The organism is Pseudomonas sp. LG1E9, assembly GCF_003290225.1.
In the GTDB taxonomy this organism is placed as follows: domain Bacteria; phylum Pseudomonadota; class Gammaproteobacteria; order Pseudomonadales; family Pseudomonadaceae; genus Aquipseudomonas; species Aquipseudomonas cyclaminis.
Genome location: NZ_CP029983.1, coordinates 5,714,756 through 5,772,426, shown reverse-complemented (window position 1 = coordinate 5,772,426; position 57,671 = coordinate 5,714,756). Strand labels below are relative to the sequence as shown.

Here is a 57,671-nt window from a genome sequence, read left to right as displayed (position 1 = left end):
GTTGCCCGCGATGGCCCTGGGGCTGTGGTGTGGGCGCAGGCTGACGATGCGCATGTCCCGTGAAGCGTTTGTGCGCTTGGTGACGTGGCTGGTGCTGGCCAGCGGCATTGCATTGATTGGGCGGTACTTGAGCACTTGACCTGATTTCTTCAGGGATTAAGCTGCCGTCCTCCCGGGCCTCATCGCGGGCAAGCCCACTCCCACATTTGAAGGTGTTCACAATTCAAAATGTGGGAGAGGGCTTGCCCGCGATGGCGTCAGCAGCCACACCGCAGGCCTTCCATGAATTCCCAAAGCATCCTTGTCCCCAAAATCTCCACCTTGCCCGTCCACGAGCCCCGCGCCCGGGCCATCGTGCGCTGGCTGGTGCGCAAGAACATCATCAAGGAAGAACTCACTACCTGTGGCCGCACCGGTAACCGCATGGCCTACGCCCTGGCCGACGGCGCCCGCGCCGTGGTGCTGCACCCCGAGGCGCTGCCGTTCAACGAGCCGGTCAATGGCCTGGAGATCATCTACAAACGCTGCATCTACACCCCGGCCAAGGGCTTTCTCGAAGAAGCCGGCTGCCCGGAGTGCCGCAAGGAAGTCGGCGAGGCGCTGTTTGAAAGCCTGGAGGACTGGATGCCCGGCCATACCGACAACTTCACCTGCCCGCTGTGTGGGCATGAAGATGACATCAACGGGTTTCTGTTCCTGCAGGCGTGCGGGTTTTCCAACCTGGGATTCATCTTCAACAACTGGGCGGAGGCGGGGTTCAAGCAAAGCTTTATCGACGAATTTGCCGATTGGCTGGACCAGAAGATCAGTTGGGTCAAGGTCGAGCTTTAATCCATCTATCAGTATTACCAAGTTTGTCAGAGTTTTACATTGAGCCCGACAGGGTGCATGTATATAATGGCGCGCTTCCATTTTCCCGCTCGGGAGCCCCCGCGATGCTGCGTATCAGCCAAGAAGCTCTGACATTCGACGACATTCTCCTAGTGCCCGGTTATTCCGAGGTGCTTCCTAACGAAGTCAGTCTCAAGACCCGCCTAACCCGTGGCATCGAGCTGAATATTCCCCTGGTTTCCGCTGCGATGGACACCGTTACCGAAGCCCGCCTGGCCATTGCCATGGCGCAGGAAGGCGGTATCGGGATCATCCACAAGAACATGACCATCGAGCAGCAAGCTGCCGAAGTGCGCAAGGTCAAGCGTTACGAAGCCGGTGTGGTGAAAGATCCAATCACCATCGAAGCCGACGCCACCGTGCGTGACCTGTTCGACCTCACTCGTCTGCACAACATCTCCGGTGTTCCCGTGCTGCACGATGGCGACCTGGTCGGCATCGTCACTTCCCGTGACGTGCGTTTCGAAAACCGTCTTGAAGTCACCGTCCGCGAAGTGATGACGCCTAAAGAGCGCCTCGTCACTGTCAAGGAAGGCGCCGACAAGAACGACGTACGCGAACTGCTGCACAAGCACCGCATCGAGCGCGTGCTGATCGTCGACGACAAATTCGCCCTCAAAGGCATGATGACCGTCAACGACATCGAAAAAGCCAAGGCTTACCCGCTGGCCAGCAAGGATGACCAAGGTCGTCTGCGCGTAGGTGCTGCGGTCGGTACCGGTAAAGACACCGGCGATCGCGTTGCCGCCCTGGTTGCTGCCGGTGTGGACGTGGTGGTGGTCGACACCGCCCACGGTCACTCCAAAGGCGTGATCGACCGCGTACGTTGGGTCAAGCAGAACTTCCCTGAAGTCCAGGTAATCGGCGGCAACATCGCCACCGGCGCAGCGGCCAAGGCCCTGGCCGAAGCCGGCGCGGATGCCGTCAAGGTCGGTATCGGCCCTGGCTCGATCTGCACCACGCGTATCGTCGCCGGTGTGGGCGTGCCGCAAATCAGCGCCATCGCCAACGTCGCCGCAGCCCTTGAAGGCACCGGCGTACCGTTGATCGCCGACGGCGGCATCCGTTTCTCCGGTGACCTGTCCAAGGCCATCGTAGCCGGTGCTTCCTGCGTGATGATGGGCTCGATGTTCGCCGGTACCGAAGAGGCGCCAGGCGAGATCGAACTGTTCCAGGGGCGTTCGTACAAGGCTTACCGTGGCATGGGTTCGCTGGGCGCCATGTCCCAGGCTCAAGGCTCGTCCGACCGTTACTTCCAGGACTCCTCGGCAGGCGCCGAGAAGCTCGTACCGGAAGGTATCGAAGGCCGTGTGCCGTACAAAGGCACCCTGAGCGCCATCATCCATCAACTGATGGGCGGCCTGCGTTCCTCGATGGGCTACACCGGCAGCGCCGACATCGAAGAAATGCGCACCAAGCCTGAGTTCGTGCGGATCACCGGTGCCGGTATGGCCGAGTCCCACGTCCACGACGTACAGATCACCAAAGAAGCGCCAAACTACCGCGTAGGTTGATGCTTCCTGCAAATAGTTAAGTAACCGGGGCTGTCTTATTCAGCCCCGAGTTGTTTCTGATTCATTAGACGAGACTGATCTCATGGCCCTCGACATTCACGCCCACCGCATCCTGATCCTCGACTTCGGTTCCCAGTACACCCAACTGATCGCCCGCCGCGTGCGTGAAATCGGCGTGTACTGCGAACTGCATCCGTTCGACATGGACGACGAAGCGATTCGCGAATTCGCACCGAAAGGCGTCATCCTCGCCGGTGGCCCCGAGTCCGTGCATGAAGCCAACAGCCCGCGCTGCCCGCAAGCCGTATTCGACCTGGGCGTGCCCGTCTTCGGTATCTGCTACGGCATGCAGACCATGGCCGAGCAGCTGGGCGGCAAGGTTGAAGGTTCCGAACTGCGTGAATTCGGTTATGCCCGTGTAGACGTGGTCGGCAAGAGCCGCCTGCTGGACGGCATCGAAGACCACGTCGACGCCGACGGCCTGTTCGGCCTCGACGTGTGGATGAGCCACGGTGACAAAGTCACCAAGATGCCGGAAGACTTCCACATCCTGGCCAGCACCCCGAGCTGCCCGATTGCTGGCATGTTCAGCGATGAGCGTCGCTACTACGGCGTGCAGTTCCACCCGGAAGTGACCCACACCAAGCAAGGCGGCCGCATCCTGTCGCGCTTCATCCTCGACATCTGCGAGTGTGAAGCCCTGTGGACCCCGTCGAAAATCGCTGAAGACGCCATCGCCAACGTGCGTGCCCAGGTCGGCACCGACAACGTGCTGCTCGGCCTGTCCGGCGGCGTTGACTCCTCCGTGGTTGCCGCGCTGCTGCACAAAGCCATCGGCGACCAACTGACCTGCGTCTTCGTCGACAACGGTCTGCTGCGCCTGCACGAAGGTGAGCAAGTGATGGCCATGTTCGCCGAGAACATGGGCGTCAAGGTGATCCGCGCCAACGCCGAGGACCAGTTCCTCAACAACCTGGCCGGCGAGTCCGACCCAGAGAAGAAGCGCAAGATCATCGGTCGTACCTTCATCGACGTCTTCGATGCCCAGGCCAAACACCTGGACAACATCAAGTACCTGGCCCAGGGCACCATCTACCCCGATGTGATCGAGTCGGCCGGTGCCAAGAGCGGCAAGGCACATGTGATCAAGTCCCACCACAACGTGGGTGGCCTGCCTGAGGAAATGAACCTCAAGCTGGTAGAACCGCTGCGCGAACTGTTCAAGGACGAAGTCCGCCGCCTGGGCCTGGAACTGGGCCTGCCGTACGACATGGTCTACCGCCACCCATTCCCAGGCCCGGGCCTGGGCGTGCGGATCCTGGGTGAAGTGAAGAAGGAATACGCCGACCTGCTGCGTCGCGCCGACCACATCTTCATCGAAGAACTGCGCAAGGCCGACTGGTACCACAAAGTCAGCCAGGCCTTCGTAGTGTTCCAGCCGGTGAAATCCGTCGGCGTTGTAGGCGATGGCCGTCGTTACGCCTGGGTCGTGGCCCTGCGTGCCGTAGAGACTATCGACTTCATGACGGCGCGCTGGGCGCATCTGCCGTACGAACTGCTTGAGACCGTTTCCGGTCGCATCATCAATGAGATCGAAGGCATCTCGCGCGTTACTTATGACGTGTCGAGCAAGCCGCCGGCGACGATTGAGTGGGAATGATCCCGCGTCCGGCATTGCCCGGCACGATCTAGCAAGAAATGCCCTGAAGCCCGCGTAGTTGCGGGCTTTTGGCTTTTTTGGTCTGGCAAATTCTGGCAGCTTTGTGCATCGCCAAGCACCGTATTTGTATGGCATGGTACGGGGCACTAACTGAGCCCAATGCCATGCTCGGTGCTCGATACCATGTCGCCTCAGTAGAGAGGGGCATGGTATCAAACCTCATCATCTGCCCGGTTTCATTGGGTTTTCTCGTGGTGCGTGAGTGCTTTCTGAGCATGGTATTTTTTACGTGGGATACGTGACCTCCATGCTGACCGATACCAAGCTACGAAACCTCAAGCCGAAAGAAAAACTCTACAAGGTGAACGACCGCGACGGACTTTACGTGGCTGTTACCCCTGCGGGTTCAATCTCCTTTCGCTACAATTACTCCATCAACGGCCGTCAGGAGACCGTTACGTTCGGTCGCTATGGCGTAGGCGGCATTACGCTTGCGGAAGCTAGAGAGCGCTTGGGTGAGGCTAAAAAGATGGTTTCGGCTGGTAGTCACCAGCCAAAGAAAAGGCCCGTGCTAAGGCTCGTACCAAGGGTGCAGAAACGTTTGATGCGTGGGCCGAGAAATGGCTGCGCGAGTATCAAATGGCCGACTCGACACGTGATATGCGCCGATCTGTTTACGAGCGCGAGCTCAAGCCGCAATTTGGTAATCAGAAACTGGTGGAAATCAACCATGAGGATCTGCGAACACTTACCGATGCAATCGTGGAGCGAGGTGCGCCAGCAACAGCAGTACACTCGCGCGAGATCGTAATGCAGGTGTTCCGATGGGCGATTGAGCGTGGCCAGAAGGTCGAGAACCCGGCCGATCTGGTACGTCCTGCAAGCATCGCTAAATTTGAGCCCGCGTGACCGCGCTTTGGGCCCTGACGAAATCGCGTTGATGTACCAATACATGGATCGCATCGGCACCGCCTCCTCCGTGAGAGCTGCGGCTAAGCTGCTGTTACTCATCATGGTGCGCAAAAGTGAGCTGACCAACACCACCTGGGACGAGATCAATTTTAGCGAAGCTCTGTGGACCATTCCAAAAGAGCGGATGAAGCGGCGCAACTCCCATTTGGTGTTCTTGTCCAGGCAGGCGTTGGATTTCTTCATTGCGCTGAAGACTTTTGCCGGTGGTTCGGATTACGTCCTTCCCTCCCGTTACGATTCTGATTTACCAATGAGCACCGCAACGATCAATCAGGTGCTGACGCTGGCCTATAGGCTCGCGCAGAAAGAAGGGAAGCCGCTGAGCAAGTTCGGACCACATGAGTTGAGACCTGCGCAAGCTCGCCGAGCTACGCGGCGGCGTCAACGAAGGTAGCCGGATGCAGCACCTATTTTGGCGCTTGAACTTCCTTCTACTGTCCGGCGCAACCAACAGCAGGCAGATGTATCACGAAGCCTCAGCGCTGGCCCGCGAGCTAGATCCGCAATGGAGTAGCCGCTCCAAGGAGCTGATGACGTTGTTCGGTAAAGCCAAGGCCTACGAATCAGGGGAGCGGGTCAGCTTCGGAGGCAAAGAGTACGCGCCGCTCTACACGCCCAAAAACGACACCCTGATTAATCTGTTCAGGATCACCGCAGACGAGCAGTGGCAGCTAAAGACCATCGTTAGTCAGGCGGAAGCCGCAAAGCGTCACAGGAAGCGCGAGGAAGCCCGCAGACGCGCAGCCGGTGCCGTAGACCGTCAGACCTACGAAAGCACCTCCTTGAGCCGCCAAAAACCTTGGGAGGCTCTCGAGATGAGTCGGCGCAGTTGGTATCGAGCAGGTAAACCAGCAGTCCCCGAAGCTGAGACATGTCCGTGCGTATTACTTGTAGCAAAGCTTTCGGGCTTTTGATCTCGGCCCCGCTCAAGCTAACCAGAAGGGGGTTTCAGGTTTAGTTGAGGGGCCATGGATAGCTGGCACAAGTCCGTGCGTATTACTAATGGCGAAGCCTCCGTGCTGTTGAGGGCTGCCAGTTCGCGCTGATCCAGGGCGTTCCAGTTCTGGTAACCATGCCGTTGCGCGTCCGGCTGTAGCCCTTCGGAAGATGATGCGGTCCAAAGCGCACTGATAATTTCTACGCAGCTGACCGTAGTGTCGCCATTAGTGTCAGCTTCACGCCCAGAATCAAGCCATTTCCCAGATCGGGGTCGATGGGTCAATGCTGTAAGAGATAAGGCCATTGCATCAAAAGGCTATCACTGATATTCATTCATTTTTTTGCTCGGCTGCGGTTTCAGCCTGCGGCACAGAGACATACTTATCAAAGATCAGATCAGGGAAAGACATATGCAAGACGACTTCATGCGAAAACTTCTTGCAGGCCTCGAAAAGCCAATGAAACACAGGATTTTTCTGAGCTACCACCACTCTTTTGATCAGGGATATTACGACGCTTTTTCGAAGCACTTTCACGATACCCTCGAAGCTATCCATGACAAATCTCTGGACAAGGAGATTGACAGCGATAATGTCGATTACGTGATGAGAAAAATAAGGGACGAGTATCTTACAGGTACATCAAGCACAATCGTTCTGATCGGAGCTGAAACCTACACTCGAAAGTATATAGACTGGGAGATAAAAGCCACGCTGGATAAAGAGCACGCGCTGGTAGGTGTTTACCTCCCTACGGCGAAACGCTCTGCCGACGGCTCCAAAATCATCGTGCCCGGCCGGCTTTACGACAACGTAGCCAGCGGTTTTGCCAGCTTGGTGAGCTGGGAGACCATAACTGCTTCGGCGAACGCTCTCGATGATTGCATCAAAGCCGCGAAAGCGAAATCAAAGTCGCTGATTGACAATTCCAGAGAGAAGAAATTAAAAAATGGCTGAGCCGACTAATGAAAATCTCGGGCAGCCATTCTTCGTCGTTCACGTTGTCTGGCATCCAGAATGTGTTCTCGGCAAAGTTATTGCCGATGCTCTGATGCACCATTTTCGGCGCGATATTTATAGAAATATTGTCGGGGGGAATGGAATCCCCGTGGTTTTCAGAAGCGCCTGTCTGCCCGAGGCGGGCACACCAATACCGGTGTCTCTAAACGACTCAGAAACTTCAGCGACTATCGTCATACTCGATGAACATCTGGTCTCGTCAGCTGAATGGCTTGATTACGTTCAACGTATATCTGCCCAGGTGAAGGAGTTTTCCCGCGAAGGTTTCAAGAGGATGCTATTCCCTGTGTCTATTCAGAGGGAAGTCCTAGCCAAATCGTCAGTGGCCCAGCAGGCATTGCGTTGGGATACCTGGGAGGGTGACGACGACGCGAAGGTACAGCGGCTCCGTCGGGAGTTGACCTATGAGTTCTGCAGAATGCTGCGTTACAACCTTGCTCAGCTTGAGGTGCCGACCGAGCGGAAAATCGATGAATACCTCAAGAAGGTGCAGGTATTTCTGAGTCATTCGAAACATGATGACGAAGGCGCTGAAATCGCCAAGGCTATACGCTTGAGAATATATCAGGGCCATGGTTTGGCTTCGTTCTTCGATGTCCATGACATCCCGGCAGGCCTTCACTTTGATGAGGTTTTGCTTCATCAAGTGCGCGTCAGCGCAATGGTGGCGATACACACTGACTCATACTCATCACGTGAGTGGTGCCGAAAAGAAATCATCGAGGCCAAGACGTGGAACGTTCCCCTTGTGATTGCCAATAGCATCAGCACAGTTGACGAGCGAAGCTTTCCGTATATGGGGAACGTGCCACTGGTGCGGTTAGGTCATGATGCAACGGATGCAGGCAGGATCGACATCGTCGTTGGTAGGCTGCTGGAGGAGGTGCTCAAGGACTATCTATGGAGATGTCAAACGCATGAGATCAGAGCTACCCTTCCCGTTCGAGCAATCTTTATACCTCGCCCGCCTGAACTGATATCGTTATCTTGCATACCTATGGTATTTCCTGAGGACCAGGAGGGCAGCGCACCTCAAGATCTGGTACTTATCTATCCTGATCCTCCATTGAATACTGAGGAGGAAAGGCTGCTCAGCCGAGTCGCTCCCCATGTGCAAATTCGGAGCTTAAATGAATGGAAAGCGGGGGCATTCAGATGAGCTACAAAGAAGCCCTCGACAGGAAGAAAATCGCGATCTCGATCTCAGAAAGCGAGAACATGAACGCACTTGGCCTCAGCGAAGCACACTTGGACGAGGCCATGTGTGAAGTCGCAAGGCACATGCTTGCGCTTGGCGCAACGCTGCTCTACGGGGGGGATCTTCGTGCGCGCGGGTTCACGCGATTGCTATACGAGTTGGTGTCTCGTTATCGAAAGGATTCTGTCGACTTCAAAAGCGTCGCCAGTGTCATAAGTTATCTGCCCTGGTCTTCGATCACCACGATAACCCCAGATGAGTTGCGAACCCTTAAAAGCGATCTGTCAGACACGGCTGAGATTTGTCTGCTCGACCTCGATGGAAATCCGACAGAGTTTGCCTTTACAGCGGATGATAGGTCCTCAGCGCACCTGCACTGGGCCAGATCACTTAGGCAAATGCGGATCCGAACGACAAATGAGTCAATGGCACGCATCGTCTTAGGCGGCAAAACTAATGGATTTATGGGCGATATGCCTGGAATTGCAGAAGAGGTCTTGATCTCACTGAATGCAGAGAAGGCCGTATATCTTCTGGGCGGATTTGGCGGGTGTACTAGAGACATTCTGGATTTGATCGGCGTTCAAAACCCGCATCAGACTTCAGCCCCGAACTGGCCAGGCTCAGATCTTTTTTCGGCGTTCCGCATAGAGAGCCTAAACAACGGATTGTCTTCTGCTGAGAATATGGCGTTGGCAACGACGCCCTATGTCGATCAGGCCGTGGTCTTAATTATCCGAGGCCTACTTAACGTCATAAGCCAAGCTACGCCTTTAGATTAATTATACGAGAATATTTGATGGCGATCCTTACGGAAGCAGAAGTTATTGCGCGATCACGAACGGTCAGTCGCTCAACCAAGTTGATCAAGTCGTCCAATGAGGCTTATGCATCGTCCGAGACATTTGACGTGTTCTTAAGCCACTCATCCAATGAGCCTAGTGAAATAATCTTCGGTATTAAAGGCTTATTGGAGGATGCGCAGCTCAAAGTCTATCTCGACAAGGTCGATGATCCTCAAATGTCTCCAGCTCATGTGACGCCTGAAACTGCGGAAATCTTACGCGTGCGGATGCGCCAGTCGCGTTCGCTTCTGTACGTCTACAGCCGACACTCGACTCAATCCCGCTGGATGCCCTGGGAGCTTGGTTTCTTTGATGGCGTGAAAGGCACTGTGGGGATCCTCCCCGTTGTTCAGCACACGCAAAATATATTCAAAGGTGAAGAATATTTGGGGGTCTATCCGTACGTTGACTTCGTAGGCGTAGCAAACTCGTCGGATAAGAAGCTCTGGATTAACTCGAGTGTTAACGAGTACGCGGATCTAGCCAGATGGGTGAAAGGATTCGAGCGTATTCGTAAACGATAAGCCGCATTCTTGGCACAAAAATTAGTGCCAAGCGCTATCCGTCCTTGATTGCTGAACGCTGAGCTGGGCTCAGTGTGCATTACTGGATTGCAGCAAATCTGCGATCTCAGAAGCAATCTCATCGATGGTATGTACGGCGGTGCTACGTGCCACCTTATCCGCGATTGAGGAACTGAAATCCATTACCTGCTGCTTCGTTATATTGTGCCAAATCGGAAGAAGAACCTGTTCACCTGAAACGGAGCGGGTGACGATTCCGTCAAGTTCGTAGTTGGTCCATCCCTTCTTGATGAAGGCAGGGGAGAGAACTAAAAGCCCAACGCGGCTATTGGCGAGACCCTTATCGATTTTCTGTCGTAAGCTGTCCCCTATGCGCAGGGGCATTTCGTCGAACCACACCTTGAGCCCAGCGGCAATCAAAGCATTGGCGAGCGGCCTGACAAACTCGTCTTTGTCCTCAGACGCATGAGATACGAATACGTCATAGGTTTGCCCGTCTAACTGCGCTGCCGTTGGAACGTCGCTACGCACGAGGCTTGGCACTTCTGATAACGGACGCCGATATATTTCCGGCACCGCACTAGACAGTGCGCGCGACGTCCGCCCCCCAACGCCACCCGGCGATGAGGACGATGGTGAAGATGAGTAGGAGGGGTAGGATTGCGAGCGCGCCCCATAGCTGTTGTAGCGGTTTCTACAAGCGGGACAATTAGCTGCCGCGCTCGCGGAGCGGTGGCCCACCTCACGCAATGGCGAGATCGATGGCATTGGCGGGGCGCCCCAGGAAGAAAAGCCTCTTCCAAGCGCCTCTGCTGAAGGATCACTGATAGCACTATGCCTACGCAAGCCCAAATCATGTAGAGATCCGCTGGCAGATTCACAACATAGGTTATGCGAAGAAGAGGGTCCAAAAACACATCAATAGTTCCGGCCACAAAACCAGCAAAGCAAAAAAAGAAAGGATAGAAAATAATTGGATGAGTATCATATGATAAAAAACTAAGCCATTACTGGCTTTGTTCGTTGGACGGCCAAAATGTTTCGTTTTTTTTTTTTTTTTTTTTTTGCCCATTTATTAGTTTATTTGATAGACAGTAAGCTTGAATATTTTGAGGGGCTTCGGTTTGAAATCAGAAAAAATTTGGGATGTATTCATTTCTCACGCTTCAGAAGATAAGAGCTTTGTTGCGCGTCCTTTAGCCAATAAACTTTCTGAGGCTGGGTTAAGAGTATGGATAGATGAGGCTGAATTGCATGTTGGCGATAGGCTGCGTGAGAAAATTGACGAAGGGTTAGTTAAGTCTCAGTTTGGAGTTTTAATTCTTAGTCCAAGTTTTTTTGCAAAGGAGTGGGCTAAGTCAGAGTTGGAAGCACTGGTTTCTAAAGAAGTTGGTGGCAATAAAGTTATTCTTCCTGTATGGCATGAGCTGAATTTTGAGGGTGTTCAGAAATATTCTCCGATTCTTGCCGACCGCCTAGGTGTTTCAACTGAAAAAGGACTTAACTTTGTTAAGCAGGAAATCGTAAAAGCCATACAAGCCATTGGCAATCGTAATAGGCGAGAGCAACCAATTTTTGCAGGAAACATGACTAAGAAGCAGCTGTTGTCTCTAGCTACGGGCAACGTACTGATGGCAAATGGTGTAAATCCTGATTTATCACCGATTCTTGCAGAAGAGGTTGGTCCCCCAGAAACCCGAGAAAATCTCTGGGCAAAGCTTCGGGATGTGGGCTATGCAGGTAAACGGTGCTACGTCTTTGGAGATTGGGCGGGCTACCGTGATCATCTGGCAGGCAGGTCAATATGGACAACGATGCATGAGCGGATCTGAAAAGTTGATCAATGACGCTCGCTTTATGTGCTGGATCTCTAAAGCTGACGCCTTTTCTGCCCCATTGTAATGCGTGGTGTCCGCTATGTTGGGTCGTTTTCTGCCGGTCATGGCAGGTCAATCCCCAGCAGTTGACTGTTCAGGTCGAATGCAAATGGGTGGGAAAGTCTGTGCAATGACCCAGTATGACTGCGATCAATGCGAATCAATGCGAATCAATGCGAGTTTATGTGGTTGAGCGCTATTTATTGGTAACTATGATTTCGCCGCATAAAATCGCACTTAACTAAACGGCAAGATGTGTGTTGTACGGGTACGGGCAAGCCCGCACCCTACCAGCACGTCCCCTTATTCGCCTTCGGCTCAACGGCATCTTGCTCTGCGAGGCCACAGTCACTGCCGCGTCTTAGTGCTGAAAAGCACCAACAGGAGCAAAGGCCATGGCCGAGGACTCCAAAAGAAAGGCTCACCCCCAAGATGGGGGAAACCGATAGAGGTATGGGTGACAGATGAGGAAAAGGCGACCATCACCGAGCGCGCCGAGGAAGCGGGCATGTCCCGCTCAGGCTACCTGCGTGCCCTTGGATTGAATACTCCGATTCGGTCGGTCGTTGACCTGGCCGCCGTAGTCGATCTGGCCAAGGTCAATGGCGACCTTGGGCGGTTTGCGGGGCTGTTGAAACTTTGGCTTTTAGAAAAGCGAGGCCAAGGCGCAGATGCGATTGACGTAGAGCTGATGATGGAATTTAAAGAACTGCAAGTCGGCATTCGTAAAGCGATGAGCGCAATAATGTATGGCAAGTGATGTGATCCCGCGCTGAGGCACTTAAGTCCGCTGCTCGCAGGCGTTTCAAAATAGGAGGGGGCGGTTGGACGGGGTGCCTTCCACGCGACCCCCAATGCGGCTGTGATTTAGACTTGATGCAGTCAATTGATCGACGTAAAAAAAATGGCTGTGGCTGGTCGAATCAATCATCTACATTGCACGATCACATGCAGGGAAAAGGTATATTGGTAAGTGATGGCTCGACCTCGATCTGCCATGGCGGATCCACCACGATGGAGATGATGCGTGAAGTTTGCGATTGAGTTCGACGGCAAAAGTTTTGAGTTGCACTCAGATTTTCAGAGTGGGACATCTGAAATATATAGGAAACTTGAGATAACTCCGGTTTATGAAAGCTATTGGCGATTTGCTGCTGAGCGCCAGAAAGTTTTTAGGAAGAGATTGATGGGCGCTTCGGGGCCTTGGACCGCTGATCCTGTTATTTCCGCTCATAAATTCACAAACGCGTATCGCGCCTCAGATCGAGTTAGCCAGTATTTAATCAGAAATGTAATTTACCGTCCCGATCTTTGCGACTCTCCGGAGGAAGTAGTTTTCAGGGTTCTGTTATTTAAGTTTTTCAACAAGATTGAAACTTGGGAGCTTTTGGAAAGAGAGATTGGAGCTATCAGTCACCGCAGTTATAATTTTGAGAGATACGATAGAGTATTAAGCCAAGCTATGCGTGCTGGGGGGCGTATATACTCGGCCGCGTACATCATGCCGCCAGGGAGCTCCGCATTCGGATACCCAGCAAAGCATCAGAATCATCTCAAGCTGCTTGAACGAATGATGGATGAAAATCTTCCGAAAATTTTGCATGGCTTGGATAGTATGCAGAAAGCCTTTGAGATTATTCGAAGCTATCCAACTATTGGGAATTTTTTGGCATATCAGTTTGTGACTGATATAAACTATTCAGAAGTTACAGATTTTTCAGAAATGGAATTCGTAATGCCTGGGCCGGGAGCTCTGGATGGTTTAAAAAAGTGCTTTAGAATTACGGCAGGGGTTGACGAGGCTAATCTGATACGGACGATGGCTGAAAATCAGGAGCGTGAATTTGAGCGCTTGGGTATTAAGTTTGACTCGCTATGGGGGAGACCACTTCAGCTAATAGATTGTCAGAACATTTTTTGCGAAGTTGATAAGTATGCCCGTGTTGCTCATCCGGAGGTTTTAGGAATCTCAGGGCGTACTCGTATTAAACAAAAGTTTTCTCCGACTGGCTCTTTGGACATGCCATGGTACCCACCTAAATGGGGGATCAATGATCGGATTGCGGCAGATTTTAGATCGCTTGAGTTTTCGAAAACCCGATCATCTTTTTGCGCTACCACCCAAACAGCGTTGAACTTGGAGTGTTAAAAAATGGATTTGAATTCTTATCAGCAGCTTGCTCAATTAACTGATCGTGTTCCTTCAAATAGTACAGGAGGCGCAGGGATTGACCTGATGGTTCCGTTGCTTGGTTTGGCGGGCGAAACGGGAGAGCTTCTTAGCGAATATAAAAAGCATCTTCGCGACGGCGAATCTCATTTGCTGTTTAAAGAAAAAATCTCTGAGGAATTGGGCGATTTGCTTTGGTACATCGCGAACGTGGCCGAAAAGTCTGGACTCAGTCTTGAAGATATTGCGCAGAAAAACCTAGATAAGGCTAACGGCCGTTGGGGTCACGGCGACACCAGTGCGGTGGTATTTGATGAGAGCTTTCCAGAGCAGGAAAGATTACCTAGAAAATTCGAGATTAAATTAGGTGAGGTCATTGTTGAAGGTAAAGTTAAGATAAGAATGCTAATGAATGATATGCAAGTTGGGGATGATCTAACTGATAATGCAGATGATCCTGACGGCTATCGGTTTCATGATGTATTTCATCTTGCCTATATCGCAGTTTTGGGCTGGTCACCGGTGATCCGCAGTCTTATGAAACGTAAGAGAAAAAGTATATCTAATATTGATGAAGTGCAAGATGGAGGGCGCGCACAGGTTATCGATGAGGCTGTTGCTGCTCTCGTGTTCGATTACGCTAAAGAGCATAATTGGCTTGAGGGCGTAACGGAGCTTGACTATAAACTTTTACGTACTATCAAAGGTGTTACTTCTCTCTTGGAAGTGAAAGAGCGCTCGCCGGGAGAGTGGCAGAAGGCTATTCTTCTGGGCTTTGAAGTTTGGCGTGAAATTCTTAGGTCCAATGGTGGCCGATTGCTAATTGACCAGGATTCGAGGTCGATAGTCTATGCTGGAGGTATAGAGGCCGGTATGGCTTAGGATGATTTTTTGTTTTTATTGATTCCTCGTTTATTAAGTTATGGATAACCTAGGGGGGTACGGTAGTGAGCAAGTCTGGAAATCGTAGGCATTTGTTTATAAGTCACCACCATCGTGACGACGCGCTAGTTGACAAGTTTGCCAAATTGCTTGGGTCGAAGGGTTGGGATATTCGTAATAGCTCAATTCGTGCAAAACCGGCTAACCAGCAAAGACTTGATAAGGGAATGGTCAAGGAGTCGACAATAAAACGACTGCTCCGCATGAAAGTCTCTTGGGCGTCCACAGTTGTAGTTTTGATAGGGCAGCAGACACACCAGCGCCCTTGGGTGAACTGGGAAATTGATCAAGCGCACGCGCAGGGCAAGCGGATTGTTGGGGTTTACGAGCAGGGAGGCAAAGAGTCGGATATACCCGCAAGTTTAGAGAAGTACGCGTCCGCAATAGTTGGCTGGAACTCAGATAGTATTATGAGCGCTATTGATGGCGGGGAGAATAGTTTTCAGAATCCCGACGGAACCACGCGCGATACTGTCAATGCCGCAGCAAACTCAGAGTGCTAGCGATGACGAAAGTATACATGTATGTAGTGGCTCGCGATTTCGGTTTTGCTCCGAATCCGTTTCATGGCTTTTGTACTTTAGCAACCTGTAAGCCTCGCACGCGAAGGGTAGCTAAGGTGGGTGACTGGATCGTCGGAATGGGCGGAGGGAGGCTTAGGGCTACGGGTAAGTGTCTTTTTGCAATGAAAGTTTCTCATTCGGAAACTTTTGATGGTTATTGGAGCAATCCTTTATATAGAGATAAAAAGCCGTTGAGGAATGGCAGTAAAAAAATGATTGTAGGTGATAATATCTATTATAAAAAAGATAACGAGTGGAAACAGCTTAACTCGCATCACAGCTTTCCAGACGGTTCGCCTAATCCGCACAATATAAAAAATGATACACAAACAGATATTGTCTTGATTTCTGATTATTTTTTTTACTTTGGTGCGAGCGCAGTTGAAATTCCAGAGAAAATACTTAAAGATCTGGGTTACGCCAATGGAAGAGATCACCGTAAATTTCCGTTCCAGCAGGCGCGCCCACTTATAGAATATTTAGAGCGTGAGTTTGAGAGCAATAGACTATATGGAGACCCTTATGACTTTGAGTCTGCAAAGTCACGTTATTCGGTCGAGAACGATAAGTTGACGGTTTGAAATTTTTTCGAGGATGTCATTGTTGAAGAAATGCCCGAGCGTGCTCGGGCACTATCTGCTTAGAGATTATCAGCAGGTTCGAGCATATTTTTAGCTAATTGCTTGAACCACTCTCTCACATCGGCCGGGGTCGTATTTTCGTCCAGCAAAGCCTTAGAAAAAACTCCTTCTGCTACGTGCACACCAAGCTGTCTATAAGCTTCAAATTGCTCTTCAGTATAAAATTGATCTAAGGTGGATTCGTGTGGGAAATCGGGGCTTATGGAGCGATAACGCTTAAGCAGCTCTGTTTCATCTCCGGTCAATGATAGTTTTAAATATAGCATCAAACCAATAGCCTCCGGTTTCCCTGGCCCTGCATCAGGATAGTGAATTCTAAGAAGATGTGAGTGAGTTCTACTAAGTGTTGACTTTGGATCAAGCCGTATGTCATCGAGCCTCGGTTCAAGTCGTACACCAAAATCGATCTGAGCGTGCCTAACTAATGTCAGCTGTCCCTCAAATGTTGAGCGCGGATCAGCTTCACCGTCCACGCACACAATAAATTTGCAGCGGCGGCGGAGCAGCTCATAGAGTCCCATGTTTTCAATATGTCCGCCATCTGAGAGGTTCAGCCATGGGTTATTTTCATTCATGCCAATGCCGGTCATTTCACGGAGCAAACATAAAAAGCTAGGGGATTTCTTGCTCGCGATTTTAGGGTTACTTATCCAGTAGCCCAGCCTTAGGTTCAATAATGTCATCAGTGCCGATAAGCTGGATATAGAGTTGGGCCCCATCTGGGGCGAGACCGCTGCCCCGGAAATAGCCATTGCAGTCGCAAGATCAACTGCGGCGCCGTTGCTTTTCCATTGGCCAGTAGAGGAATAGCCGGTCGCTGCTGAACCGCACCAATGTTTGGAAAAAATAAAGAAATCTCCACGTCGATCTCTAAGAGTGCGATTTTTGCTGGAAGGTAAGTTCACAGTTGTGTTGATTAAATGATACGGCGCTCTATGACTGTTATTTACAGAGTACAATGGTAGATCGTCAGATTTTTCATCATTTTCCACAAAGGTTTTTGCGAGCTGATCTCTGTAAAGTTTGTGTAGGCCAGTCATATTGACGTTTAGGCATAGTGAAATGATGGAGCAGGTTGCAATAATTATTGTAAGTAGCACTTGCCCGCTAAGCCATGGGATTGTCGAGATCTGGGGGTGGTTGCCCACCGTTTTCAAAATGTAAAGTAGTGCAAGTGAGATTAGGGGTACGATAACAGCGGCTAGAATTAAGGAGTACTTTAGAAGTATATTTTTAGAATGAAGGCTATTAAATATCGGTATAAATTTCGCGATCAATGGGATTGCAAACGCTAGTGCGGCCAAGTAACTTGCAGCTTGCCAATTATCAGAAGTGATCTCTCCAAGTGACTCATATCCCTTGCTTGCAAGGAATGTTGACAATGCGATTAGTATGGCGCCTGCGCCTACAGCAACTATGCCACTTCCGGCTTTGGCCCCCCACCCGAAACGCAAACCTATGCCATAGGCTATAATTCCGATTATGCTGGCTCCGGCGGAGAGCCCTGCAATCCAAAGCCAAAAGCTTGGGATGTTTAGCATGGATGTATAATTACTAATTAAAGCTATAACTGCAATCATGCCTATCGGCGTGGATAAATTTAGTATGAGTCCTGCTAGGGCCCCCGTTACCATCATCCATCGTTGCTTTAAATTTGCGGCGCTTAAATATTTTGCATTTTGTCTGATATGTCGAATTGAGTCTGTGTCTGGGCCGTATGGCTTGCTTATTGCCTCGTAGCCCTCTTTCTGGCTAAGCGTCGATGTGATAAAGCTTCCTATATATCCGCCTCCAGATACGGTGGAAAGATAGTCGAAGTCTTTCATTAGCTTTTTGTCAGATAACACTTGGACGACGCCGAGGCAAAATGTCGCTGATCGGATACCTCCTCCGGATAGCGATAAGCCAACTGCGTCGGTTTTTTCAGTTTTATTTATGCTGTAATGTTTGCGGCGAGCTTGAATTTCGGTAGCTTCGGAAGTGTTTATATCGCGGAAATTAGGGGATCTTCCAACCGTATCAGTCGGAATACCGAATTCTATCGGAGTGAAGCATTTTTCCAAGTCGTCAAAACTTACTACTGGAGGGGTAATCTTATCCTCGCAAATTTCACCATAGGCCATCAGCTGTAACTGTTCGCAGAAATCTATTAGTTTTAATCTTAGTTTATTAAGATCTATGCGAAACTCATTGGCCCCATCTTTTGAGTCTAATATTCCGGCTTGATGCGCCCTGTGCCACTTCGCCGTAACGGGACGAAGTTCAGTGTTCAGCATGTCCGTGGTGATTTGTGAAAAATCTTTGCATCCGGGAAATGCTTTCATAATATTTCGGGCTAGCCCAAAGATTTCCCATAGGCTCTCCAACGCCCGCGTTTCAATCCCGTATTGATATGGGAGTGGCTGCACGGCAATGCGTGTCCTGAGTTCAGATAGCAGGGAATGCGCGGCCAACTGGTCTGGGGTCAACGGTGACGGTACACTGGTCATCCTTAATCGTTCGTCCTTTGCCGGGTATCTTCTCGGATGGCTTTTGGCCTTTAGCGCTCAGCTTACTCGGCGGTCTGTAATATGGCGAGCGAGCTACGGTTTAGATGACGATCGTCAGGCCAAGGGGGACCCCCTCCTCGATACATGACAGGTTTATTGGAATGAGAGACCGGCTCCATGACGAGGCATTGGCTGAAATCTTCCGCACTGACCCGCTCTATGTCGCTGCCCTGCTCCGAGAGGTGCAGCGGGATGGCTGCGAAGCTGAGCTTGAAATCCTATTGCGCCAGTTAAACCATGCGTTTGACCGGGAAACCACACGCTTAGCGCCCCTTTTCATAGACGAGCCAGAGGATGAGGGTTGAATGGTATTTTTAATGGTACTCGTAATTCCTTTAGAGTTAATCTCCATGAAATACGGCCTTTGTGTGGCTAATTGACAATAGAGTAGGAATGATCTTCAACAACCTGTTTTATAGGTAAGAGATCGCTTTACCATCAGCCTCAAACAACAAAACCCGCCTTGGCGGGTTTTGTTGTTTTTGGCGAAGACGTATCAGAAATCGTAACGCACATTCGCAGTAAAGGTGTCCGCGTCGAAACCACTGCTGGTCAGGTAGTTGTACATCCCGCCCACGGTCCACGCGCCCACGCGGTAGTTTGCGCCCAGTCCCAGCTCGTAACTGTCGCGCGCGGGTGTCGCGCCTGTGGTGGTAAACGGTGTACCGCCGAGTACGAAGGTGGAGGTAGTGCTGGCCTTGTCACCGATGAAATCGTGCCAGGCCATCAACTTGGCTTCGGGTTCCAGGCTGCCCGCGCCTACGTCAAAAGCGGCCGCCAGACGGGCGCCCAGGCCCATTTCGCCGGTTTCATAGCGCTGCTTGCCGACGTTGAGGGCCGCCGAGCTGCCTTTTTCACGGTACGAATCAATCGATACGTTGGCATAGCGCGCACCGATCTGTGGTTCCAGCAGCCACTGCTTGTCGAGTTGGAAGGTGTAGCCTGCCAGTGCGTTGACGCCGAAGATCTCACTGTCGTAGTTGGCCTTGGCGCGAGTACCGGCGATGTAGCGTTTAGACTCGTTGTCGTTCCAGCCGTACATCAGCGAGGTGTCGACAAAGAAATTGTCGCGGGCCCAGTTGCCGTACAAGGTCAGTGCATGGCCGCTGACGTCGGTCTTGCTGCCCAGGTCGGATTTGACGTCGCTGGTCAGGTAGCTGTAGGCCAGGCCCACGGTTGTCTCGGTGTTGAGCTTGCCGTCGGCACCCACGGCGATGCCATTGGTGTTGGCGTCGTAGCCATCGATACCGTGGCGGCTGTCTTGGTTGGCATCGCTGGACAGCGCTTGCAGCCATACGCCTTGTTCTGCCAGGACATCACCGGATGACAGACCGCTACGCGCTTTACTGGCCCGGCGGTTGATGGCGCCTGCAACCAGGTTCTGGCTATTGGTGGCGGCGTTGATCGCCCCACGGCTGACATCTGGAGTCAGGGTTTCGGTCAGTTTGGCCAGCTCTTCGCTGGTGGCGGCGTTGGCGAAACGCTGGAACACCGGGTCGCTTTCGTCCATCTGGCCCAGGACCGTGTTTTTGAACGGCTTGATGGCGTTCACCGCGTTGCGCGAACCACGGGCACCCAGCAGGTCTTGCGTGATCACCTCATCACTGCGGGTGGCAACCAGTGCTTTGACGTCCTGACCGTCAATGCCGAAGTTCCTCACCTCAAGCAGCGCCGAGGAGGACACCACGGACAGGTTCTGCGGGTCTTCCCAAGTGCCGGAGTTGATAAGGGTGTAGCGGGTGCCCTGGGCCGGCGTGCGGAAGTCGTCGGAGCGGGCCTGCAGTTCGATTTGGCTGCCTGCAGAGAAGTAGGTATTGCCGGTGACTTTCAGGATCGGCGCGTTGGGCAGTGTGTTGTTGTCCAGCAACAGGCGCAGGCGCGCAGTGGCGCTGTCCAGGTCGAGGTCGCCCTCTATCGTCGTCTGCGGGCGGAGCAGCGTCAGGCGGCCATCGCCGATATCGACGTACCCCGCGCGGATGGTCGAGCCATCGAACATCGCGTCTCCACGCACCAGTACGCCGCTCAAGCCCAGCACGTCACCTTTGACCTGACCACCTTCCCAGTAGAAATACGAAGATGAGGCATTGTCGTCGTCCACTGAAATGGCTGCCGTGCCGCCTTCGATCAGGCCGCCTGTTTGCATGATGGAGAGGCTGTTGGAACCGCCGGATGTGTCGAGACTGCGAAAGCGGATACCGATGCCTTCGGCGGAGATAGTCCCGCTGTTGTTGATATCGCTCTTGGCGGGAGCGCCTGCGATCTGACCGGTAAAGCGGGCTTTCTCGATGTCGATACCCATAGAGTCGATGCCGCGCGCGGTGATAGTGCCCGAGTTATTGATGCGCGCTTGGGTCGAGGTGATCAGCATGCCTTCGGCTTGTTCGCCGGTCACAGTGATGTTGCCATTGTTGTTTACTTCACCCGCGATGGTCGCCAGATATACATCCAGCCCGACGACGGCATTGCCGCTCACCGTAATGTCACCATTATTTACCAGGTCGCCAGCGACGTTGGAATTGAGGGTCATGGCGATACCGGACGGGAATTCGGTGGGGGTCGCGGCCGTCACATTGATTTTGCCTTGGTTGACCAGATTGCCCGCCAGGTTCACGTTGGTCAGCATGACACCTGCGTTTTGCGACGTCCCGGTGAAGGTGGCGTTATTGAAAACATCGCCGGAGCTGCTGTATGCCCCTGTGCTCAGGTCGTAATTGAAGTCGGGTGCGGGGGCGGCATGTACGGCGGTAGTGGCAGTTGCGACGGACAGGGCCAACAACGAGCGGCGCAGGTGGGAAATGTTCAAGGCAGTATCCTTACAAGGTAGAAAGCTGACAGGGAATTACCTACGCGTCAGCGTCTTTTTTTGGCTTCCCTGCCAGCTTGTCAGTGAAATGCTGATTCAAGCGCGCCGAAATTTACACGATGCTTGTAGGAGAATTCATCATAAAAATGACCAATGACGAAAAAGAAACCAAAAAATGCGAAGCTCCAGCTATCTTTTGAGTCCTTATTGGATTACCCGGCAATAATCGGAACTTAGGGGTGGTGTTGCGGTCGCGCTTGGTGAAGCCGCCCTCATTCAGGGACTCCGCCGAGTATCAGATAAATCCAGGTCGCTTGGTTTAGGGCCGCTTCACGCCCAGCGGGACAAGCCCGCTCACCACAGATGTTCGCAAGCCATCAAAAAAAGTTGTGTGGAATACCTCTTTTTTCTAGGAGGGAGGGCATCCGGGTGTTTTTGAACGGACCGGCGCGCCGTTGATTTCAGGAGGCCTATGCGCCAGCGGCGTTTTAACCCACCGGCTCCATGCCGCTTCCCACCCCCTGTCATGGCTTGCTCCGGCTACATGCACGCTTTGGGAGAGGGGCGAGCCCAGCGCCTGTTGGTAGCTGGCAGCTAAGCCAGCTGGAATAATCGGGTCCTCTTCCCCGATCAGATGACGCTGGGGTATTAAGACGAGTCGATCACGATAGTCCAGCGGGTCCAGTGAACCGTCGAGTGGCGACAGCCCTTTCATCGTCGCCCACAGGCGAGGACTGAGATTGCCGGCAAGGGTTTGCACCTGGGTAACATCACTGCGCTGCGCCGCTAACAATAAGGCGAGAGCGGCGCCACCTGAATACCCCACCAGTTCGAATTCGCAATTGCCGTATCGCCGTTTCAAATCGTCCAGCCCCTGGCTGAGGCGGGTGACCACTTCCTGGGAAAATCGTCGATGGGTCCAGAGTGCTGGTTGGCAGGCTGCGGTCATCAGGAACTGGCAGGGGCGTGCCAGGTAGGCATTCGGTGTTGGATCACTGACCGCCAGCCGGGGCACTAACAGATGGTGCGGGCTCGGATCCAGGCTGGGTTGAGTGGCGGTCGCCCACGCATGGCCATCGCCCTCCAGGTAGACACGCAGACGCGTCGTCCTTTCTGCAATGCGTGGCGCAAGTATGAGGAGGGGGAAGGCATGCCCCGGCAGGACCTCCAATTGCTGGCCGTGTTCGTCAGCCAGTTGTTGCAGTGCCTCGCGCGGCGACTGGCAGGCGATTAGAAGCGCGCTGACCATCACTATCGAGGCTTTATAGAAGCCGGTCAGTGTTCGGCAACGGGGAGAGTATCTGCTCGTCATATGCGACCTGGGCAATGGAGGCATCGCCATTGAAGGAAGAAACAACTGCCATGTTCAATGAGCGCCAAAGGCTGATATCAAAGAAACCCTGATCGAATCAAATCCGTATCGAACGGTGTTACCCCTTGATCAGGCGCAAACACCGCCTGTGCCTGCTGCGGTGAAGTCACGCGTTCTCCCCGTGCGCGAGCATGTAAATCGAACAGGGTCTCCAGATCTGGCCTAGGAGTATGTACCAAAGCCCGCAGCATCAACGATACCCCACTCAGGTTGTTCTGGACGTTGTTCCACCGCGCCGATGAAGTGAGCCCCAAATCGGCCCAGATCATGCGTCGTTCCTGCACATCCATCACGAATGGCAGGCAGATCGCTGTGTCGGATGTGATATCGATACGGTCGAATACGGAGCGCGGCTCGAATACTTCACCTGACGCCACATCGGCGCGGGCCATCCAGCCCGCGAAGCATTCTGGAAGATCGCAGTACGGTTGTTCGGTGTATGAGTTGATAGACGTGACGACATAGCGGATACCTTTCTTGACGAGCACATCAAGGTCAAGGTCGATGAACTCCGAAGCCCCTTTGGGAGCGTCGACGATGTCGCCGCTGTGGTAGCCGCCGTAACCCTTAAGGTTGTAGTAAGCGACCGTTTCTTTGAACACGAAGTTGGCGTCGAAAAACGCTGCGGACAAGTCGATGTCTGTGCGTCCGCCACCGTTTTTCCACCACAGGAACAGGCGGATGAAGCGTGTCTCTGGCATAGGCAACCGACTGCCCCGCACCAGCGTACGTAGTGACTTCGATGAGGCACGTTGCGCGAGCGGCACCTTGTATTCGCGTAGTGCTGGATCAATGAAGCAGCGGCCCAGTGGCGGTAGCGACGCAAAGCGCGTGACGAGAGCGTCCTCGCAGATTCTGGCTGCACGCGCCACTACATCGCAAGCGAGCGGTTCGCGTCGATCCTTGATGCCATAGATTTTGGCAAGTGCGCCTTTCGGGATGAAGGCCCGCAGGGGCAGGGGGCGCGGCGCACGCAGTAGGGCCAGCAACTGCAGCAGGACAGCTGAAGACACTTGGGCCGCAACCGCCTCGAACGCGTCGAGAACCGACTCGGGTTCCGCCGCACGTCGCAGGGTCGCATCCAGCCGCCGTGCGAATTCGCCAGGACGGCTCTGCAGTATGGGCGTAAGCGCGGCTATGTGCCGCTGGGCAAACAGTGTCTCGACACGTGACCCAAATGAAGCTGGCGCTTCGTTGCGACGTGCTGCTGTGATGGCCGCTAGCGCTTGTGGGTATTTATCGGAGTAGTCGCCCGGGTGCAGTACCTCCGCCAGGCGTTTCCATCGCTCGGCATGGCGCATCACATCTTCTACAGCATTGGGTATTTGGTCGAGCAGGCGCAACAGCAGGCGGCGTATTGATCGCTTCATCGCGGTGAAACGGGTCGAAGCGTTCGCCAGTGACACGTCTGCGCCACTCAGTGCGACAGCGAGTCGTAGCACGTCAGTCGCCGTTTTGACGTTTCGCTCAAGGAACGCGTCCACCCGTGCATCGCCGGCGACATGCAGGACCAGTGCGCCGCCAATCTGTGCACGGATCTCGCGGAACGGGACGACCTCAGGCAGCAGACGGAACACATCGCTTTTGTACTCGCGGATAAACCAGGCGACATCCGCAGCGTCGTCTTCGGAGAGCGAGGTGCGCGCTGAAACCAGCGGCGCGAGCAGTGACTCGAACTCAGAGACGCTCCCCGGTTCGATAACGCGGGATATGAGGTTGCCTTCCAGCAATGCAGGTCGAGAGTGTTCAGCAGGTGGTAAACGCCAAAGCGTCAGGTAGTGCATGACAGCGTTAAGGTACAACTCTGCCTCTGAGGCCTTCAGAACCTGCTCTGGAAAGTCAGGATAAAACGGCTGATGGTGTACATGAGCGCCCGTTCTGCGCCGGAGAACTCCAATAATGTCGACCAGCCAGTGCTTGAGTTCTGTCGCTGACAACGTGCCGATTTGCTCAATCAGAGGCTCTGATAAGACGCATCGGAACGCCGCGACCTCCCGGACAGCCGACGCGACCTGGGCGCGCGTGGCACCGCCAGTGCCCGTCGGGACGTGAACTTTGCTACGGCGACGCAGGAACAGATCCTGATTCATGCTTGATTTTCTCCCTGGCCGCCGTCGTGGACGAGATGCAGCATTGTTCTGCTGATGTAAAAACGCCTGCAAGAAGCAGGCGCGGTGTGGAGAGCGGAACCCCTAGGTCATAGGAGGTTAGAAGGAAGGTGTTCCATAGCCACATGGGCATTCTAGGTTGGGTCGAATCTGTTTGTCAGCTCGCTTCGGATCTCAAAGGTAACAAGCTGCTTCTCCAGGAAAATAAGGAGCGGTAGATGCCGAAGTGAATAAATTTTCGGGCCATGAAACAAGGGAGTTATCCACGGAGCCCTGGCAACGATATCCTCCATGTCTGCCGTAATTCCAATGCCGGAAGCTCGCACTCACCGCCGCGCAATATCCGAAAAATAAAACTTATCCAACGTATGCCGCGACTCGGTGTACTCGAACTGCCTTCCATCCTGCAAAAACGTCTGGTTGCTTACCACGATCACATGGCTTTGGCCGTCGAGGTCGAGGTGTGCCTGGTCGTCCTTGCTGCGCGGCAAGGCTTCGATGGTGCGTTGCGCGTAGCTGATCTGCAACTGCAGCGTTTGCTCGATAAATGCGTAGATCGACTGCTCGGCAATCGCTTGGTCCAGACCGGGGATCAGGTCGGCGACAAAGTGGTTGATGTCGAGAATCACCCGTTTGCCGCCAATGCGCCGTACCCGTTTGATCCGCGTGATCAGGCTGCCGGGTTCGGCTTCGATGTGTTGCTGCAGGGGGCCTTCCAGCGGGAACTGGGTGAATTCGACGACATCAGTGTGTACGTCATCGCCCAGGTCGGCGTGGGTTTCGTGGAAGCTGACGATGCCGCCCAGTTGAAACTCAATCGGGTTGGGGGACAGCACGAACGTGCCCTTGCCGTGGATTTTTTGCGCAAAACCGCGTTCCTGCAACTGCTCGATGGCGCGACGCACGGTGCCACGGCTGGCCTGGTAGCTGTCCATCAATTCGGTTTCGGAAGGAAGGCGCGTACCGCGTTGCAGGCGTTCGGTGGTGATGCTGGCAAGCAGATCCGTGTAGATCTGGTTGTATTTGCTCATGGGGATGGCTCTGTGCCCGACTGTTTGTAAGTGAACTGTGCGTTCAAGGCAGGAACCTTAGTGGCAGCGGTGGGGTTTGTCCATTGACCCTTGGTAAACCCAAAAACGATATTTTCCAAACTCGTACAGACGAGTTGTTGCTTTAACTCGTACAGACGAGTACGTTTGGCGTCGGCGTGCTGCCAATGACTGCCCTCAAATAAAAAAATCAAAGTGGAAACCAAGCATGAGCCACGACTATTCGACGATCGCCCGCGACATTCTTGAGAACCTCGGCGGGCGCGACAACCTTGAGCAAGCCGCCCACTGCGTCACCCGCCTGCGCCTGGCGCTCAAGGACCCCAGCCTGGTCAATAACAGCGCGTTGAACCAGGTCGATCTGGTCAAAGGCTCGTTTTTCACCGGTGGTCTGTTCCAGGTAGTGATCGGCCCCGGTGAGGTGGAAAAAGTCTACGCCGCCCTGCGCGAACAGACCGGCCTCGCCGCCTCGACCATTGCCGACGTGAAGAAAGCCGGCGGCGACAAGACCAACCCCATGCAGCGTCTGGTGCGGGTGTTCTCCGATGTGTTCATGCCGATCCTGCCCGCGCTGATCATTGCCGGCCTGTTGATGGGCATCAACAACCTGATGGGCGCCAAGGGCATGTTCATCGAGGGCAAGACGCTGCTGGAGGCCTATCCGAACCTGGATGGCCTGTGGAGCCTGATCAACCTGATGGCCAACACCTCGTTCGTGTTCCTGCCGGCGCTGGTGGGCTGGTCGGCGGCCAAGCGGTTTGGCGGCAGTGAAATCCTCGGCATCGTGCTCGGCCTGATGCTGGTACACCCGGACCTGCTCAATGCCTGGAACTACGGCAAGGCCGTGGCGGGGCTCGACGGTCAAAGCCTGCCGTACTTCGATATTTTCGGCTGGTTCAAAATTGAAAAGGTCGGCTACCAGGGGCAGATCCTGCCGATCCTGATGGCCGCCTATGTGATGAGCGTGATCGAGAAATGGCTGCGCGCCCGTGTGCCGAATGCCATTCAATTGTTGGTGGTGCCGATCACCACCATCGTCGTCACCGGCGTGCTGGCGTTGGCGATCATCGGCCCGGTGACCCGTCACCTCGGCATCCTGATCACCGAAGGCGTGGTCACCCTGTTTGACCTGGCGCCGATGCTCGGCGGGGCGATTTTCGGGCTGTTGTATGCACCGCTGGTGATCACCGGCATGCACCACATGTTCCTGGCCGTGGACCTGCAACTGATCTCGACCCAGGGCGGCACCTTTATCTGGCCGATGATCGTGATGTCCAACCTGGCCCAGGGCAGCGCTGCGCTTGCGGTGTTCTACATGACCCGCAATGCGCGGGACAAAAGCATGGCCTCGACCTCGGCGATTTCCGCGTACTTCGGCATCACGGAGCCGGCGATGTTCGGGGTGAACCTGCGCTTCAAGTTTCCGTTTTATGCGGCCCTGGTGGGCTCGGCGCTGGGCAGTATTTTCCTGTCGCTGAACAAGGTCCAGGCGTCGGCCATCGGCGTGGGTGGCTTGCCTGGATTTATCTCGATCGTGCCGCAATCCATCGCGATGTTTGTGATCGGGATGGTCATCGCGATGGTCGTGCCGTTTGTTCTGACCTGTGCGTTGAGCATGAAGATTGTTCGGCCTGGTTATCGGGTTGCCTGATCGATTGCTGTCGGGGGCAAGCCCCCTCCCACAGGTTGGAATGCACTACCAACACCCAACCAACTGAAGGACCCCCCATGCACCAATCGGTGATCTACCAGATCTACCCCAAAAGCTTCCACAGCCACGCGGGTAACGCCACCGGTGACCTGCTGGGCATCGTGGACAAACTCGACTACCTCCAATGGCTGGGCGTGGACTGCCTGTGGATCACCCCGTTCCTGCGCTCGCCGCAACGGGACAACGGCTACGACATCAGCGACTACTACGCCATCGACCCCAGCTACGGGACCATGGCCGACTGCGACCTGCTGATCCACGAGGCGGCCAAGCGCGGTATCAAGTTGATGCTCGATATCGTGGTCAACCACACCTCCATTGAGCACGAGTGGTTCCAGCAGGCGCGCAGCAGCCTCGACAACCCGTACCGCGACTTCTACATCTGGCGTGACCAGCCGAACAACTGGGAATCCAAGTTCGGCGGTTCGGCCTGGGAATACGAGGCGCAAACTGGCCAGTATTTCCTGCACCTGTTCGACCACACCCAGGCCGACCTCAACTGGGACAACCCCAAGGTCCGTGCCGAGGTGTTCAAGTTGATGCGCTTCTGGCGTGACAAGGGCGTGGGCGGCTTTCGCCTGGACGTGATCAACCTGATCTCCAAGCCTGCCGATTTTCCCGAAGACACCAGCGACGGCCGTCGCTTCTACACCGACGGTCCCCACGTGCATGAATACCTGCAAGAGATGCACCGCGAAGTCTTCGAAGGCCATGACCTGATCAACGTCGGCGAGATGTCGTCCACCAGCCTGGAACACTGCATTCGTTATTCAAATCCTGCGTCGAAAGAACTGTCGATGACCTTCAATTTTCATCACCTGAAAGTGGATTACCCGAATCTGCAAAAGTGGATAAAGGCCGACTTCGATTTCCTGCAACTCAAGCGGATTTTCTCCGACTGGCAACTGGGCATGCAGGCCGGTGGCGGCTGGAATGCGTTGTTCTGGTGTAACCACGACCAGCCGCGTGTGGTTTCGCGTTTTGGCGACGACGGCGAACACCGCGTGGTCTCGGCCAAGATGCTCGCTACGGCGCTGCATTTTCTCCAGGGCACACCGTTTGTGTACCAGGGCGAAGAGTTGGGCATGACCAATCCGGGCTTCGAGCAGATCGAGCAGTACCGCGATGTGGAGACCCTCAACATCTATCGCCTCAAGCGCGATGCCGGTGAATCCCAGGCGTCGAGCATGGCGGCGATCATGCAGAAGTCCCGCGATAACGGGCGCACGCCGATGCAGTGGAATGCACGCGCCAATGCCGGTTTCAGCACGGGCGAGCCATGGATCGGTCTCCCGGCGAATGCCGCGCAGATCAACGTTGAGCACCAGCTCGATGATCCCGATTCCGTGCTGCATCACTACCGCGCGCTGATCACCTTGCGTCGTCACGAACCGCTGATCCAGGAAGGCGTCTACCGCGAACTGCTGCAGGACCATCCCCAGGTGTGGGCGTACCTGCGCGAGGGCCAGGGCGAGCGGCTGCTGGTGCTGAACAATTTCTATGGCAAGCCCTGCGCCATTCAGCTGCCTGACGACGTGATCGGCGCGGCAAGTGAGCAACGCCTGCTGATCAGCAACTACCCCGATTGCCCGCTGCGAACGGCCTCGGTCGTCCTGCGTCCCTACGAATCGTTCGTGCTGCATCTTAAGGACTAAACCCGGAACTCCCGTGGGGGCGCAGGGTGCTTCAAAAAACATAATAAAAATATCGGAGTGCTTCATGAAAACAACAATAAAGCTGGGCCTCGTTGCATCCTGCCTGAGCCTGCCTCTCGGCGCTCAGGCCCTGGAATTTGCCGGTTACTTGCGCAGCGGCGCAGGCACGTCGACCGGCAGTGGTCCGCAGCAATGTTTCCAACTGCCAGGGGCGCAATCCAAATACCGTCTGGGGAACGAATGCGAGCAATACGCCGAACTGGAACTGCGCCAGGACTTGCTGACCCTCGATGATGGTTCGGTGTTCAGCGTCGATGCGATGGCCTCGCTGTACAACAAGTACGACCGCGAGCTGAAATTCCAAGGCGAGAACAACGGCTCGGCGCGCATGCCACAGATGTATGCGCAGTGGTCGAACGTGCCCGCCCTCAACGGCGGTTCGCTGTGGGCCGGTCGGCGTTACTACAAACGTAACGACATCCATATCTCCGATTTCTACTACTGGAACCAGAGCGCCACCGGCGGCGGTATCGAGGACGTGCTGATCGGCGACCTCAAGTACAGCTACGCCATTTCGCGCAAGGACAACCTCTACCAAAAGGAATACGCCACCCGTCACGACTTCAACGTCGCGGGCTTCAAGACCAATCCTGGCGGTGAGCTGGAACTGGGCTTGAGCTATATCGAGAAGGCCGGTGGCCGCGATACCAACAGCGGTTGGGCGTTGACGGCGCAGCATGTGCAAAAGCCTTTCCTGGGGGGCAAGAACAAGTTCGCGTTGCAGTACGGCGAAGGTCCTGGCACCGGCCTGGGTTACACCGGTAATACCTTCCTGGATAACAGCAGCAAAAGTTATCGCGCGGTGGAGTTTTTCGATTGGCAGGTCACGCCGCGTTTCGGCGGGCAGGTCGAGGCGGTGTACCAGAAAGATATCCGCCCCGGCGGCCAGGACCAGACCTGGATGTCCCTCGGCGTGCGCCCGGCGTATGCCATCAGCGAACAATTCAAACTCGTCACCGAACTGGGCCACGATCAAGTCGACGCCAGCGGCGGCACGCGCAAGCTGAGCAAATTCACCTTCGCCCCGACGTGGTCGCCCAAAGGCCCGGATTTCTGGGCACGGCCGGAAGTGCGCTTGTACTACACCTACGCCACCTGGAACGAAGCGGCCAAGCGCGCAGCGAATGAACTGGCGGCGGGGTCGGCATTGTCCGACACCGGGTCGTACGGCACCGCACGGCATGGGTCGAATTTTGGTGTGCAGGTCGAGTACTGGTGGAAGTAATCCTTCTTCTGCTCAATGATTTTTACCGAACAAAACAGCAGGTGACGTCATGATCCCATCGAAACCCTTGGAACTGCTGGCGCCCCTGTCCGGGGTGCTGCTGGCGCTGGATCAAGTGCCCGACCCGGTGTTCGCCAGCCGCATGATCGGCGACGGCCTGTGCATCGATCCCACGTCGCAGACCCTGTGCGCACCATTGGGCGGGGTGGTCAGCAATATTCAGGACACCGGGCATGCGGTCAGCATCACCGACGACGACGGCGTGCAGGTGTTGATGCATATCGGCCTGGACACCGTGAACCTGGCGGGCAAGGGCTTCACCCGATTGGTCGAGGAAGGCCAGCGGGTCGAGGCCGGCGAGGCGCTGATCGAATTTGATGCCGACTACGTGGCGCTCAATGCCCGTAGCTTGTTGACCCTCATGCTGGTGGTCAGCGGCGAACCGTTCACCCTGCTGGCCAGTGGCGTGGTTGAAAGCGGCCAGCCGCTGCTGGCGTTATCCCCAGCGCAGGCGCTTGACGTGGCAAACGAGGAGGAGGGCGATGCGCTGTTCTCCAAACCGCTGAGCCTGCCCAACGCCAATGGCCTGCATGCACGCCCGGCGGCGGTGTTTGCCCAGGCGGCGAAGGGCTTTAACGCGAGCATTTACCTGCACAAGCAAACCCAGAGCGCCAACGCAAAATCCCTGGTGGCAATCATGGCGCTGCAAACTGTGCAGGGCGATACCTTGCAAGTGAGCGCGGCGGGTGATGATGCCGAGGTGGCGATCAAGGCCTTGGTGGAATTGTTGACGCAAGGCTGTGGCGAGACGATCGCGGTACCGGCTGTGGTGGTTGAACCTGTGGTGTCGGCGACGGTATTGCGGGGTGTGTGCGCATCGCCGGGTTCGGCGTTTGGTCAGGTGGTGCAGGTGGCGGAGCCTGACCTGGATATCCCTGAAAAGGGCGCGGGCGAAGAGGCCGAACGTGCCACGTTGGCGCACGCGCTGCGGGCTGCCACCGAAGCGCTGCAAACCTTGCAGGCCAAGGCTGTCGGCAGTGCTCAGGCGGAGATTTTCCGCGCTCATCAGGAACTGCTCGAAGACCCGACCTTGTTGGAACATGCCCATGGCTTGCTCGCCGAGGGTAAGAGCGCGGCGTTTGCCTGGCATGGCGCCACCGCTGCCACGGTCAAGTTGTTCCAGGGATTGGGCAATGCGCTGATCGCCGAGCGGGCAGCGGACCTGGCCGATGTTGGCCAGCGTGTACTCAAACTGATCCTGGGCATTGAGGACCGCGCCTGGGATCTGCCCGAGCGCGCCATTCTGATCGCCGAGCAGCTGACCCCGTCGCAAACCGCCAGCCTCGACAGCCAGAAGGTGCTGGGGTTTGTCACGGTCGGCGGCGGTGCGACCAGCCATGTGGCAATTCTCGCCCGTGCCCTGGGCCTGCCGGCGATCTGCGGTGTACCGGAGCAGGTGCTGGCGCTGGCGAACGGCAAGCAGGTCCTGCTGGATGCGGATAAAGGCGAGCTGCACCTGGCGCCGAATCTGGCCGAGATCGAACGGTTGGACCTGGCTCGTCAACAACAGGGGCTGCGGCATCAGCGCGATGTGGCGCAGGCTGCGTTGCCCGCCATCACCCGCGACGGTAATCACGTTGAGGTCACGGCCAACGTCGCTTCGTTGCAGGAGGTGGAGCAATCTCTGACCCTCGGCGGTGAAGGCGTCGGCCTGCTGCGTTCGGAATTCCTCTATCTCGACCGCAACCGTGCGCCGAGCCCGGAGGAGCAGGCCAGCACCTACACGGCCATCGCCCGCGCCCTGGGTACTGAGCGCAATCTGGTGGTGCGCACCCTTGACGTGGGCGGCGACAAACCGCTGGCCTACGTGCCGATGGAGGCCGAAACCAACCCGTTCCTGGGCTTGCGCGGTATTCGCCTGTGCCTGGAGCGGCCGGCGCTGTTGCGCGAACAGCTGCGTGCGATCCTCGCCAGCGCCGGGCTTGCGCGGCTGCATATCATGTTGCCGATGGTCAGCCTGCTGTCGGAACTGCACCTGGCTCGCAGGATTCTCGAAGAGGAAGCGCTGGCATTGGGGCTGAGCGAACTGCCGAAGCTGGGGATCATGATCGAAGTGCCCTCGGCGGCGTTGATGGCCGACGTGTTTGCGCCCCATGTGGATTTCTTCTCCATCGGCACCAACGACCTGACCCAATACACCCTGGCCATGGACCGCGACCATCCACGGCTGGCCAGCCAGGCCGACAGCTTTCACCCGGCGGTATTGCGCTTGATCGCCACCACGGTAAAGGCCGCTCATGCCCACGGTAAATGGGTCGGCGTATGCGGCGCGTTGGCGTCCGAAGCGCTGGCGGTTCCGCTGTTGATCGGGCTGGGGGTGGATGAGTTGTCGGTCAGTGTGCCGTTGATCCCGACCATCAAGGCCACCGTGCGCGAGCTCGACCTTGCCGACTGCCAGAGCATCGCCCGCCAGGTGCTGAGCCTGGAAGAGGCCGCCCAGGTACGCGAAGCCTTGCGTGACTTTCAAACAGCTACCGTTGTGCTGGAGAACTGAGCATGTTGGATAAATTGAAACAGGCGTTCTGGAAAGCCCTGACCCCGGACTTGATTGCCGAGACGGTCGAGGCACCGACGCAAAGTCTGTTGTCGGCCGACGTGCTGAGTGCATTGGGTGGCGTGGCTAACGTCAAGTCACAACAGCATGTGGCGCTGACGCGGGTAAGGGTGCAGTTGCAGGAGGCGGGGCGATTGGATGAGGCGGCGTTGAGGGCGACGGGTGTAGCGGGAGTGATGGTGTTATCGGACGGCGTGGTCCACCTGCTGACTGGGTTATAAGACGACGTCGATCAAGGTTGAGCCATTTGAATGAGGTGCAGTTGGTGTGTGGTGAGGGGGCCTTTGTGGTGATCGAGCCTCTCTGGTGATCGGGCTTTTTGTGGTGAGCAGGCTTTTTGTGGTGAGCGGGCTTGCCCCGCGCTGGGTGGCGAAGCCGCCCCAAAACCAGGCGCTACGGTTTTCCTGAAAAATCGCGGCGGGCCTATGGGGGCTGCTTCGCCCAGCGCGGGGCAAGCCCGCTCACCACAAAAGCCTCCCTCACCACAAAGGCACCACAAAGGCCCCTTCACCAGAGAGGCCCGCTTGCCACAAAGGCCTGTCCCACTCGGGTACCTAGAGCTTCGGGTTGTCTTCCGGCGGCTTGGTCTTGTCCACACCCGGCACGTGCAGGTTGCCTTCGACCACCTGGTTGCCTTCCAGCTGCGGCTGCGTCACCCAGGTCAGAATGTCGTAGTAGCGCCGGATGTTCGCCACAAAGTGTACCGGCTCACCGCCACGCGCATAGCCGTAGCGGGTCTTGCTGTACCACTGCTTCTGCGACAGGCGCGGCAGCATTTTCTTCACGTCCAGCCACTTGTTCGGGTTCAGGCCTTCTTTCTTCGCCAGGGTGCGCGCGTCGTCCAGATGGCCGGTGCCGACGTTATAGGCGGCGAGGGCAAACCAGGTGCGGTCCGGCTCGGCGATGCTGTCGTCCAGCTCATCCTTGATCTTGGCTAGGTACTTGGCGCCGCCCATGATGCTTTGCTTGGGATCCAGGCGGTTGGACACGCCCATGGCCTGGGCGGTGTTCTGGGTCAGCATCATCAGGCCGCGCACGCCGGTCTTGGAGGTGACCGCCGGTTGCCACAGTGATTCCTGGTAGCCGATGGCCGCCAGCAGGCGCCAGTCGACCTTTTCTTCCTTGGCATAGGCCCGGAAGTGCTTCTCGTATTTGGGCAGGCGCTGCTGCAAATGCTGGGCGAACGTATAGGCGCCGACATAACCGAGTACATCGACGTGCCCGTAATAGCGGTCTTTGAGGCGTTGCAGGGTGCCGTTCTTTTCCACCTTGTCCAGGTAGCTGTTGATCTCGTTGAGCAGGCTGTTGTCTTCGCCTGCGGCCACGGCCCAGCTCTGGTTGCTGGCGTTGCCCAGGTCGAAGGCCACGCGCACGTTGGGGAAGTACACCTGGTTCATCGCCACTTCGTTGGAGTCCACCAGGGTCAGGTCGATCTGCCCCTCGTCCACCATGCGCAGCAGGTCGACTACCTCAACGGCGTCGGATTCTTCGTATTCAATCGCAGGATTCTGCTTTTTAAGCGCCGCCAATTGTTCGGCGTGGGTGCTGCCCTTGAGCACCATGATCTTCTTGCCCACCAGGTCCGCCGCGTTGGTCGGGCGTGACTGGCCGTTGCGGTAGATGATCTGCGGGGTGACTTCCAGGTAAGGATGGGAGAAACGCACTTGTTGCTGGCGCTGCTCGCTGCTGACCAGGCCGGCGGCGGCAAGCACCGGGCCATTGGCTTTGCCCAGTTGGCCGAACAGGTCGTCGAGGTTGTCGGCGGTCTCGATTTCCAGCTTCACGCCCAGGTCGTCGGCAAAGCGCTTGACCAGTTCGTATTCGAAACCGGTTTCACCGTTGCGGTCCTGGAAATACGTGGCCGGGCTGTTCCGGGTAATCACCCGCAATACGCCATCCTCCTTGATTCGCTCAAGCGTGCTGGGTTTATCAACACAGGCGCTGAGCATCAGGAAGAGTCCGGTGGCGATGAGCCATTTGGCGCATCGCGGGCGCAAAGCAGTTGGGGAGAACATCTGCGCAGTATACGCAAACGGCCCACGGCGCCATATCTCGACAGCGGCGGTCTTGTCTGCTAGCGCCGCCAAAACTGTGCTGTAGCCCGCAGAAACGTGGCTTGGCGGGTAATTGTGACGGTTAAAATAACTGCGCCGAATGCCTTGGATAATGCCCCGATTGCATGCAAACCCTGCCAACTGACGTTCGGCAGCAGCCGGCGATGCCGTTTCGGGTGCCGTTAGCGATGGTTTACGCTAGAATGCACGGCCTCAAAGCACACCCCTTCCCGAGGCTGTCCCGAAGATGTTGATCCTGCGCGGCGCTCCTGCCCTTTCTGCCTTTCGCCACAGCAAACTCCTTGAACAACTGAGCCAGAAGGTTCCAGCGGTTACAGGCCTGTATGCTGAATTTGCTCACTTCGCCGACGTTACCGGCGTATTGACCGCCGACGAACAGCAAGTGCTGGCACGCCTTCTGAAGTACGGCCCAAGCGTTCCCGTTCAAGAGCCTACCGGCCGCTTGTTCCTGGTTCTGCCGCGGTTCGGCACCATCTCGCCCTGGTCGAGCAAGGCCAGCGACATTGCCCGCAACTGCGGCCTGGACAAAATCCAGCGCCTGGAGCGCGGTATCGCCTTCTACGTCGCCGGCCAGTTCAGCGATGCCGAGGCCGAGCTGATCGCCAGCAGCCTGCACGACCGCATGACCCAGATCATCGTCAGCCAGCTCGAACAGGCCGCCGGTCTGTTCAGCCACGCCGAGCCCAAGCCGCTGACCGCGATTGATGTGCTCGGCGGCGGCCGCGCCGCCCTGGAGAAGGCCAACACCGAACTGGGCCTGGCCCTGGCCGAAGACGAGATCGACTATCTGGTCAACGCCTTCAACGGTTTGCAGCGCAACCCCCACGACATCGAACTGATGATGTTCGCCCAGGCCAACTCCGAGCACTGCCGTCACAAGATCTTCAACGCCAGTTGGGACATCGACGGCCAGAGCCAGGAAAAAAGCCTGTTCGGCATGATCAAGAACACCTACGTGATGCACAGCGAAGGCGTTCTGTCGGCTTATAAGGACAACGCCTCGGTCATCGTCGGCTCCGTCGCCGGCCGCTTCTTCCCGGACCCGGAGACCCGCCAGTACGGCGCGGTACAGGAGCCGGTGCACATCCTGATGAAGGTCGAAACCCACAACCACCCGACCGCGATTGCTCCGTTCCCAGGCGCAGCCACCGGTTCGGGCGGCGAAATCCGTGACGAGGGCGCAACCGGCCGTGGCGCCAAGCCCAAGGCGGGCCTCACCGGTTTCACCGTGTCCAACCTGCAGATCCCTGGCTTTGAACAGCCGTGGGAAGTGCCGTACGGCAAGCCTGAGCGCATCGTCACCGCCCTCGACATCATGATCGAAGGCCCGCTGGGCGGCGCCGCGTTCAACAACGAATTCGGGCGCCCGGCACTGACCGGTTACTTCCGTACCTTCGAACAGTCCATCACCACGCCTCACGGTGATGAAGTGCGCGGCTACCACAAGCCAATCATGTTGGCCGGCGGCATGGGCAACATCCGTGAAGAACACGTCAAGAAAGGCGAGATCCTGGTCGGCTCCAAGCTGATCGTGCTCGGCGGCCCGGCGATGTTGATCGGCCTGGGCGGCGGCGCGGCTTCTTCCATGGCCACCGGCACCAGCTCGGCGGACCTGGACTTTGCTTCCGTACAGCGCGAAAACCCAGAGATGGAGCGTCGCTGCCAGGAAGTCATCGACCGTTGCTGGCAGTTGGGTGACAAGAACCCAATCAGCTTTATCCACGACGTCGGTGCTGGTGGTTTGTCCAACGCCTTCCCGGAACTGGTCAACGACGGCGACCGTGGTGGTCGTTTCGAACTGCGCAACATTCCAAACGACGAGCCGGGCATGGCCCCGCACGAAATCTGGAGCAACGAATCCCAAGAGCGTTATGTGCTGGCCGTCGGCCCTGAAGACTTCGCGCGCTTCCAGGCCATCTGCGAACGCGAGCGTTGCCCGTTTGCCGTGGTCGGCGAAGCCACAGCCGAGCCGCAACTGACGGTTACAGACAGCCACTTCGGCAACAGCCCGGTGGACATGCCGCTCGAAGTGCTGCTGGGCAAAGCCCCGCGCATGCACCGTTCGGCGGTACGTGAAGCCGAGCTGGGCGATGATTTCGACCCAAGCGCCCTGGAACTGGCCGACAGCATCGAACGTGTGCTGCATCACCCGGCCGTGGCGAGCAAAAGCTTCCTGATCACCATCGGCGACCGCAGCATCACCGGCCTGGTGGCCCGTGACCAAATGGTCGGCCCATGGCAGGTGCCGGTGGCTGACGTTGCCGTGACCGCCACCAGCTTTGACGTCTACACCGGTGAAGCCATGGCCATGGGCGAGCGTACCCCGCTGGCCTTGCTGGACGCCCCGGCGTCGGGCCGCATGGCCATTGGTGAAACCCTCACCAACATCGCTGCTTCGCGTATTGGCAAGCTGTCCGACATCAAGTTGTCGGCCAACTGGATGTCCGCGGCCGGTCACCCGGGTGAAGATGCACGCCTGTACGACACGGTCAAAGCGGTCGGCATGGAGCTGTGCCCGGAGCTGGGGATCACCATTCCGGTGGGCAAGGACTCGATGTCCATGGCCACCCGTTGGAACGAAGACGGTACCGACAAGAGCGTGACTTCGCCGCTGTCGCTGATCGTTACCGGTTTTGCACCGGTCACCGACATCCGCCAGACCCTGACCCCGCAGCTGCGCATGGACAAGGGCACCACCGATCTGATCCTGATCGACCTGGGCCGTGGCCAGAACCGCATGGGTGCCTCGATCCTCGCGCAAACCCACGGCAAGCTCGGCAAACACGCGCCGGACGTCGACGACGCCGAAGACCTCAAAGCCTTCTTCGCCGTGATCCAGGGCCTTAACGCCGACGGCCACCTGCTGGCTTACCACGACCGTTCCGACGGCGGTTTGCTGACCAGCGTTGTAGAGATGGCGTTCGCCGGTCACTGCGGCCTGAACATCGTGCTCGACAGCGTTGCCGAGGATGCTGCCGAAATCAACGGCATCCTGTTCAACGAAGAGTTGGGCGCCGTGATCCAGGTGCGCCAGGACGCCACCCCGGATGTACTCGCACAATTCAGCGCCGCTGGCCTGGACGATTGCGTGGCGGTGATCGGCCAGCCGATCAACAACGGCGAAATCAATATCTCGTTCAATGGCGATACCGTGTTTGCCGGCCAGCGCCGCCTGCTGCAACGCCAGTGGGCCGAGACCAGCTACCAGATCCAACGCCTGCGTGACAACGCCGACTGCGCCGAGCAGGAATTCGACGTGATCCTGGAAGAAGACAATCCGGGCCTGAGCACCAAGCTCAGCTTCGACGTCAACCAGGACATCGCCGCGCCTTACATCAAGAAAGGCATTCGCCCACAGGTTGCCGTACTGCGTGAGCAGGGCGTCAACGGCCAGGTGGAAATGGCGGCTGCATTCGACCGCGCCGGCTTCAATGCGATCGACGTGCACATGAGCGATATCCTCGCCGGTCGCGTTGACCTCAACGAGTTCAAAGGCCTGGTGGCCTGCGGTGGTTTCTCCTACGGCGACGTGCTGGGTGCCGGTGAAGGCTGGGCCAAGTCGGCCTTGTTCAACAGCCGTGCCCGCGATGCGTTCCAGGGTTTCTTCGAACGTAACGACAGCTTCACCCTGGGTGTGTGCAACGGTTGCCAGATGATGTCCAACCTTAGCGAACTGATCCCGGGCAGCGAGTTCTGGCCGCACTTTGTGCGCAACCGTTCCGAGCAGTTCGAAGCCCGTGTGGCCATGGTGCAGGTGCAGGAATCCAACTCGATCTTCCTGCAAGGCATGGCCGGTTCGCGCATGCCGATCGCCATCGCCCACGGTGAAGGCCATGCCGAGTTCGAAAGCGAAGAAGCACTGCTCGAAGCCGATCTGTCCGGCACCGTGGCTCTGCGTTTCGTCGACAACCACGGCAAGGTCACCGAAAGCTACCCGGCCAACCCGAACGGCTCGCCGCGCGGGATCACCGGCCTCACCAGCCGCGACGGTCGAGTGACCATCATGATGCCGCACCCGGAGCGTGTGTTCCGCGCCGTGCAGAACTCGTGGCGCCCGGAAGAGTGGAACGAAGACGGCGCCTGGCTGCGTATGTTCCGCAACGCGCGCGTCTGGGTGAACTAAGACGGTGTACAAGCTCGCCTTCTTTGTGCCCGACAGCCATGTAGAGGCGGTGAAAACCGCCGTCTTCGCTGCTGGCGGCGGGCGCATCGGCGACTACGACAGCTGCGCCTGGCAAGTGCTGGGCCAGGGCCAGTTCCGGGCGTTGGACGGCAGCCAGCCGTTTATTGGCCAGGTCGGGCAAGTTGAAGCAGTCGAGGAATGGAAGGTTGAGCTGGTGGTGGCGGATGCGTTGATCAAGGCCGTTGTGGCCGCGTTGAAGCTCAGCCATCCCTACGAGACACCGGCCTATGAGGTGTGGCAGTTGGCGGATTTCTGATCCGGGTACTGCAGCAACACAAAACCCGTCGAGCCCTTTGGGCCGGCGGGTTTTTTATTGGCTTGGTGACCGTAGTCGCAGTTTTACGGGGCGGGTGTCAAGTTGACTTCAAACCTGAGGGCGCTCTCCAGGGTTTTTGGCGAGATGAAGCGCTTGTCCTTCAAGTGCCAACGATCAATGAAAAACAACCCGTTATCGTCGATCTGGATAGGGGTCGATACAATTTCACCGCTGCTGGAATGATGCAGCAGGTTCATTTCAGTGCTTGAAGGGTTTTCGATCAGAAAGTACCCAGGGCGGCTTAATCGCGACCTGTCGGCTTTGGTGAAGAACGGCGATGACCGCCGGCCTTCTACACCGACTTTCAAGGTGAAATCGCTTCGGGCGGCACCGGGTTTCAGGCCCGTGTTGATCTCCCAGGTATCGGGGTGGATACCGGTGGGCGGTGACGGCGCAACGTCCCGTACGTAGAGACTGACCGCATCATGCAACTCCACCAGCCCGGGTACACCCTTGTTCGTATTGGTGTGGGCATTGCCGACAAAGGCCACCCATTTGTGAGCGCCTTGTGCGGCCTGGTCGGCCTCGATCACCTGTGATGCATAAAAGCTGAAGAGGCTGTTGCGGTTCAGGCCTTCACTGTCCACAAGACCTTTGAGGTAGTAACTGGCTGTGCAGTCCAGCGCCTTGATGCGAATCCCGTGTTTGTTTGCTTTCTCGATGACAGCGGTGAAGTGACTACCGCCCTCGTACCCGAGCATGTGTCCCCTGTTCAGCGCTGCCAGGTACTGTTCCAGTTTTCTGTTCAACAGGGCGGTCTTGAAAAACGTATCCAGATCCTGCTGGAACAGGTCGCTTGGCAGGTGTTCGAAATAGAGCGTCTTGACCCCCAGTTGCTCAAACGTACTCATGTGCTTGATCAGGAACGCCTTGCTCGACTGGTCACTGTGAACTTCGCCGATCACCAATCCTGCGGCGTCACGTTTGAAAATCTGACGGATGAACGTGTCGGCCGAGGTATCGGGTTTTATTTCAGGCAAGGCGGACCTGGCAGTCGCCGTCCGGTTCTTAAAGTATGTCTGCGCGTGATCCTGCAGCCGAAGGCGGGTTTCTTTAAAGGCACTGATTGCGCGGCGACCTTCAGCGTCAGAGGGAACATAGCGGGTGTCCAGCCCATCTGGGTGCCGGATCATTTGCAGCACGCGGTCGTGAAACTCGGGAGGCAGGTCGAACTTGGCAAGCACGCTTGTCGAAGGCGATACCGGACTTGTTGAAGGCCCGGCAGTGGCGATGCCTTTGTAGGAAGTGCGCATCGTCAGTCGGTAGTCGGCTTTGGCAAGTGCGTCTTCCGGTATGCCGCCAGCGGTATCTGCCCAGATCCCCACCGGCTGGTTGGGCCCCACATCTTCTATGCGCAGGGCGATGGTTTTTTGCAGGTCGGCCATGCCCGGAATCTGATTGAAAGTGCTCATGCGGGTTTGATGAACCAGTGCAATCCAGCCGTCATCCGGGTGAGCGGCGATGTCGGCTTCAATGACTTTATGCGAGTAGAAGTTTCTGAGGTCGTTGGTCCGGGGCGTAGTGGGCGGCGTGTCACCGAACATCAGCGCATCGTCGAGCTTGTACGAGGTGGTGGCGTCCAGCGCCTTGATGGCGATGCCTTTTTTACGCGCGGTTTTAATGAGCATGGCGTACGAATAATGGGAATGCCTGTTGAAGCCAAAAGTCTCGTCGAGGGTGTTGAGGTGGCTATCAAGGTGCATTGACGACCGGCCAGGCGTGAGCTTTGCCAGCTTCGGCGCGAACACATCGCCCGGTATGTATTCCAGGTAGAGGCGTTTTATGTTCTGCCCGACGAACGCGTCGAGGTTGTCGATCAGGAATTTTTTGATGGCAATGGAGCTGGGAATTTCGCCGATGACCAGGCCTTTGTTTTCGCCCACCAGCTGTTTGATCAGCGTGCGGTGAGGCGTGCTGGCCTCCAGCGCCAACACGTCGGCGCGTGGCGGCGGGATGTCCAGGTAGGTGAAGAAATTTTTCGCATCGTTGGCCAGGTTCGCGACCTGTTTTTGATACGCCTCATAGGCGGGCTGGTTGAGCAGGGCCAGAGAGAATCGGGTCCGCTCAGCGTAATCGGCTTGTTGGCGCAGAAACCGTTTGACCGATTCGGGGTTGAGGATCAACTCAAATTCGGGCAGGTGCTTTTTGGGAATTTCGTACGGATCCAAGGGTTGCAGTGGTTCGGGGACCTTTTCATATTTAGGTCCTGGGGCACCGCCCTTCACGCCGGTACGTACCCAACGTCCGTCGGCATCCGGCGCCGCCAGACGGCTGGTGGACACCAGTCTGCCGCTGGTGGGATCATCGCGGTAGAGCAGGTAGCGTCCGATCGGGTCAGGTGTTTTCGGCGCCCAGAGTAACTGGCCTTCATGGATGACTGGCTGCATTGTGGCCGGGGTGAGGGGCGGCGGGTCCAGCTGTTCGATCAACTGCATGGCCTGGCGTTGTTCGGCGGTCCGTGCGACCTGGCGTAGCGGCCGACTCGCTTTGGCAAGGATGCCCAGCGCCGGACGCAAGTCGGTGGCCAGCGCGCCAGCGGTATTGAGCACAAACCCGATGTAATGCCCGAGCGCCGCACCGGCGTCACCCTGGTTGTAGGCGTGCAGGGCAAGCATGCCGTCCTTGAACGCCAGCAATGCGCCCACGCTCAGGCTGACAACGGGAAAGGGCGCGGTGGCAATAGCTGCCAGCAACTCGACGCAAGTCCACAGAATGCCGCTGATCATCTGCGTACGGCTGACGGTTGTCGCGTTGACGTTGTCGATTTTGCGCTGGATGTTCATGTTGTACAGCAGTCTGCGCAGATCGGGCACACCGGGGAGTGCGTGGATCGAGTCGTAGAACGCTGTGCTGCGGCTGGTGCTGTCGATGTGTTCGGGGAGGTTGTCCGCAGCCCGCTGCAAAAAAGTGCGGACACGCATCTGCGACTGCAGGCCGACGCGCTCCATCAGATAGCCGGGCATGCCTTTGGTTTTTTTCAGCAAATAGTTGAATTGCCGGGCTTCGCGAAAGCTGATGCCGTCGGGGGCTTGCGGGGTGTACAGCAAGACCGGGTTGTCGGCGTGGCTGAACAGGTAGCAGCCGATCACCCAATCGCCTTCGATCATCAGGCGATGGATCGGATAGGTGCTGCGTGCCGAGGCCGAGGTGTCGCCCATGGCATCGATGCTGCGTTCCAGCCAGTCCAGATCCACCCCGGCAATGTCGCCGAGCAAGCGCGACTCCAGCGCGGCGTTGCGCAATTGCAACTGGGTGATTGCCAAGGTGGCGTTGCGTCGGTAGTGATAGTCGGCCTGGGTTTCGTCGAGCAGTTTCGACTTGACGAGGTTGATATAGCGCTCGCCAATCCAGACTCCCGTGACCGAACGCGCCACCTGTTCCGGGCTCAAGGCGCTCAGATCAAGCCCAGGAGGGCCTTTGAAGCGGGCCGACCGGGAAAACTGCTCGTTGATAAAGCCTATCCCGTCGGCGTACCCGTCACGAAACAACTGCGTATAGCTGATGGGCGCCGAGGGCTTTACGAATAATTCAGGCGGGACGTAGGCCCAGACGGTATCCGGATCGATATCGTTTTGCGCGCGGCTCAGCAGGCGGTTTAGTTGTGCCTTGGCCTGTTGGTGCACGTAAGTTTCAAAGGCCGGGAAGTGCGCCTCTGATCGAGTATCTGCCTGATAGAGGGCTTGGGCGCCGACGGCGTCGTCGGCCTGGGTCGCCAGTTTTTTACGCAGATCGGCCGTCGTCGAGCGATACCAGGCCGGCGTGGCGTAATCGTAATCATCGATTCGCCGGCTCAGCAGATGCTCCGCCATGATCGTCAGGCATTGGGCGTGATTGCACGGCGCATTGAAGGTGATTTCTTCATGCTCCTTTGCCGCTGGCTTGAAGCTCAGGCCGGTCAGCAGCTGTTTCAGCTTGGGTTGAAAACGCAAAGGCACCTGCTGCAATACGTATTCGCTCATGCCGGGTGTGCCGTTGTGCAGGCACCAGCCGAGGATATGCGCCCGCAGGTCGACTTCTTTGTTGAACCTCTGCCATTGCATGCCGCTCGGCGCATCGGGCGTGCACAGCAACAGACGCTGGATCGCTCCGTTGGCATCGCGCTGGCGCAACACCCACAGATCGCGCAGTTGCGCGCCGTGAAACGACACACTCGACGCCTCCAGCTGCGCATCGTTGCCTTCACGCAGGCGTTGTACGAGGCGGTAATCGTCATCGTTGATATGGCCCTGCAACGTGGCCAGATACGCGAGTGCCTGGATGCGTTGGTCGAGCATTCGCTCGATAGCGGTTTTCAGCGGCGGCTGTTGCTGGATGGATTTTTGAACGTTGGCAAAGTCCAGGCGGGGTTGCAGTTGCGTCAGCACTTCAACCAGATACGCGGGTGTCAGCGATCCATAATCATCCTCAAGCGGCTCACCGGCATAGGTGAGCCGGGTGTTCGTGAGAAACGCGCTACCCGGTTCTTCATCATGGGTGTGCAGACCTCGCAGGGCCAGTTCGACAAGATTTTTGTGATCGTCGTATTCGCCGACGTTGGCCACGTGGCGACGCGTGCTGATGTGCAGTTGCTGGGGATCGAGATCGTGAATGTCCAGGTCATCACTCAGGCGTTCGAGCAACTGGTAACGCGCCAGGGCGTGCGGGGTGGCGGCGGGGCCGAACAGGTCCAGCAGGTTCTGGCGTGCCTCGTTGTAGCTGGCCAGGTGCTCGGCGAGCAGCTGCCGCCGGGTAACGCTGGCGCTGCGATACCAATCCGGAGCGCTCAGGCGCAAGTGTCGCTCCAATAATGCCTGGGCGCGCAGCTCCAGGTAGGCCGTCAGGTCGGGCAGCGTCTGCTGGAGCGCACGTTCAAGGCGCTGCATCAACTGCGTTGCGCTGTTGGCTGGGTTGTCGGCGGTGTTCAATGCCCATTCGATGTCCTGGCGGCGTTTCTCCAGCAGGCTGTCGTAACTGTGTTCGAACAGCGGCTTGTCGCTGATGGGCGAGAGGGCCAGCGGCCAGATCGCGACCGTCGGCAAATGCTGGTAACGCGCCGGGAGCAGTTGGCTGAATTCGTTGACGTGCAGCAAGTGGGCGTTGAGTTCACCCAATGAGTCAAAGGCTTCCAGGCCGCGAACGGGAGTGAACAACAAGACCCTGCCGGGCAAGGCTGAGGTTGCCAGGTCATTGACCGGCGCCACGAACGGTAAGCTGATGATAAACGCACCAGCCAGTTCTACGGTGTGCTCCTGGTACTGGAACGTCAGGGCCCACGCCGCGGGACGCAACTGCGGGCCGAGGCTCAGCCTCTGCACGTCCTTGAAGTCATCCCGGTGCAACAGGCGATCCTCGACGCCCAGTTTGGCCTGATGTTCAAGGGCAGTGAAACCGGCGGTATAGGTCATGAATGTCTTGCGCGACTGATTCGAGATCAGGTCACGCGCCTCCAGGTCCGACAGCCTCTGCGCCAGCTCACGCTTGAGCGCGTCCAGCACTCGCCGGCCGTCATCGGTGTGCAGGTCGGCCGAGGCGAGCGCCTCAAAGGCGGCGCGACTGTTTTTGAAAAACACCCGGTTGGCGGATATGAGTGTGGTGTTCAGTTGTTCGAGGAAGGCCAGCGAGGCCGAGGATTTTTGCCCGATTCGCGGCAGCTCGACCTTCAGTAAATGACGGGCGATGTTGGCAATATCACCTTTGATCGCGTCGTAGGAAGGGGGTGTAACGTCAGCGGTGCTCATAGGCCCGTTTTCCATGCTGAGGAGTAGAGTCGTCAGCATGGAAAAGCTGGGTTGGCGGTGGGCGGTATATAGGTGGGCCAGGCCTGGGCGCTAGCCTGCAGCCACTACCGCTTCAGGCCTGGCACTTGACCAATCGTTCCAGCGCTTGACCCAATCCGGGTGCCTTGTCACCCATCAACAGGTGCCAGACACCGCTTTCTAGCTGGCGTACACCCAGGCAGCCCCGCGCAGTGAGATCAGCTTCAGACAAGCCTGAGTCATCTGCCAACTCCACCCGCAAGCGCGTCATCGCCACCACTTCCAACTGGCGCACATTCGCCCGGCCACCCAAGGCATCCAGCCATTTTTCGGCTTCCCGCACATTCACCTCGACCGGCTTATCCACAGGCGCAACCGCCACGGGCGCAGTCGCGGCAAACGACGGCATGGCCAGTCGGATCTCATCCGCAATGCTGTCCGCCATCGGCCCGACCACCACTTGCAAACTGCCACCGTTGCCTGGCCGTACCACTGCCATGGCGCCCAGCGCTTTCAGTTGCGTGTCTGCCGCTTTGTTGCGATCAACCAGGTCCAAACGCAACCGTGTCGTGCAAGCACCGACGCTCAATAAATTTTCTGCACCGCCCAACGCACTGATATACGCGCTGGCGCGCTGGTTGTCGGTCATGGTTTGCGCCTGTGCGACGACGATGTCTTCGCGTCCTGGCGTCTTGAGGTTGAAGCGGCGGATGCAGTAGCTGAACACGCTGTAGTAGATCAGTGCATACGCCACGCCGACCGGCACCACCCGCCAGCCGTTGGTGGATTTGCCCCAGCCCAGCACCATGTCGATGAAGCCGCCGGAGAAGGTGAAGCCCAGGTGAATGTCCAGCAGGTTGGTGACGGCCATCGACAGGCCGGTCAACAGCGCGTGCAGCAGGAACAGGAACGGCGCGAGGAACATGAACGCAAATTCGATGGGTTCGGTCACCCCCGTGAGGAACGATGTCAGGGCCATCGACAGGAAAATCCCGCCCATGATTTTACGGCGCTCCGGCAACGCGTGGCGGTACATCGCCAGGCACGCGGCGGGCAGGCCGAACAGCATCACTGGGAACATGCCGGTCATGAACTGGCCGCCGTTCGGGTCGCCAGCAAAATAGCGGGTCAGGTCGCCGGTCACCACCGCGCCTGTCGCCGGGTCAGTGAAACTGCCGAACACAAACCAGGCCATGTTGTTGAGGATATGGTGCAGGCCGGTGACGATCAGCAAGCGGTTGAACACACCAAAAATAAACGCACCGAGGCTGCCGCTTTCCATCAGCAACACGCCGAAGCTATTGATACCGTGTTGGATCGGCGGCCAGATCAGCCCAAAGATTACCCCCAGCCCGACCGCACTGAACCCCGTGACAATCGGCACAAACCGTCGCCCGCCAAAAAATGCCAGGTATTCCGGGAGCTTGATGTCCTTGAAGCGGTTGTACAGCGCGCCGGCCATCAAGCCGCTGACGATACCGGCGAGCATGCCCATGTTGATGGTGGTATCCATCACCTTGAGCGTCGAGATCATCACCAGGTAACCGATCGCCCCGGCCAGCCCGGCCGTGCCGTTATTGTCGCGGGCGAAACCCACCGCGATACCGATGGCGAAGATCAGCGCCAGGTTGGCGAAGATCGCCTGCCCGGCATCGTGCATCACCGCGATGTTCAGCAGGTCGGTGTCACCCAGGCGCAGCAGCAGGCCGGCAATCGGCAGGATCGCGATGGGTAGCATCAGCGCACGGCCCAGGCGTTGCAGGCCTTCAATAAACAGTTGGTACATGGCGAGTCTCCTTTTTCTTGTTGTTGTCAGCTCAATGGCCAGTGGCGGTGACAGGCTTGGCGAACGGCCTTGGCGCTGCTCAGGTTGAGCAGTTCCTGGCTCCGTTGCCGGCATTGCGCGGCGTCCAGATGGCGCACGCGATCCTTGATTTCGCCAATTTGCGGCGGGCTCACGGACAGCTCGCGCACCCCGAGGCCAACCAGCACGGGAGTGGCCAGCGGGTCGGAGGCCAGGGCGCCACACACACCGACCCACCGGCTATGCTTCGCCGCGCCTGCGCAGGTCTGGGCAATCAGGCGCAACAGCGCCGGGTGCAGCGCATCGACCCGTGCGGCCAGGCCGGCGTGGTCACGGTCCATGGCCAGGGTGTATTGCGACAGGTCATTGGTGCCGATGGACAGAAAGTCCGCATGTTCGGCCAGTTGTTCGGCCATCAGCGCGGCGGCCGGTACTTCGATCATCACCCCCAGTTCCGGGCGTTGGGTCAATTCCAGTTCGGCACATAGCTCATCCAGGCGCTGGCGGATGTGCAGCAACTCGCCGACTTCGCTGACCATCGGCAACAGGATCCGGCAGCGTTGCAGCGGGCTGACCTGCAGGAGGGCGCGCAGTTGCTGGTCGAGCAGTTCCGGGCGCACCTGGGCCATGCGGATACCGCGCAGGCCCAGCACCGGGTTGGCCTCGGCGGGCAGCGGCAGGTAATCGAGTTGCTTGTCGCCGCCGACGTCGATGGTGCGGATGATCACCGACTTGTCGCCCATGGCATCCAGCACGGCCTGATAGGCCAGGCGCTGTTCCTGTTCATCGGGCGCGGTGTGGCGGTCAACGAACAGGAATTCGGTGCGCAGCAGGCCAACGCCGTCGGCGCCGTTTGCAAAGGCAAGCTGTGCTTCGCTGCTGGAGGCCACATTGGCGGCGACTTCGACACCCACGCCGTCGAGGGTCTGGGCCGGCGTCCGGGCGAGGGTCTGTTGCTGCTGGCGCTTGAGCTTTTGCGCATCGCGGATCTGATGGACTTCGGCGTGTCGTGCCTCGTCGGGGTGCAGTTCAAGGCGGCCATGAGCAGCGTCCAGCACCACCCGTTGGCCTTGCGGTACATCCAGCACTTCGCCGCCCAATGCCACTACGCACGGCAAACCTTTGCCCCGGGCCAGGATCGCCACGTGGGAGGTGGCGCCGCCTTCGGCCATGCAGATGCCGGCCGCGTTTTGCGCGCTCAGTTGCAGCAGGTCCGAGGGAGTCAGTTCATGGGCGACGACAATGGCGCCAGCGGGCAACTCAAATTGCCAGGCCTCGCCCAGCAGTGCGCGCAATACTCGTTGCTGCAAATCCCGCAGATCGTTGGCGCGCTCGGCAAACAAGGGTTTACCCAAACCTAGCAACACCGCGCATTGGGCCTGGATTGCATTGCGCCAGGCATGGGTGGCGGCGCTACCTTGTTCGATGGCGCCAGTGGCGGCGTCCAGTAGTGTCGGGTCTTCCAGCAGGGCCAGATGGGCGGCGAAGATCTCTTCTTCCTCGACGGCCTTGCGCTGGCGGGCGTGCTCCAGGGTATTGCGGATTTCGCCGCGTACCCGTTCCAGGGCGCTGTTCAGGTGTTGCAGTTGTTCATCACGCGCATGGTTACCCGGGTCCTGCGGCAGCTCGATGGTGTTGAGCCGGAACAGCGGCCCGCAGACCAGGCCGGGGGCTGCGCAGACACCCTGCAATACGCCCGCTTCGGTATTGAGCGGGCGCGCCGCGACGATCACCGGGGCATGCACTTCTTCGTGGGTGGCAACGGATAACGCTGCGACCAGTGCCTGCAACGCCGCATCACAATCCTTGCCCTGGCAGGTGACCTGTACCTCGTCCTGCTCACCGATGCCCAACCCCATCAACCCCATCAGGCTGGCGCACGACGCCGATTTACCGGCGAAATGCAGCTGCGACTGGCTGCTGAAGCCTTGGGCGGTCTTGCGGATCAGGGCGGCGGGGCGCGCATGCAGGCCGCCGCGATGGGTGATGCGCACGCTGGCGCTGGCATGTGCCTGGGAGTTGTCGGCCACCGCAGCCTGCACGGCGCCAGCCTGACGCGCGACGATGCGCAGCAATGCCTCGCCGACCTTCACAGTATTCAACGCCACCGGGCGCACTTCGAACTGTTCGCCATTGGTGAGAATGATCAGGCTGACCAGGCTTTTGCACTGGCGGGCGATGCGGTCCAGGTCAAAGCGCACCAGGGCTTGCCCGTTGCTGACCCGCGTACCTTCCTTGACCAGTAAGGCGAAGCCTTCGCCTTGCAGTTCGACGGTGTCGATACCCACGTGCAGCAGGACTTCGGCGCCATTGTCGGCGCGGATGGTCAGGGCGTGGCCGGTACGGGCAACATGGGTCACCACGCCAGCGCACGGCGCATGCAGGCAGTCGTTGAGGGGGTCAATGGCAATCCCGTCGCCCATGGCACCACTGGCGAACACTTCATCTGGAACGTTGCCCAGGGTCAGCACCGGTCCGCTAAGAGGGGCGCTGAGGGTGAGGTCATTATTATTGTCGGGCATGGGCACGGTACTCATCAGGAAACGACGGAAATCAACTCAATGGGTGCGAGTGACTTTGCTCAGGTGACGGGGCTGGTCCGGGTCCATGCCCCGGGCCTGGGCCAAACCTGCAGCCATCACATAGAAGCTCTGGATCGCCAGGATCGGGTCCAGGGCCGGGTGTTCGGCACGGCTCAAGGTCAGGTCGCGTTCGGCGATATCGTCGGGCGCGGCCAGCAGTACTCGGGCGCCACGTTGGCGCATTTCCGCGGCCAGGGTCAGCAGGCCCGGCTGTTCGGCGCCGCGTGGGGCGAATACCAGCAGCGGGTAGTTGTCATCAATCAACGCCATCGGGCCGTGGCGCACTTCGGCGCTGCTGAAGGCTTCGGCCTGGATTGCCGAGGTTTCCTTGAGTTTGAGCGCGGCTTCCTGGGCGATGGCAAACCCGGCGCCACGGCCGATGACCATCAGGCGTTGGCAGTCGCGCAGGGCGTCGATGGCCAGGCTCCAGTCCTGAGTCGCCGCTTCGCGCAGGCCGGCGGGCAAGGCTTCGCAGGCGTCGAGCAGGCCGTCTTCGTGATTCCAGTGGCCGACCAACTGGGCGCTGGCGCTCAAGGTGGCGATAAAGCTCTTGGTCGCGGCCACGCTGCGCTCGGGACCTGCGCACAGTGGCACATGGAATTCGCAGGCGGCTTCCAGGGGCGAGTCTTCGGCATTGACCATCGACACACTCAAGGCCCCGCGCTTGCGCAGCAGGCGCAGGCTGTTGACCAGGTCCGGGCTCTGACCCGACTGGGAGAACCCGAAAGCCACCTGACCGCTGACCTTCAGCGGCGCCTGGGACAGCGTCACCACGGACATCGGCAACGACGCCACCGGAACGCCCACGTGCTGCATGGCCAGGTAGGCAAAGTAGCTGGCGGCGTGGTCCGAGCTGCCACGGGCGATGGTCATCGCCACTTGCGGCGGCTGGCGGCGCAGGCGTCCGGCGATCTCTTCGAGTATCGGGTTCAGGCCATGCAGTTGCGCCGCGACGGCCTCACAGGAGGCCAGGGCCTCTTCAAGCATTTTTGAAGTCAATGGTTTCTCCTTCGACCATTACGTCGGTGAGGTGCAGGGAGCGGTCCAGGCGTACGCAGTCGGCAAAGCTGCCGGGTTGCAGGCGGCCGCGTTGTTCCAGGCCCAGATAGTCCGCCGGAAATTGCGACAGGCGCTGTGAGGCTTCGTTGACAGGCAGGCCGATCTTCACCAGGTTGCGCAGCGCCTGATCCATGGTCAGGGTGCTGCCGGCCAGGGTGCCGTCGGCCAGGCGTACGCCGCCCAGGCATTTGGTCACGGTGTGGCTGCCCAGCTTGTACTCACCGTCGGGCATGCCGGCGGCGGCGGTGGAGTCGGTGACGCAGTACAGGCACGGGATCGAGCGCAGGGCCACGCGCATGGCGCCGGGGTGCACGTGCAGCAGGTCCGGGATCAGTTCTGCGTAGGTCGCATGGGCCAATGCCGCGCCGACGATGCCCGGCTCGCGGTGATGCAGCGGGCTCATGGCGTTGTACAAATGGGTGAAACTGGTCGCGCCGGCAGCCAGGGCGGCGACGCCTTCTTCATAGCTGCCCAGGGTGTGGCCGATTTGCATGCGCACGCCGCGTTGGCTGAGGGCGCGGATCAGGCCGTCATGGCCGGCGATTTCCGGGGCAATGGTGATTACCCGGATCGGTGCCAGGCGCAAATATTCCTCGACCTCGGCCATCAATGCGGTGTGGGCGAAGTTGGGTTGCGCGCCAAGTTTGCCGGGATTGATGTAGGGACCTTCCAGGTGTACGCCCAGCACACGGGCGCTGCCGGCCGGGCGGTGTTCGCAGAACTGGCCGAGTTCACCGAGCACCCGGGAGATTTCCTCGACCGGGGCAGTCATGGTGGTGGCCAGCAGCGAGGTGGTGCCGAAGCGCACATGGGTGCGGGTGATGGTCTCGAAGGCGTCGATGCCTTCCATGATGTCCTTGCCGCCGCCACCGTGCACATGCAGGTCGATAAAACCCGGCAGCAAGTAGGGCAGGTCGTTGTCAGCCGGATCGCAAGGCACACCTTCGACGGCGCTGACCTTGCCTTCGTGGTGCACCAGGCGGCCGCGAATCCAGCCGTGGGGCGTGAGGATATTGTCTTCGGACATGGGCAGTTCTCTAAGGCCGCAACTCGGCGGCAAAGTCGTATCGACGCAGCTCTGCGACAAAGTCGTAGTAATCGTTGCGGCAGTAGGTGTCGGTGATCTCGATCGGCGTGTTGTCGGCGGTGTAGCCCACGCGGGTCATCAGCAGCATGGCGGTGCCGGGGGCGATGCCCACCAGGGCGGCGAACTCGTCCGAGGCGTTGACCGCCTGGATATGCTGCAGGGCACGCACGATGGGCTTGCCGATACTTTCCAGGTACTCGTACAGCGAGCTGCCGATGGCTTGCGGTTGCGGCAGCACCGAGGCGGGCAGGGTGGTCATCTCAATGGCCATGACGGTGTCGTCGGCTTTACGCAAACGCTTGAGGCGCGCCACTTTGTCGGTGGGCGACAGGGCCAGGCGGATCAGTTCTTCGTGGGTCGGCGGGGTGATGTCGCGTTCCAGCCATTGTGAGCTGGGCACAAAGCCCTTGAGGCGCAACATCTCGCTGAAGCCCGACAGGCGCGACAGCGGCTGCTCCAGGCGTGGGGTGATAAAGGTGCCGGAGCCCTGGCTGCGGCGGATCAGGCCTTGGGCAAACAACACTTCCAGCGCCTTGCGGGCGGTGACCCGCGAGATGCTCAACTGCTCGCTGAGGACGCGTTCCGACGGCAGTGCCTGTTCGGACTTCCACTCGCCGGCATGAATGGCGGCTTCGAGCTTGCGGGCCAATTGCAGGTATAGCGGCGTGGATTGCTTGTCGTCTGGGCGTAGGGCCAGGATGGGATTCATCTGTCAGGTTTCCGATGCGTTATTGGAGTGTTGTCGCCCGGTATTGGCCGAAAATTAATACCACTTAAATACCATGTCAATCCTGCCAAAACGGTGCAGATACGGCTTTCTTGGCCCTATAACGGGGCTTGCTCTCAAGTGGTATTAGAGAGGTCTTTATGGCGCGCAGAAAAGCGCAGCCCGCGCGGTGAACTGGTATTCACCGGCAGGCGTTGTGAGAGGCGGGGATTTTTTTGAATTATTTTACGAGCGGTCGCTGATTACGGCCGGATCTCGATCAGGGTGCCGTCTTTGACCAGGGTCCAGACTTCACGCATGTCGACGTTGCGCATGCCGATGCAGCCGTCGGTCCAGTCCAGGGTGTGGAACCACTGTTCCGGGTAGTCTTCGGTGTCGGGGGTGCCGTGGATCATGATCATGCTGCCGGGCTTCACCCCTTCGCGGCGTGCGCGGGCGGCGTCGCTGATATTGGGGTAGGAGATGTGCATGGCCAGGTTGAAGCGTTCGCTGGTCTTGCGCCAGTCGATCCAGTACAGGCCTTCCGGAGTGCGGCGGTCGCCCTCGATCAGCTTGTGGCCCTTGGGGTTTTTACCCAGGGAAATGCGGTAGGTCTTGAAGGGTTTGCCGTCGTTGATCAGTTGCAACTGATGGGCGGACTTGAGCACCAGGACTTTTTCGACGGTTTTGCCGTCCAGGGTCTCCACGGTGGAAGCCGGCGACAGCGTGGCGAACGACAGGCAGAGCAGAGCAAGCAACCAACGCATTGAAACGATTTCCCTTGATGCCGGATTATTATTGGGCGGGCTTGCCCATCGGCGGCACAGCCTCGCTGCGTACCGGGTAGGACTGTTCGCGGCGGTCAGCGAAAAAGCATTCTAAGGTACGTGCCACCGTGCGGAAAGCCAGCTCGGACCAAGGGATGTCGGCTTCGTCGAACAGCTGCACTTCAAGGCTTTCGGGACCTGCAGCGTAGTCCAGGTCGACCAGCTCGGCGCGGTAGAAGATATGCACCTGGTTGATGTGCGGCACGTCGATGAGGGTGTAGATCGCCAGGTTGCGCACGCGGGCGCAGGCTTCCTCCAGGGTTTCGCGGGTGGCGGCCTGTTCGACGGTCTCGCCGTTTTCCATAAAGCCTGCGGGCAAGGTCCAGTAACCCAGGCGCGGCTCGATGGCGCGGCGGCACAACAGCACCTTGTCGCCCCACACCGGTACGGTCCCGGCGACGATATTGGGGTTCTGGTAGTGAATGGTCGAGCAGTGATCACACACAAAACGCAGGCGCCCGTCGCCTTCGGGAATGCGTTGGGACACCGGTTTGCCGCACTGGCTGCAGAATTTCATGCTGGGGTTCCTGGAAAGTGCGCCTATCTTGGCGTGGCGGGCGGGGGCCTGCAAGTTGTCGTTTAGCGACACCCGCCGGGTTTTGGGGTTGGGCGCCCGCCCGCTTTGGTGCATGATGCTTGGTAGCCAACAGACCGAGATGACTCATGCTGGACGAGCTACTTCGCCGGGTAAGCAACCACACCCCCCATACGCTGGAAACCGACGGGCGTTTCCCCGAGGCCGCGGTGCTGGTGCCGATTACCCGCAGTGACGAACCTGAGCTGATCCTGACCCTGCGCGCCAGCGGCCTGTCGACCCACGGTGGCGAAGTGGCGTTTCCCGGCGGTCGCCGCGACCCCGAAGACCCGGACCTGATTTTCACCGCCCTGCGTGAGGCCGAAGAGGAAATCGGCCTGCCGCCCGGCCTGGTCGAAGTGATTGGCCCGTTGAGCCCCCTGATTTCCCTGCACGGTATTCGCGTCACGCCTTATGTCGGTGTGATCCCCGATTACGTCGAGTACCTGGCCAACGATGCCGAAATCGCCGCCGTGTTCAGCGTGCCCCTGGATTTTTTCCGACAGGATCCGCGTGAACATACCCACAGAATCGATTACCAGGGGCGCAGTTGGTACGTGCCCAGCTATCGGTTTGGCGAGTACAAGATCTGGGGGCTGACGGCGATCATGATCGTCGAGCTGATCAACCTGCTCTATGACGACGCCCAGATCAGCCTGCACCAGCCGCCTAAAAGCTTCATCAATATCTAAAGCCATCGTTTGAATGGCGAGCCGTGAGGACACACCATGAAATACCGCCTGGGCGACGCCCGCGTCGAGACGCACCCCAACAGCTGGGTGGCACCCAATGCCACGCTGGTGGGCAAGGTCAAGCTGGAGGAGGGCGCCAATGTCTGGTTCAACGCGGTATTGCGTGGCGACAACGAACTGATCCTGATCGGCAAGAACAGCAACGTGCAGGACGGCAGCGTGATGCACACGGACATGGGCTTCCCGCTGACCTTGGGCACCGGCGTGACCATTGGCCATAACGCCATGCTGCACGGCTGCACCGTGGACGATTACAGCCTGATCGGCATCAATGCGGTGATCCTCAACGGCGCGAAAATCGGCAAGCACTGCATCATCGGCGCCAATTCGCTGATCGGCGAAGGCAAGGAAATTCCCGACGGTTCGCTGGTAATGGGCTCGCCGGGCAAAGTGGTGCGCGAGTTGACGGACGCGCAGAAGCGCATGCTCGAAGCCAGCGCCGCGCACTATGTGCATAACTCGCAGCGGTATGCCCGTGACCTGGCCGAGCAGTCAGAATGAACCCGACTGAACGCCCCGTCGCCTCGCCGTGCGTGAGCATTTGCGCGCTGGACGATGACGATATCTGCACTGGCTGCCAGCGGACGGTGGATGAGATTACCCGTTGGAGTCGTATGGATAACACCGAGCGCCGGGTGGTGCTGGGGTTGTGCCATGAGCGGGCGGTGGCGAGTGGGTTGGTGTTTATGGTTCCTGGTAAATCCGGCGCCTGATAGATCGCCATCGGGGGCAAGCCCCCTCCCACAATTGAATGTATTCACAGATCAAAATGTGGGAGGGGGCTTGCCCCCGATGAGGCCCTCCCAGACGACATATTTCCAAATGTGAAGTACCCTGTGCCCCTTGTTCACAGGTCCCTCGCCCCATGCTCTTCCTGATCGCCTACATCAGCAGCGTCGTGCTGATCAACTTCGCCTTCTCCACCGCCCCGCACCTGGACGTAATCTGGTCCGCCTGGGGTGGGCTGGTCTTCATCCTGCGCGACATGGTGCAAACCCGCTTCGGCCATGGTGCGATCGTCGCCATGCTGGCGGCGCTGGTGCTGTCCTATGTCACTTCCGACCCGGCCATCGCCCTGGCCAGTGCCACGGCTTTCGCGGTGTCCGAATGCATCGACTGGCTGGTGTTCAGCATCACCAAGCGCCCACTCCACGATCGCCTGTGGATAAGTTCGGCGCTGAGCATTCCCCTCGATACGTTTATCTTCTTCGGCCTGATCGGTGCCCTGACGCCCGCAGTGGTGGGCACCGCCCTGGCCTCGAAATTCGCCGGTGTGACGGCGGTCTGGTTGATCATGGCCTGGCGCATTCGCAAGCGCGCCGTCGCCAACTGAGGCCAATTTTTACAGTTCATGTAAAATGCCGGCCTTTCTCCCCATGATCCGCTCCCCTGAGGACCTGAGATGACCCGAATCGGAACTCCATTGTCGCCAACCGCGACCCGCGTATTGATGTGTGGCTGCGGTGAGCTGGGCAAGGAAGTGGTAATCGAGCTGCAACGCCTGGGCGTTGAAGTGATTGCCGTGGATCGCTACGCCAACGCGCCGGCCATGCAAGTGGCGCATCGCAGCCATGTGATCAACATGCTCGACGGCGCCGCCCTGCGTGCAGTGATCGAAGCCGAGAAGCCGCACTTCATCGTGCCGGAAATCGAAGCCATCGCCACCGGTACGCTGGTGGAACTGGAAGCCGAAGGTTTCACCGTGATCCCTACCGCCCGTGCAGCGCTGCTGACCATGAACCGTGAGGGCATTCGTCGCCTGGCTGCTGAAGAGCTGGATCTGCCGACCTCGCCGTACCACTTCGCCGACACCTTCGAAGGCTACAGCAAGGCTGTCCAGGACCTGGGCTTCCCGTGTGTGGTCAAGCCGGTGATGAGTTCGTCGGGCAAGGGCCAGAGCCTGCTGCGCAGCGCTGACGACGTGCAAAAAGCCTGGGATTACGCCCAGGAAGGCGGGCGTGCCGGCAAAGGCCGCGTGATCATCGAAGGGTTTATCGACTTCGACTACGAAATCACTCTGCTGACCGTGCGTCACGTCGGCGGCACCACCTTCTGCGCGCCGGTCGGTCACCGTCAGGAGAAGGGCGATTATCAAGAGTCCTGGCAGCCTCAGGCCATGAGCCCGGTTGCCTTGGCTGAGTCCGAGCGGGTTGCCAAAGCCGTGACCGAGGCCTTGGGTGGTCGCGGTCTGTTTGGTGTGGAATTGTTCATCAAGGGTGATCAGGTGTGGTTCAGCGAAGTGTCGCCGCGCCCGCACGACACCGGTCTGGTGACCTTGATTTCTCAGGATCTGTCGCAGTTTGCCCTGCACGCACGCGCCATCCTGGGCCTGCCAATCCCGCTGATCCGTCAGTTCGGGCCTTCGGCGTCAGCGGTGATTCTGGTGGAAGGGCAATCGACGCAGACCGCCTTCGCCAACCTCGGTGCGGCACTGAGCGAGCCGGACACGGCGTTGCGTCTGTTTGGTAAGCCAGAAGTGAATGGCCAGCGCCGCATGGGCGTGGCGTTGGCGCGGGATGAGTCGATTGAAGCGGCTCGGGCCAAGGCCACCCGGGCTTCCCAGGCTGTTGTGGTAGAGCTCTAAAAGCATCGGGGGCGGTGCGACGATTCGACTTGCCCCCGATAGCGGTCTATCAGGACACCTTGTTCAAATCATTATCCCGCGTCTCTTTCAGGCACAGCACAGCAATCAAGCTGAGCAACGCTGCCGCCGACACATACCCGCCGACATAACTCAGCCCGCCCATCGCCACCAGTTTGGTCGCGAAAAACGGTGCCGCCGAAGCGCCCACAATCCCACCCAGGTTATACGCCGCCGAAGCCCCGGTATAACGCACGCGTGTCGGGAACAGTTCCGGCAGCATCGCGCCCATCGGCGCGAAGGTCACACCCATCAGGAACAGCTCCAGCGCCAGGAACAGCGCCACGGCCCAGGTCGAACCGTGGGTCAGCAAGGGTTCCATGGTGAAGCCGGACAGGATGGCGAGAATCGCGCCGACGATCAGCACCGGCCTGCGTCCATAGCGATCACTGGCCAAGGCTGCCAGCGGTGTGGCCAACCCCATGAACA

Annotated in this window: 43 protein-coding genes and 1 pseudogene (2 of these 44 running past the window's edge); 28 read left to right on the top strand and 16 right to left on the bottom strand. The window is 57.9% G+C overall.

Annotation, left to right across the window (positions count from 1 at the left end; all coding sequences use genetic code 11):
- From DNK50_RS26415 to DNK50_RS26370, 10 genes and pseudogenes are all read left to right on the top strand, one after another.
- Positions 1-139: the end of a sulfite exporter TauE/SafE family protein gene (locus DNK50_RS26415; RefSeq protein WP_112196668.1), read on the top strand. The gene continues 629 nt to the left of window position 1, outside the view; the window shows 139 of its 768 coding nt (coding positions 630-768); the start codon falls outside the window, past its left edge; it ends in the stop codon at positions 137-139.
- Between the two features lie 143 nt (positions 140-282).
- Entirely contained in the window at positions 283-831 is a 549-nt protein-coding gene (locus DNK50_RS26410) for a sugar ABC transporter ATPase (RefSeq protein WP_099585601.1), read from the top strand.
- Between the two features lie 104 nt (positions 832-935).
- Complete coding sequence (guaB, locus tag DNK50_RS26405; RefSeq protein WP_017478674.1) at positions 936-2,405, top strand: IMP dehydrogenase; 1,470 nt, start codon at positions 936-938, stop codon at positions 2,403-2,405.
- 82 nt (positions 2,406-2,487) lie between these two features.
- On the top strand, positions 2,488-4,065 hold the full coding sequence (guaA, locus tag DNK50_RS26400) for a glutamine-hydrolyzing GMP synthase (protein ID WP_112196667.1): 1,578 nt from the start codon (positions 2,488-2,490) through the stop codon (positions 4,063-4,065).
- A gap of 307 nt (positions 4,066-4,372) precedes the next feature.
- Positions 4,373-5,386 (top strand): annotated as a pseudogene (locus DNK50_RS26395) (tyrosine-type recombinase/integrase); the annotation flags it as partial.
- Positions 5,387-5,435: 49 nt separating this feature from the next.
- A complete protein-coding gene (locus DNK50_RS26390; RefSeq protein ID WP_256595398.1) occupies positions 5,436-5,951 on the top strand; it encodes a hypothetical protein in 516 nt (171 codons plus the stop codon).
- A gap of 435 nt (positions 5,952-6,386) precedes the next feature.
- Positions 6,387-6,932, top strand: a complete 546-nt coding sequence (locus tag DNK50_RS26385; RefSeq protein WP_112196666.1) for a TIR domain-containing protein — start codon at positions 6,387-6,389, stop codon at positions 6,930-6,932.
- Positions 6,925-8,154, top strand: coding sequence for a toll/interleukin-1 receptor domain-containing protein (locus DNK50_RS26380; RefSeq protein WP_112196665.1), 1,230 nt, complete (start codon positions 6,925-6,927; stop codon positions 8,152-8,154). Before DNK50_RS26385 ends, DNK50_RS26380 begins: the two co-directional genes overlap by 8 nt.
- Positions 8,151-8,975, top strand: a complete 825-nt coding sequence (locus tag DNK50_RS26375) for a hypothetical protein (protein ID WP_162633405.1) — start codon at positions 8,151-8,153, stop codon at positions 8,973-8,975. The genes DNK50_RS26380 and DNK50_RS26375 overlap by 4 nt, the downstream gene beginning before the upstream one ends.
- 17 nt (positions 8,976-8,992) lie before the next feature.
- A complete protein-coding gene (locus DNK50_RS26370; RefSeq protein WP_112196663.1) occupies positions 8,993-9,562 on the top strand; it encodes a TIR domain-containing protein in 570 nt (189 codons plus the stop codon).
- A 69-nt stretch (positions 9,563-9,631) separates the two neighbouring features.
- On the opposite strand, the gene DNK50_RS26365 is transcribed toward DNK50_RS26370, so the two are convergent.
- Positions 9,632-10,093, bottom strand: coding sequence for a toll/interleukin-1 receptor domain-containing protein (locus DNK50_RS26365; protein ID WP_256595397.1), 462 nt, complete (start codon positions 10,091-10,093; stop codon positions 9,632-9,634).
- A 593-nt stretch (positions 10,094-10,686) separates the two neighbouring features.
- Between DNK50_RS26365 and DNK50_RS26360 the strand changes: the two genes are divergently transcribed.
- The 6 genes from DNK50_RS26360 to DNK50_RS26335 all read left to right on the top strand — a co-directional run bounded on the left by DNK50_RS26360 (position 10,687) and on the right by DNK50_RS26335 (position 15,695).
- Positions 10,687-11,394, top strand: a complete 708-nt coding sequence (locus DNK50_RS26360) for a toll/interleukin-1 receptor domain-containing protein (protein WP_162633404.1) — start codon at positions 10,687-10,689, stop codon at positions 11,392-11,394.
- Between the two features lie 490 nt (positions 11,395-11,884).
- Positions 11,885-12,199 (top strand): CopG family transcriptional regulator, encoded by a 315-nt coding sequence (locus tag DNK50_RS26355; protein WP_112196998.1) that lies wholly within the window; start codon positions 11,885-11,887, stop codon positions 12,197-12,199.
- 267 nt (positions 12,200-12,466) lie between these two features.
- Positions 12,467-13,588, top strand: coding sequence for a nucleotide kinase domain-containing protein (locus DNK50_RS26350; protein WP_162633403.1), 1,122 nt, complete (start codon positions 12,467-12,469; stop codon positions 13,586-13,588).
- Between the two features lie 3 nt (positions 13,589-13,591).
- Positions 13,592-14,491: a nucleoside triphosphate pyrophosphohydrolase family protein gene (locus tag DNK50_RS26345; protein ID WP_112196660.1), complete on the top strand. Its 900-nt coding sequence runs from the start codon at positions 13,592-13,594 to the stop codon at positions 14,489-14,491.
- A 65-nt stretch (positions 14,492-14,556) separates the two neighbouring features.
- Positions 14,557-15,054, top strand: a complete 498-nt coding sequence (locus DNK50_RS26340) for a TIR domain-containing protein (protein ID WP_112196659.1) — start codon at positions 14,557-14,559, stop codon at positions 15,052-15,054.
- Positions 15,055-15,056: 2 nt separating this feature from the next.
- Positions 15,057-15,695 carry a hypothetical protein gene (locus tag DNK50_RS26335; protein WP_112196658.1) on the top strand — a complete coding sequence of 213 codons (639 nt, stop codon included), beginning with the start codon at positions 15,057-15,059 and terminating at the stop codon, positions 15,693-15,695.
- A 59-nt stretch (positions 15,696-15,754) separates the two neighbouring features.
- Here the strand turns inward: DNK50_RS26335 and DNK50_RS26330 are convergent, their stop codons facing one another.
- The 5 genes from DNK50_RS26330 to treR all read right to left on the bottom strand — a co-directional run bounded on the left by DNK50_RS26330 (position 15,755) and on the right by treR (position 25,618).
- Positions 15,755-18,079, bottom strand: a complete 2,325-nt coding sequence (locus DNK50_RS26330; protein WP_256595394.1) for a patatin-like phospholipase family protein — start codon at positions 18,077-18,079, stop codon at positions 15,755-15,757.
- 721 nt (positions 18,080-18,800) lie between these two features.
- Entirely contained in the window at positions 18,801-21,107 is a 2,307-nt protein-coding gene (locus DNK50_RS26320) for an autotransporter domain-containing protein (RefSeq protein ID WP_112196655.1), read from the bottom strand.
- 409 nt (positions 21,108-21,516) lie between these two features.
- A complete protein-coding gene (locus DNK50_RS26315; protein WP_371929461.1) occupies positions 21,517-22,419 on the bottom strand; it encodes an alpha/beta hydrolase in 903 nt (300 codons plus the stop codon).
- A gap of 77 nt (positions 22,420-22,496) precedes the next feature.
- Entirely contained in the window at positions 22,497-24,569 is a 2,073-nt protein-coding gene (locus DNK50_RS26310; protein ID WP_112196653.1) for a TerD family protein, read from the bottom strand.
- 344 nt (positions 24,570-24,913) lie between these two features.
- Positions 24,914-25,618 (bottom strand): trehalose operon repressor, encoded by a 705-nt coding sequence (gene treR / locus DNK50_RS26300; RefSeq protein ID WP_099585597.1) that lies wholly within the window; start codon positions 25,616-25,618, stop codon positions 24,914-24,916.
- Positions 25,619-25,844: 226 nt separating this feature from the next.
- Between treR and treP the strand changes: the two genes are divergently transcribed.
- The 5 genes from treP to DNK50_RS26275 all read left to right on the top strand — a co-directional run bounded on the left by treP (position 25,845) and on the right by DNK50_RS26275 (position 33,122).
- Positions 25,845-27,287 carry a PTS system trehalose-specific EIIBC component gene (gene treP, locus DNK50_RS26295; protein WP_112196651.1) on the top strand — a complete coding sequence of 481 codons (1,443 nt, stop codon included), beginning with the start codon at positions 25,845-25,847 and terminating at the stop codon, positions 27,285-27,287.
- A 77-nt stretch (positions 27,288-27,364) separates the two neighbouring features.
- Positions 27,365-29,002, top strand: coding sequence for an alpha,alpha-phosphotrehalase (gene treC / locus DNK50_RS26290; protein WP_112196650.1), 1,638 nt, complete (start codon positions 27,365-27,367; stop codon positions 29,000-29,002).
- Positions 29,003-29,066: 64 nt separating this feature from the next.
- Positions 29,067-30,287, top strand: coding sequence for a carbohydrate porin (locus tag DNK50_RS26285; RefSeq protein ID WP_112196649.1), 1,221 nt, complete (start codon positions 29,067-29,069; stop codon positions 30,285-30,287).
- A 49-nt stretch (positions 30,288-30,336) separates the two neighbouring features.
- Entirely contained in the window at positions 30,337-32,841 is a 2,505-nt protein-coding gene (gene ptsP / locus DNK50_RS26280; RefSeq protein ID WP_112196648.1) for a phosphoenolpyruvate--protein phosphotransferase, read from the top strand.
- A gap of 2 nt (positions 32,842-32,843) precedes the next feature.
- A complete protein-coding gene (locus tag DNK50_RS26275) occupies positions 32,844-33,122 on the top strand; it encodes a PTS transporter subunit EIIB (RefSeq protein ID WP_112196647.1) in 279 nt (92 codons plus the stop codon).
- Between the two features lie 333 nt (positions 33,123-33,455).
- Here the strand turns inward: DNK50_RS26275 and mltF are convergent, their stop codons facing one another.
- Positions 33,456-34,916: a membrane-bound lytic murein transglycosylase MltF gene (gene mltF / locus DNK50_RS26270; protein WP_099585591.1), complete on the bottom strand. Its 1,461-nt coding sequence runs from the start codon at positions 34,914-34,916 to the stop codon at positions 33,456-33,458.
- Between the two features lie 286 nt (positions 34,917-35,202).
- On the opposite strand from mltF, the gene purL reads away from it, so the two are divergent.
- The gene (gene purL, locus DNK50_RS26265; RefSeq protein WP_112196646.1) at positions 35,203-39,099 is read left to right on the top strand and encodes a phosphoribosylformylglycinamidine synthase; all 3,897 of its coding nucleotides are present in this window, start codon (positions 35,203-35,205) and stop codon (positions 39,097-39,099) included.
- A 4-nt stretch (positions 39,100-39,103) separates the two neighbouring features.
- Positions 39,104-39,415 (top strand): YqfO family protein, encoded by a 312-nt coding sequence (locus tag DNK50_RS26260; protein ID WP_099585589.1) that lies wholly within the window; start codon positions 39,104-39,106, stop codon positions 39,413-39,415.
- Positions 39,416-39,498: 83 nt separating this feature from the next.
- Here DNK50_RS26260 and DNK50_RS26255 read toward each other — a convergent pair whose 3' ends face one another.
- The 8 genes from DNK50_RS26255 to DNK50_RS26220 all read right to left on the bottom strand — a co-directional run bounded on the left by DNK50_RS26255 (position 39,499) and on the right by DNK50_RS26220 (position 53,792).
- Positions 39,499-45,192 (bottom strand): membrane-targeted effector domain-containing toxin, encoded by a 5,694-nt coding sequence (locus DNK50_RS26255; RefSeq protein ID WP_112196645.1) that lies wholly within the window; start codon positions 45,190-45,192, stop codon positions 39,499-39,501.
- A 112-nt stretch (positions 45,193-45,304) separates the two neighbouring features.
- A complete protein-coding gene (gene nagE / locus DNK50_RS26250) occupies positions 45,305-46,996 on the bottom strand; it encodes an N-acetylglucosamine-specific PTS transporter subunit IIBC (protein WP_112196644.1) in 1,692 nt (563 codons plus the stop codon).
- Positions 46,997-47,022: 26 nt separating this feature from the next.
- Complete coding sequence (ptsP, locus tag DNK50_RS26245; RefSeq protein WP_112196643.1) at positions 47,023-49,536, bottom strand: phosphoenolpyruvate--protein phosphotransferase; 2,514 nt, start codon at positions 49,534-49,536, stop codon at positions 47,023-47,025.
- Between the two features lie 36 nt (positions 49,537-49,572).
- On the bottom strand, positions 49,573-50,583 hold the full coding sequence (locus DNK50_RS26240) for an SIS domain-containing protein (RefSeq protein WP_371929534.1): 1,011 nt from the start codon (positions 50,581-50,583) through the stop codon (positions 49,573-49,575).
- Positions 50,576-51,682: an N-acetylglucosamine-6-phosphate deacetylase gene (gene nagA / locus DNK50_RS26235; RefSeq protein WP_099585585.1), complete on the bottom strand. Its 1,107-nt coding sequence runs from the start codon at positions 51,680-51,682 to the stop codon at positions 50,576-50,578. Before nagA ends, DNK50_RS26240 begins: the two co-directional genes overlap by 8 nt.
- A gap of 10 nt (positions 51,683-51,692) precedes the next feature.
- Positions 51,693-52,451 carry a GntR family transcriptional regulator gene (locus tag DNK50_RS26230; protein WP_099585584.1) on the bottom strand — a complete coding sequence of 253 codons (759 nt, stop codon included), beginning with the start codon at positions 52,449-52,451 and terminating at the stop codon, positions 51,693-51,695.
- A gap of 260 nt (positions 52,452-52,711) precedes the next feature.
- Positions 52,712-53,215, bottom strand: coding sequence for a murein L,D-transpeptidase family protein (locus tag DNK50_RS26225; protein WP_112196641.1), 504 nt, complete (start codon positions 53,213-53,215; stop codon positions 52,712-52,714).
- A gap of 28 nt (positions 53,216-53,243) precedes the next feature.
- Entirely contained in the window at positions 53,244-53,792 is a 549-nt protein-coding gene (locus DNK50_RS26220; RefSeq protein WP_099585582.1) for an NUDIX hydrolase, read from the bottom strand.
- Between the two features lie 146 nt (positions 53,793-53,938).
- Here DNK50_RS26220 and DNK50_RS26215 point away from each other — a divergent pair, with 146 nt between their 5' ends.
- From DNK50_RS26215 to purT, 5 genes are all read left to right on the top strand, one after another.
- A complete protein-coding gene (locus DNK50_RS26215) occupies positions 53,939-54,541 on the top strand; it encodes a CoA pyrophosphatase (RefSeq protein ID WP_033898592.1) in 603 nt (200 codons plus the stop codon).
- A 36-nt stretch (positions 54,542-54,577) separates the two neighbouring features.
- Positions 54,578-55,102, top strand: a complete 525-nt coding sequence (locus DNK50_RS26210; RefSeq protein ID WP_099585581.1) for a gamma carbonic anhydrase family protein — start codon at positions 54,578-54,580, stop codon at positions 55,100-55,102.
- Positions 55,099-55,314: a DUF1289 domain-containing protein gene (locus DNK50_RS26205; protein WP_099585580.1), complete on the top strand. Its 216-nt coding sequence runs from the start codon at positions 55,099-55,101 to the stop codon at positions 55,312-55,314. Before DNK50_RS26210 ends, DNK50_RS26205 begins: the two co-directional genes overlap by 4 nt.
- Positions 55,315-55,466: 152 nt before the next feature.
- Positions 55,467-55,934, top strand: a complete 468-nt coding sequence (locus DNK50_RS26200) for a VUT family protein (RefSeq protein ID WP_099585579.1) — start codon at positions 55,467-55,469, stop codon at positions 55,932-55,934.
- Between the two features lie 69 nt (positions 55,935-56,003).
- Positions 56,004-57,185: a formate-dependent phosphoribosylglycinamide formyltransferase gene (gene purT, locus DNK50_RS26195; protein ID WP_112196640.1), complete on the top strand. Its 1,182-nt coding sequence runs from the start codon at positions 56,004-56,006 to the stop codon at positions 57,183-57,185.
- A gap of 49 nt (positions 57,186-57,234) precedes the next feature.
- Here the strand turns inward: purT and DNK50_RS26190 are convergent, their stop codons facing one another.
- Positions 57,235-57,671, bottom strand: partial view of an MFS transporter gene (locus DNK50_RS26190; protein ID WP_112196639.1) — the end only. It continues 874 nt past the right edge of the window; only the last 437 of its 1,311 coding nucleotides appear in the window; its start codon lies off the right edge, out of view — the gene reads right to left on this strand; its stop codon occupies positions 57,235-57,237.

What these genes read in the sequence shown, in the direction of transcription:
- DNK50_RS26410 (WP_099585601.1), top strand. Translation starts at nt 283, where the DNA reads ATGAATTCCCAAAGCATCCTTGTCCCCAAAATCTCCACCTTGCCCGTC.
- guaB (WP_017478674.1), top strand. Translation starts at nt 936, where the DNA reads ATGCTGCGTATCAGCCAAGAAGCTCTGACATTCGACGACATTCTCCTA.
- guaA (WP_112196667.1), top strand. Translation starts at nt 2,488, where the DNA reads ATGGCCCTCGACATTCACGCCCACCGCATCCTGATCCTCGACTTCGGT.
- DNK50_RS26390 (WP_256595398.1), top strand. Translation starts at nt 5,436, where the DNA reads ATGCAGCACCTATTTTGGCGCTTGAACTTCCTTCTACTGTCCGGCGCA.
- DNK50_RS26385 (WP_112196666.1), top strand. Translation starts at nt 6,387, where the DNA reads ATGCAAGACGACTTCATGCGAAAACTTCTTGCAGGCCTCGAAAAGCCA.
- DNK50_RS26380 (WP_112196665.1), top strand. Translation starts at nt 6,925, where the DNA reads ATGGCTGAGCCGACTAATGAAAATCTCGGGCAGCCATTCTTCGTCGTT.
- DNK50_RS26375 (WP_162633405.1), top strand. Translation starts at nt 8,151, where the DNA reads ATGAGCTACAAAGAAGCCCTCGACAGGAAGAAAATCGCGATCTCGATC.
- DNK50_RS26370 (WP_112196663.1), top strand. Translation starts at nt 8,993, where the DNA reads ATGGCGATCCTTACGGAAGCAGAAGTTATTGCGCGATCACGAACGGTC.
- DNK50_RS26345 (WP_112196660.1), top strand. Translation starts at nt 13,592, where the DNA reads ATGGATTTGAATTCTTATCAGCAGCTTGCTCAATTAACTGATCGTGTT.
- DNK50_RS26335 (WP_112196658.1), top strand. Translation starts at nt 15,057, where the DNA reads ATGACGAAAGTATACATGTATGTAGTGGCTCGCGATTTCGGTTTTGCT.
- DNK50_RS26330 (WP_256595394.1), bottom strand. Translation starts at nt 18,079, where the DNA reads ATGAAAGCATTTCCCGGATGCAAAGATTTTTCACAAATCACCACGGAC.
- DNK50_RS26315 (WP_371929461.1), bottom strand. Translation starts at nt 22,419, where the DNA reads ATGACGAGCAGATACTCTCCCCGTTGCCGAACACTGACCGGCTTCTAT.
- DNK50_RS26310 (WP_112196653.1), bottom strand. Translation starts at nt 24,569, where the DNA reads ATGAATCAGGATCTGTTCCTGCGTCGCCGTAGCAAAGTTCACGTCCCG.
- treR (WP_099585597.1), bottom strand. Translation starts at nt 25,618, where the DNA reads ATGAGCAAATACAACCAGATCTACACGGATCTGCTTGCCAGCATCACC.
- treP (WP_112196651.1), top strand. Translation starts at nt 25,845, where the DNA reads ATGAGCCACGACTATTCGACGATCGCCCGCGACATTCTTGAGAACCTC.
- treC (WP_112196650.1), top strand. Translation starts at nt 27,365, where the DNA reads ATGCACCAATCGGTGATCTACCAGATCTACCCCAAAAGCTTCCACAGC.
- DNK50_RS26285 (WP_112196649.1), top strand. Translation starts at nt 29,067, where the DNA reads ATGAAAACAACAATAAAGCTGGGCCTCGTTGCATCCTGCCTGAGCCTG.
- ptsP (WP_112196648.1), top strand. Translation starts at nt 30,337, where the DNA reads ATGATCCCATCGAAACCCTTGGAACTGCTGGCGCCCCTGTCCGGGGTG.
- DNK50_RS26275 (WP_112196647.1), top strand. Translation starts at nt 32,844, where the DNA reads ATGTTGGATAAATTGAAACAGGCGTTCTGGAAAGCCCTGACCCCGGAC.
- mltF (WP_099585591.1), bottom strand. Translation starts at nt 34,916, where the DNA reads ATGTTCTCCCCAACTGCTTTGCGCCCGCGATGCGCCAAATGGCTCATC.
- purL (WP_112196646.1), top strand. Translation starts at nt 35,203, where the DNA reads ATGTTGATCCTGCGCGGCGCTCCTGCCCTTTCTGCCTTTCGCCACAGC.
- DNK50_RS26255 (WP_112196645.1), bottom strand. Translation starts at nt 45,192, where the DNA reads ATGAGCACCGCTGACGTTACACCCCCTTCCTACGACGCGATCAAAGGT.
- nagE (WP_112196644.1), bottom strand. Translation starts at nt 46,996, where the DNA reads ATGTACCAACTGTTTATTGAAGGCCTGCAACGCCTGGGCCGTGCGCTG.
- ptsP (WP_112196643.1), bottom strand. Translation starts at nt 49,536, where the DNA reads ATGCCCGACAATAATAATGACCTCACCCTCAGCGCCCCTCTTAGCGGA.
- DNK50_RS26240 (WP_371929534.1), bottom strand. Translation starts at nt 50,583, where the DNA reads ATGCTTGAAGAGGCCCTGGCCTCCTGTGAGGCCGTCGCGGCGCAACTG.
- nagA (WP_099585585.1), bottom strand. Translation starts at nt 51,682, where the DNA reads ATGTCCGAAGACAATATCCTCACGCCCCACGGCTGGATTCGCGGCCGC.
- DNK50_RS26230 (WP_099585584.1), bottom strand. Translation starts at nt 52,451, where the DNA reads ATGAATCCCATCCTGGCCCTACGCCCAGACGACAAGCAATCCACGCCG.
- DNK50_RS26225 (WP_112196641.1), bottom strand. Translation starts at nt 53,215, where the DNA reads ATGCGTTGGTTGCTTGCTCTGCTCTGCCTGTCGTTCGCCACGCTGTCG.
- DNK50_RS26220 (WP_099585582.1), bottom strand. Translation starts at nt 53,792, where the DNA reads ATGAAATTCTGCAGCCAGTGCGGCAAACCGGTGTCCCAACGCATTCCC.
- DNK50_RS26215 (WP_033898592.1), top strand. Translation starts at nt 53,939, where the DNA reads ATGCTGGACGAGCTACTTCGCCGGGTAAGCAACCACACCCCCCATACG.
- DNK50_RS26210 (WP_099585581.1), top strand. Translation starts at nt 54,578, where the DNA reads ATGAAATACCGCCTGGGCGACGCCCGCGTCGAGACGCACCCCAACAGC.
- DNK50_RS26205 (WP_099585580.1), top strand. Translation starts at nt 55,099, where the DNA reads ATGAACCCGACTGAACGCCCCGTCGCCTCGCCGTGCGTGAGCATTTGC.
- DNK50_RS26200 (WP_099585579.1), top strand. Translation starts at nt 55,467, where the DNA reads ATGCTCTTCCTGATCGCCTACATCAGCAGCGTCGTGCTGATCAACTTC.
- purT (WP_112196640.1), top strand. Translation starts at nt 56,004, where the DNA reads ATGACCCGAATCGGAACTCCATTGTCGCCAACCGCGACCCGCGTATTG.